At 70.3% G+C, this 57671-nt stretch carries 48 protein-coding genes, 2 tRNA genes and 1 pseudogene (2 of these 51 running past the window's edge); 41 read left to right on the top strand and 10 right to left on the bottom strand.

Features of this window, described 5'->3' with window-relative positions; translation table 11 throughout:
- Together ABZ374_RS00265 and ABZ374_RS00270 are read right to left on the bottom strand one after the other, a co-directional pair.
- Nucleotides 1-44, bottom strand: partial view of an RDD family protein gene (locus ABZ374_RS00265; RefSeq protein WP_360304451.1) — the 5' portion only. It extends 502 nt beyond the left edge of the window; the window shows 44 of its 546 coding nt (coding positions 1-44); its start codon is at nucleotides 42-44; its stop codon lies beyond the left edge, outside the window.
- 159 nt (nucleotides 45-203) lie between these two features.
- The gene (locus tag ABZ374_RS00270) at nucleotides 204-1052 is read right to left on the bottom strand and encodes a class II aldolase/adducin family protein (RefSeq protein ID WP_360304453.1); all 849 of its coding nucleotides are present in this window, start codon (nucleotides 1050-1052) and stop codon (nucleotides 204-206) included.
- An 807-nt stretch (nucleotides 1053-1859) separates the two neighbouring features.
- Between ABZ374_RS00270 and ABZ374_RS00275 the strand changes: the two genes are divergently transcribed.
- The 3 genes from ABZ374_RS00275 to ABZ374_RS00285 all read left to right on the top strand — a co-directional run bounded on the left by ABZ374_RS00275 (nucleotide 1860) and on the right by ABZ374_RS00285 (nucleotide 4032).
- Nucleotides 1860-2231: a hypothetical protein gene (locus ABZ374_RS00275; RefSeq protein ID WP_126642630.1), complete on the top strand. Its 372-nt coding sequence runs from the start codon at nucleotides 1860-1862 to the stop codon at nucleotides 2229-2231.
- Between the two features lie 265 nt (nucleotides 2232-2496).
- Complete coding sequence (locus ABZ374_RS00280; protein ID WP_360304455.1) at nucleotides 2497-3411, top strand: NAD(P)-dependent oxidoreductase; 915 nt, start codon at nucleotides 2497-2499, stop codon at nucleotides 3409-3411.
- A gap of 129 nt (nucleotides 3412-3540) precedes the next feature.
- Nucleotides 3541-4032: a glutathione peroxidase gene (locus ABZ374_RS00285; RefSeq protein ID WP_360304457.1), complete on the top strand. Its 492-nt coding sequence runs from the start codon at nucleotides 3541-3543 to the stop codon at nucleotides 4030-4032.
- Between the two features lie 130 nt (nucleotides 4033-4162).
- Here the strand turns inward: ABZ374_RS00285 and ABZ374_RS00290 are convergent, their stop codons facing one another.
- A complete protein-coding gene (locus tag ABZ374_RS00290; protein ID WP_360304459.1) occupies nucleotides 4163-4975 on the bottom strand; it encodes an integrase in 813 nt (270 codons plus the stop codon).
- A gap of 312 nt (nucleotides 4976-5287) precedes the next feature.
- Between ABZ374_RS00290 and ABZ374_RS00295 the strand changes: the two genes are divergently transcribed.
- Nucleotides 5288-7003: a bifunctional metallophosphatase/5'-nucleotidase gene (locus ABZ374_RS00295; protein WP_360305434.1), complete on the top strand. Its 1716-nt coding sequence runs from the start codon at nucleotides 5288-5290 to the stop codon at nucleotides 7001-7003.
- A gap of 149 nt (nucleotides 7004-7152) precedes the next feature.
- Nucleotides 7153-8151 carry a LacI family DNA-binding transcriptional regulator gene (locus ABZ374_RS00300; RefSeq protein ID WP_360304461.1) on the top strand — a complete coding sequence of 333 codons (999 nt, stop codon included), beginning with the start codon at nucleotides 7153-7155 and terminating at the stop codon, nucleotides 8149-8151.
- Between the two features lie 54 nt (nucleotides 8152-8205).
- Here the strand turns inward: ABZ374_RS00300 and ABZ374_RS00305 are convergent, their stop codons facing one another.
- From ABZ374_RS00305 to ABZ374_RS00315, 3 genes are all read right to left on the bottom strand, one after another.
- Nucleotides 8206-9072 (bottom strand): hypothetical protein, encoded by an 867-nt coding sequence (locus ABZ374_RS00305; protein WP_360304463.1) that lies wholly within the window; start codon nucleotides 9070-9072, stop codon nucleotides 8206-8208.
- Between the two features lie 308 nt (nucleotides 9073-9380).
- Complete coding sequence (locus ABZ374_RS00310; RefSeq protein ID WP_360304465.1) at nucleotides 9381-10151, bottom strand: hypothetical protein; 771 nt, start codon at nucleotides 10149-10151, stop codon at nucleotides 9381-9383.
- A 295-nt stretch (nucleotides 10152-10446) separates the two neighbouring features.
- Nucleotides 10447-11340 carry an ADP-ribosylglycohydrolase family protein gene (locus tag ABZ374_RS00315; protein WP_360304467.1) on the bottom strand — a complete coding sequence of 298 codons (894 nt, stop codon included), beginning with the start codon at nucleotides 11338-11340 and terminating at the stop codon, nucleotides 10447-10449.
- A gap of 176 nt (nucleotides 11341-11516) precedes the next feature.
- On the opposite strand from ABZ374_RS00315, the gene ABZ374_RS00320 reads away from it, so the two are divergent.
- On the top strand, nucleotides 11517-12353 hold the full coding sequence (locus tag ABZ374_RS00320) for a DMT family transporter (protein WP_360304469.1): 837 nt from the start codon (nucleotides 11517-11519) through the stop codon (nucleotides 12351-12353).
- A gap of 463 nt (nucleotides 12354-12816) precedes the next feature.
- Here ABZ374_RS00320 and ABZ374_RS00325 read toward each other — a convergent pair.
- Nucleotides 12817-12890: transfer RNA gene (locus ABZ374_RS00325), tRNA-Gly, on the bottom strand.
- A gap of 96 nt (nucleotides 12891-12986) precedes the next feature.
- Between ABZ374_RS00325 and ABZ374_RS00330 the strand changes: the two genes are divergently transcribed.
- The 6 genes from ABZ374_RS00330 to clpX all read left to right on the top strand — a co-directional run bounded on the left by ABZ374_RS00330 (nucleotide 12987) and on the right by clpX (nucleotide 18471).
- A tRNA-Pro gene (locus tag ABZ374_RS00330) sits at nucleotides 12987-13062 on the top strand.
- Between the two features lie 116 nt (nucleotides 13063-13178).
- Complete coding sequence (gene tig, locus ABZ374_RS00335) at nucleotides 13179-14600, top strand: trigger factor (RefSeq protein WP_360304471.1); 1422 nt, start codon at nucleotides 13179-13181, stop codon at nucleotides 14598-14600.
- Between the two features lie 269 nt (nucleotides 14601-14869).
- Entirely contained in the window at nucleotides 14870-15013 is a 144-nt protein-coding gene (locus ABZ374_RS00340) for a hypothetical protein (RefSeq protein ID WP_360304473.1), read from the top strand.
- Between the two features lie 683 nt (nucleotides 15014-15696).
- Complete coding sequence (locus tag ABZ374_RS00345) at nucleotides 15697-16269, top strand: ATP-dependent Clp protease proteolytic subunit (protein WP_020550724.1); 573 nt, start codon at nucleotides 15697-15699, stop codon at nucleotides 16267-16269.
- 106 nt (nucleotides 16270-16375) lie between these two features.
- On the top strand, nucleotides 16376-17038 hold the full coding sequence (locus ABZ374_RS00350; RefSeq protein ID WP_360304475.1) for an ATP-dependent Clp protease proteolytic subunit: 663 nt from the start codon (nucleotides 16376-16378) through the stop codon (nucleotides 17036-17038).
- Between the two features lie 152 nt (nucleotides 17039-17190).
- The gene (gene clpX, locus ABZ374_RS00355; RefSeq protein WP_360304477.1) at nucleotides 17191-18471 is read left to right on the top strand and encodes an ATP-dependent Clp protease ATP-binding subunit ClpX; all 1281 of its coding nucleotides are present in this window, start codon (nucleotides 17191-17193) and stop codon (nucleotides 18469-18471) included.
- Nucleotides 18472-18492: 21 nt separating this feature from the next.
- Here the strand turns inward: clpX and ABZ374_RS00360 are convergent, their stop codons facing one another.
- Both ABZ374_RS00360 and ABZ374_RS00365 read right to left on the bottom strand, forming a co-directional pair.
- Nucleotides 18493-19140 (bottom strand): hypothetical protein, encoded by a 648-nt coding sequence (locus tag ABZ374_RS00360; protein WP_360304479.1) that lies wholly within the window; start codon nucleotides 19138-19140, stop codon nucleotides 18493-18495.
- A 114-nt stretch (nucleotides 19141-19254) separates the two neighbouring features.
- The gene (locus ABZ374_RS00365; protein WP_360304481.1) at nucleotides 19255-19905 is read right to left on the bottom strand and encodes a hypothetical protein; all 651 of its coding nucleotides are present in this window, start codon (nucleotides 19903-19905) and stop codon (nucleotides 19255-19257) included.
- A 313-nt stretch (nucleotides 19906-20218) separates the two neighbouring features.
- On the opposite strand from ABZ374_RS00365, the gene ABZ374_RS00370 reads away from it, so the two are divergent.
- The 26 genes and pseudogenes from ABZ374_RS00370 to ABZ374_RS00495 all read left to right on the top strand — a co-directional run bounded on the left by ABZ374_RS00370 (nucleotide 20219) and on the right by ABZ374_RS00495 (nucleotide 52819).
- Nucleotides 20219-22852, top strand: coding sequence for a valine--tRNA ligase (locus tag ABZ374_RS00370; RefSeq protein ID WP_360304483.1), 2634 nt, complete (start codon nucleotides 20219-20221; stop codon nucleotides 22850-22852).
- A gap of 101 nt (nucleotides 22853-22953) precedes the next feature.
- Complete coding sequence (locus ABZ374_RS00375) at nucleotides 22954-24402, top strand: folylpolyglutamate synthase/dihydrofolate synthase family protein (protein ID WP_360304485.1); 1449 nt, start codon at nucleotides 22954-22956, stop codon at nucleotides 24400-24402.
- Nucleotides 24403-24404: 2 nt separating this feature from the next.
- Nucleotides 24405-24740, top strand: coding sequence for a DUF4233 domain-containing protein (locus ABZ374_RS00380; protein ID WP_360304487.1), 336 nt, complete (start codon nucleotides 24405-24407; stop codon nucleotides 24738-24740).
- Between the two features lie 119 nt (nucleotides 24741-24859).
- A complete protein-coding gene (gene ndk, locus ABZ374_RS00385) occupies nucleotides 24860-25270 on the top strand; it encodes a nucleoside-diphosphate kinase (RefSeq protein WP_355543167.1) in 411 nt (136 codons plus the stop codon).
- 423 nt (nucleotides 25271-25693) lie between these two features.
- Nucleotides 25694-26713: a rod shape-determining protein gene (locus ABZ374_RS00390; RefSeq protein WP_078979486.1), complete on the top strand. Its 1020-nt coding sequence runs from the start codon at nucleotides 25694-25696 to the stop codon at nucleotides 26711-26713.
- 114 nt (nucleotides 26714-26827) lie between these two features.
- Entirely contained in the window at nucleotides 26828-27874 is a 1047-nt protein-coding gene (gene mreC, locus ABZ374_RS00395) for a rod shape-determining protein MreC (protein ID WP_360304489.1), read from the top strand.
- Nucleotides 27875-27878: 4 nt separating this feature from the next.
- Nucleotides 27879-28385: pseudogene (gene mreD / locus ABZ374_RS00400) on the top strand (rod shape-determining protein MreD); the annotation flags it as partial.
- A gap of 37 nt (nucleotides 28386-28422) precedes the next feature.
- A complete protein-coding gene (gene mrdA / locus ABZ374_RS00405; RefSeq protein ID WP_360304491.1) occupies nucleotides 28423-30669 on the top strand; it encodes a penicillin-binding protein 2 in 2247 nt (748 codons plus the stop codon).
- Between the two features lie 68 nt (nucleotides 30670-30737).
- The gene (gene rodA / locus ABZ374_RS00410) at nucleotides 30738-31916 is read left to right on the top strand and encodes a rod shape-determining protein RodA (protein WP_360305437.1); all 1179 of its coding nucleotides are present in this window, start codon (nucleotides 30738-30740) and stop codon (nucleotides 31914-31916) included.
- A 118-nt stretch (nucleotides 31917-32034) separates the two neighbouring features.
- On the top strand, nucleotides 32035-33975 hold the full coding sequence (locus ABZ374_RS00415; RefSeq protein WP_360304493.1) for a TIGR03960 family B12-binding radical SAM protein: 1941 nt from the start codon (nucleotides 32035-32037) through the stop codon (nucleotides 33973-33975).
- A 214-nt stretch (nucleotides 33976-34189) separates the two neighbouring features.
- Nucleotides 34190-35368: a helix-turn-helix transcriptional regulator gene (locus ABZ374_RS00420; protein WP_360304495.1), complete on the top strand. Its 1179-nt coding sequence runs from the start codon at nucleotides 34190-34192 to the stop codon at nucleotides 35366-35368.
- Between the two features lie 232 nt (nucleotides 35369-35600).
- Nucleotides 35601-35957 (top strand): hypothetical protein, encoded by a 357-nt coding sequence (locus ABZ374_RS00425; RefSeq protein ID WP_360304497.1) that lies wholly within the window; start codon nucleotides 35601-35603, stop codon nucleotides 35955-35957.
- Nucleotides 35958-36078: 121 nt separating this feature from the next.
- On the top strand, nucleotides 36079-36354 hold the full coding sequence (locus ABZ374_RS00430; protein WP_360304498.1) for a hypothetical protein: 276 nt from the start codon (nucleotides 36079-36081) through the stop codon (nucleotides 36352-36354).
- Nucleotides 36347-37303, top strand: coding sequence for an MvdC/MvdD family ATP grasp protein (locus tag ABZ374_RS00435; protein ID WP_360304500.1), 957 nt, complete (start codon nucleotides 36347-36349; stop codon nucleotides 37301-37303). Before ABZ374_RS00430 ends, ABZ374_RS00435 begins: the two co-directional genes overlap by 8 nt.
- Nucleotides 37300-38409, top strand: coding sequence for a methyltransferase domain-containing protein (locus tag ABZ374_RS00440; RefSeq protein WP_360304502.1), 1110 nt, complete (start codon nucleotides 37300-37302; stop codon nucleotides 38407-38409). Before ABZ374_RS00435 ends, ABZ374_RS00440 begins: the two co-directional genes overlap by 4 nt.
- 949 nt (nucleotides 38410-39358) lie before the next feature.
- Nucleotides 39359-39505 carry a hypothetical protein gene (locus ABZ374_RS00445; protein ID WP_360304504.1) on the top strand — a complete coding sequence of 49 codons (147 nt, stop codon included), beginning with the start codon at nucleotides 39359-39361 and terminating at the stop codon, nucleotides 39503-39505.
- A gap of 147 nt (nucleotides 39506-39652) precedes the next feature.
- Nucleotides 39653-40486: a hypothetical protein gene (locus tag ABZ374_RS00450; RefSeq protein ID WP_360304506.1), complete on the top strand. Its 834-nt coding sequence runs from the start codon at nucleotides 39653-39655 to the stop codon at nucleotides 40484-40486.
- 71 nt (nucleotides 40487-40557) lie between these two features.
- Nucleotides 40558-41427: a TIGR03936 family radical SAM-associated protein gene (locus ABZ374_RS00455; protein WP_360305439.1), complete on the top strand. Its 870-nt coding sequence runs from the start codon at nucleotides 40558-40560 to the stop codon at nucleotides 41425-41427.
- Nucleotides 41428-41578: 151 nt separating this feature from the next.
- Complete coding sequence (locus tag ABZ374_RS00460) at nucleotides 41579-45232, top strand: Rne/Rng family ribonuclease (protein WP_360304508.1); 3654 nt, start codon at nucleotides 41579-41581, stop codon at nucleotides 45230-45232.
- 210 nt (nucleotides 45233-45442) lie between these two features.
- Nucleotides 45443-45757 carry a 50S ribosomal protein L21 gene (gene rplU, locus ABZ374_RS00465; RefSeq protein WP_078977259.1) on the top strand — a complete coding sequence of 105 codons (315 nt, stop codon included), beginning with the start codon at nucleotides 45443-45445 and terminating at the stop codon, nucleotides 45755-45757.
- 11 nt (nucleotides 45758-45768) lie between these two features.
- Nucleotides 45769-46023: a 50S ribosomal protein L27 gene (rpmA, locus tag ABZ374_RS00470; RefSeq protein ID WP_360304510.1), complete on the top strand. Its 255-nt coding sequence runs from the start codon at nucleotides 45769-45771 to the stop codon at nucleotides 46021-46023.
- A gap of 111 nt (nucleotides 46024-46134) precedes the next feature.
- Entirely contained in the window at nucleotides 46135-47577 is a 1443-nt protein-coding gene (gene obgE, locus ABZ374_RS00475; RefSeq protein ID WP_360304512.1) for a GTPase ObgE, read from the top strand.
- A 50-nt stretch (nucleotides 47578-47627) separates the two neighbouring features.
- Entirely contained in the window at nucleotides 47628-48764 is a 1137-nt protein-coding gene (proB, locus tag ABZ374_RS00480) for a glutamate 5-kinase (RefSeq protein ID WP_360304514.1), read from the top strand.
- 45 nt (nucleotides 48765-48809) lie between these two features.
- Complete coding sequence (locus tag ABZ374_RS00485; protein ID WP_360304516.1) at nucleotides 48810-49214, top strand: hypothetical protein; 405 nt, start codon at nucleotides 48810-48812, stop codon at nucleotides 49212-49214.
- 141 nt (nucleotides 49215-49355) lie between these two features.
- A complete protein-coding gene (locus ABZ374_RS00490; protein WP_360304517.1) occupies nucleotides 49356-51083 on the top strand; it encodes an ABC transporter ATP-binding protein in 1728 nt (575 codons plus the stop codon).
- Nucleotides 51080-52819 (top strand): ABC transporter ATP-binding protein, encoded by a 1740-nt coding sequence (locus tag ABZ374_RS00495; protein WP_360304519.1) that lies wholly within the window; start codon nucleotides 51080-51082, stop codon nucleotides 52817-52819. Before ABZ374_RS00490 ends, ABZ374_RS00495 begins: the two co-directional genes overlap by 4 nt.
- Before the next feature lie 422 nt (nucleotides 52820-53241).
- Here the strand turns inward: ABZ374_RS00495 and ABZ374_RS00500 are convergent, their stop codons facing one another.
- On the bottom strand, nucleotides 53242-54795 hold the full coding sequence (locus tag ABZ374_RS00500; protein WP_360304521.1) for a fatty acyl-CoA synthetase: 1554 nt from the start codon (nucleotides 54793-54795) through the stop codon (nucleotides 53242-53244).
- A 127-nt stretch (nucleotides 54796-54922) separates the two neighbouring features.
- On the opposite strand from ABZ374_RS00500, the gene ABZ374_RS00505 reads away from it, so the two are divergent.
- The 3 genes from ABZ374_RS00505 to ABZ374_RS00515 form a co-directional block, all read left to right on the top strand.
- Complete coding sequence (locus tag ABZ374_RS00505) at nucleotides 54923-56185, top strand: glutamate-5-semialdehyde dehydrogenase (RefSeq protein WP_360304522.1); 1263 nt, start codon at nucleotides 54923-54925, stop codon at nucleotides 56183-56185.
- Nucleotides 56186-56384: 199 nt separating this feature from the next.
- Nucleotides 56385-56954, top strand: a complete 570-nt coding sequence (locus tag ABZ374_RS00510; RefSeq protein WP_360304524.1) for a hypothetical protein — start codon at nucleotides 56385-56387, stop codon at nucleotides 56952-56954.
- Nucleotides 56955-57016: 62 nt separating this feature from the next.
- Nucleotides 57017-57671, top strand: partial view of a hypothetical protein gene (locus ABZ374_RS00515; protein WP_360304526.1) — the 5' portion only. The gene runs 395 nt beyond the window's last position; 655 of the gene's 1050 nt are visible here — the first part of the coding sequence; it begins with the start codon at nucleotides 57017-57019; the stop codon falls past the right edge of the window.

Here is a 57671-nt window from a genome sequence, read left to right on the forward strand (position 1 = left end):
CGCGCCGAACGCGCGAAGTGCTGCGGAAGGCTCCGTTCGTACATGCCTTTGTACTTTCCGCAACCGGGCGGGTTGACTCCCGCCGCGACCGGATATCGCCGAGATTGCGCCCGGTCGGCGCACACGGGTGCCGACCGGGCGGCAGCGGGTGATCGAGCGGTCACCGCAAGCGTGGGAACGTCGCGATCCGGTGACCGCGGCGATCAGAGCGTCATCGGCCCCTGGGCCCCGAACAGGTCCGGCTCGGAGCGGCTGATCACGTCGTAGAGCGGCTTGTAGTTGATCCAGGCCACCGTGTCGTTGCCCAGTTGCTCGCGGGTCAGCCGCGCGTTCTCCGGTGAGATCGGCTTGAGCTCGCCGGCCGCCCGGGCGAGCAGTTGCACCTGGCAGGAGCGCTCCATGGTGATGAACCACCACGCCGCGGCGTCGACCGACTGCCCGACCGTGAGCAGGCCGTGATTGCGCAGGATCAGCGCCTTGCGCGGGCCGAGCGTCTTGGCGATCCGGCGCCCCTCCTCGGCGTCGAGCACGACGCCCGCGTAGTCGTCGAACACCTCGTGGTCCTCGTAGAAGGGACACACGTCCTGGGTGATCGGTTCGAGCCGGACGCCGAGCGCGGAGATCGCCCGCCCGTGCACGGAGTGGCTGTGCGCCGCCGCGACCACGTCCGGGCGGGCCGCGTGGATCTGCGAGTGGATCGCGAACGCGGCCTGGTTGACGTGGAATCGGCCCTCGACGACCTGCCCGTCGTGGTTGACCAGGATCAGGTCGTCCACGGTGATGTGCTTGAACGACATCCCGAACGGGTTGACCCAGAAGTGGTCGGTGAACTCCGGGTCGCGCGCCGTGATGTGCCCGGCCACGCCCTCCTCGAAGCCGAATCGGCCGAACAGCCGCAGGGCCGCGGTCAATCGCTCCTTGCGGTGCCGGCGCTCCCGCTCGACGGTGTCGAACGTGGGCGGCAGCGCGAAGGTCAGGTCCGCGGGCGACACCGGTTGCGGCGGGGCCTGGGCCTGCACGTCCTGGGCCTGCTGGGCATCGGTGTCGGACATGTCCATCTCCTCGGACTCGGCGCGCGCGGGACTTCGGCCGACGCTACCGGCGAGTCACATCCGGGGACAGCCCTCGGCGGGCGTTCGTTCGTGCGAAGCCGGGGAGTTTAGCGCCCCGTCGTCGTTCGGGTCGGGTTTCCGGGAATTAAGCGAATATTGCCCGCAGTCCGCTCCGGGCTGCTTCTACGCTGCCGTTCAGCGAGTCCGGGACGTCGAGTTCGAAGCGGTCGAACTCGAATTACCGGATCCGCCCCGCGAAATCCGAGCACGCGCGGCAAAATGCGGGCGCGCGGGCAACTCGGGCGGGCATACGGCAACTCGACCGGCGCACACCAGGGGGAAGGGGCGCGTGACGTGAGCGGTGGCGGCGGGAATTCGACGGAGGTCGTCGGCATCGGCGCCCGGGCGCCCTCGGTGTCCGGCCTCGGGCGCGCCGATCCGGCGGTGTCCCGGGCCGGGACGGACCGGTTCCGGGGCGACTCGGGCCGGCGAGGGTCGCTCGCGCCGGGGTCGCCGGCGCGGAGCCCGATGGCGAGGAGCCGGCCGGAGATGGCACAACCCCCGAGGCGGTCCAGGCCGTCCCGACGCAGATCAGGCGACCCGCCGGTCGGGTCCGACACCGAGCGGGGCGCGGTGACCGAGACGAACGTCAGCGAAGCAGTCGAGGTCGACACCCCTGCGGCGGGCGCCGCCGAACCGATCGATTCGGTCCCGGTCGCCGTGCCGACCCCGGGTGACGCACCGCCCGAGGACGAGCCCGTCGGAGTCCACCGGAAAGCCGCACCGCCGATCGCCCCGGAGGCAATCATGGCCAATATGGAAACGGCCCTCAAGGAAGCAATGACGATCGAGGGCGCCGTGGGAGTGGCCCTGGTCGACTACACCAGCGGAATGGCGCTGGGAATTCTCGGCGGCAGCAAGGAACTCGACCTGAACGTGGCCGCCGCCGGAAACACCGACGTGATGCGCGCCAAGATGCGCACGATGGAGATGTTGCACCTCGGCGATCAGATCGAGGACATCCTGATCACGCTCGGCAAGCAGTATCACCTGATCCGGCCGCTCTCCGGGCGGGCCGGCAAGGGTCTGTTCCTGTATCTCGTGCTGATGAAGGACCGCGCCAATCTCGCGCTGGCCCGACACAGCCTCAAGCGGGTCGAGGAGGAGATCGAGGTCTGAGTTCGGGCCCGGCCGACGTGCCCGGGCCCGCCGTCCGGGCGCGCAGGCCCGTCCTCGATACCCCGGCGCCCTCCGCCACCCCCGTGCGGAGGGCGCCGTCGGGGTGTTCGGCGACACGTGTGGACGCTCTGGTCTCCCCGCACCGTCTCGGATATGACGGTACGTCAGATGTAGCGTCGAGTTCGACGTCGTACATCGCGTACGGATCGCAGCCGGATCCCGTACGGATCGTGTGCCCGAGTACCCGAGTCACCCGAGGAGCCGCATGTTGTCCGGCGAGAAGATCCTGATCACCGGTCCCGCGGGCCAGATCGCCTACCCGCTGACCGAGTACCTGGCCCGGGACAACGAGGTGTGGGGCATCGCCCGCTTCTCGAATCCCGAGGACCGCAAGCGGGTCGACGCGCTGGGGGTGACCACGCGCGCCGTCGACCTCGGCGCCGGGCGGTTCGACGAACTGCCCCGGGACTTCACCTATGTGCTGCACCTGGCCACCTTCCAGGGGCCCGGACTCGACTACGACGAGGCGCTGCGGGTCAACGCGGAGGGCACCGGGCTGCTGCTCCAGCACTGTCGCCGGGCCAAGGCGGCGCTGGTGATGTCCACCGCGTCGGTGCTCAAGCCGCAGCCGGACCCGATGCACGTCTTCCACGAGAGCGACCCGCTCGGCGACGCCAACGTCTCGCACGCGCCCACCTACTCGGTCTCCAAGACCGCCGAGGAGGCCGTGTCGCGCTACTGCGCCCGCGCCTTCGACCTCCCGGTGGTGATCGCCCGGATGAACGCCTCCTACGGCCCGGGCGGCGGCCTGCCGACGATGCACCTGGACGCGGTGCTGGCCGGAAAGCCGATCGTCACCCGCTGGGATCCGTGCATGTACAGCCCGATCCACCAGGACGACATCAACAGCCAGACGGCGGCCCTGCTGGACGCGGCGTCCACCCCCGCGACGGTGGTCAACTGGGGCGGCGACGAGCCGGTGAGCGTGCAGGAGTGGGCGGCGCACATGGCCGACCTGAGCGGGCTGCCGGCCGAGGTGGTGGTCCGCGAACAGCCCGGCACGCTGCGCGGACAGGTGCAGGACACGACCAGGCGCGCGGCCATCACCGGGCCGTGCGCGGTGGGGTGGCGGGCGGGGCTGGCGGGTGTGTACGCCGCCCGGCGCGGTGATTCGGCCTGACCGGGTCGGGCAGCCTACGGCTGTGCTCGATAGCGTCGAGTCTTCAGGTCTTACTCGCGCCGCCGCACAGCGCTCCACGTCACCGGACCGCGTCGCTGCGAGCGGCACCACGCAGGAAGGACAACGATCATGGGCATCCTCGATACACCCATCGCCACGCTGGCGGGGGAGAGCACGACCCTGGGCGGCGTCACCGAGGGCAAGGTCGCACTGGTCGTCAACGTCGCGTCCAAGTGCGGTCTGACCCCGCAGTACACCGGCCTCGAAGAACTGCAGAAGGAACTGGGCGCCCGCGGCTTCACCGTGGTGGGCGTGCCGTGCAACCAGTTCATGGGCCAGGAGCCGGGCAGCGCCCAGGAGATCCTCGAATTCTGCTCCACGACGTATGGCGTGACGTTCCCGCTGACCGAGAAGATCGACGTCAACGGTCCGGACCGGCACCCGCTCTACGACGTGCTCACCGCGGCCTCCGACGCCGAGGGCGGCTCGGGTGACGTGCAGTGGAACTTCGAGAAGTTCCTGCTCTCCGCCGACGGCGCGATCGTCGGCCGGTTCCGGCCGCAGACCGACCCGCACGACCCGAACCTGATCGCGGCGATCGAGAGCGTGCTGCCGAAATAGGTCGGTGGACGGGTAGAACGCCGGTCGGGTCGTCGGGGGCCCGGCCGGCGTTCGTGGGTCTGCCGGGGGTGGGCGTCCTTCGTGGGGCCCTTCGCCGGGCTCTTCGCCGGGTCCGGGGCCGGGTCGGGGTCTACACCAGTGCCCACACGGCGGTCGCGTCGTCGCAGATCTTGCCGCGCGGCCACCTGGCCCCGTCCGCGTCGGAGCTCTCCGCGGCCCGCACCCGGGCCAGCAGTTCGGCCGGCCCGAAGTGCCGCAGTGTGGTCATCAATCGATCCCAGTCGCTCAGCCCGTACCGGTCCACCAGTCGACTGGCCCCGTCGCTCAGCGCGGCCAGCGCGTGCACCTCGCCCAGCGCCAGACCACCCGTCAGCGCCTCGCCGGCCGCCGCCGGATCGGCCGCCGCGACCCAGTAGCCGCCGGCCACGTTCCGCGACATCCGCAGGGTGTCCAGGTACTCCTGATGTGCCGTCAGGTAGGCCGGACCGCCGACCGCGTGCTCGTCCCGGCGCCGCCGCGCGGCCACCGAGATCACGTCCAGGCGATCGTCGGTGACCACGGTCAGATCCTCGTCGCGCTCGATCAACAACGTCGAGTCGGACAACACGAGGTATTCCAACCGGTCCTCGACCACCCGCGCCACCACCGCCGTCGCGGCGGGCGCGTCCGGCCGGGCCAGATCGCAACCGTCCACGTGCAGCGCCGAGGTGTCCTCGATCGCGTCGTGCAGGCACTCGGCCAGGGACCGGTCCGGCCGCCCGGCGCTGTGCGTGAACAAGGCGGTGCCCAACCGCTGGACGAACCACGGGACGCCGTGCTTGCAGCCGTTCTCCGAACCGGACGTCACCCCGTCGAGCAGCACCATCGTCGTCGGCCCCGCGACGACGAAATCCTCGTTCGGCGTGCCCGGATGACCCGGTTCTGTCGCGAATTCCACGCGCATCGCGGACATCCCTCCCTTTTAGGTGCCACGCCGTACGGCTGCCCAGCCCTCGGGGGTGGGAAACGGTGGTTGATCATGCCCTATGCGCGGTAGCGGCCACATAAGTTCACAGCGGTTTCACGCATCGGTTTCGCGTGAGGTCTCGTGCCGGTCGGTGAACTGCCCCTAATCTCTGGCTGCGAGACACGTTCAGTGCCCACTTCTACGCGCGTCACCACTGAGCGCGCCATCCGAAGGGATCCCATGCTCGGGAACAGACGACGCCGCGGTCGCCTCGCCCTCACCGGCCTGGTCGCCGCGAGCCTGTTGGCGATGACCGGCCCGGCCATGGCCGACGCACGCGGCGGTCACGGCCGACCCACCGGCACGACGGACCTCGAATTCCTCGCGCTCAACGACCTGCACGGCAACCTGGAGGAACCGCAGGGTTCCGCCGGCACCGTCACCGAGCTCGGCCCCGACGGCAAGCCCGTGGCGATCCCGGCCGGCGGCATCGAGCACCTCGCCACCCAACTGCGCGCGGAGCGGGCGAAGAACCCCAACTCGCTGACCATCGCGGCCGGCGACATGATCGGCGCGAGCCCGCTCCTGTCGGGGCTGTTCCACGACGAGCCGACGATCGAGGCGCTGAACAAGGTCGGCCTGGACGTCACCTCGGTGGGCAACCACGAGTTCGACGAGGGCAAGAAGGAACTGCAGCGCATGCAGTGGGGCGGTTGCCACCCGACCGAGGGCTGTTACACGCCCGGTCGCAAGTTCGAGGGCGCCGACTTCCAGTACCTGGCCGCCAACGTGCTCGACGAGCGCACCGGCCTGCCGATCCTGGCGCCGGTGACGATCAAGAACGTGGGCGGTGCCCGGGTCGGCTTCATCGGCATGACCCTGGAGGGCACGCCGGACATCGTCACGGCCGAGGGCGTCAAGGGCCTGAAGTTCAAGGACGAGATCAAGACCGCCAACAACATCGTGCCGTGGCTGCGCCTGATCGGCGTCGAGTCGATCGTGGTACTGCTGCACGAAGGCGGGTTGCCCGCGAGCAACGCGTACAACTACGACTGCAACGCGGGCGGCAACCTCGGTCTGTCCGGCCCGGTCGTGGACATCGCCAAGGGCCTGGACCCGGCGATCGACATGGTCGTCACCGGCCACACGCACCAGGCGTACTCGTGCAATATCCCGGACCCGGCCGGGCAGCCGCGACTGGTCACCAGCGCCTCGTCGTTCGGCAAGATGTACACGAAGATCGACGCCACCTACGACAAGCGCACGCGCGACATCGTGCGTACGTCGGTCAAGGCGACGAACACCGTCGTGCGCCGGGACACCCCGAAGGCCCCGGACCTGACGCAGTTGCTCGCCGAGTGGCAAAAGCTCGCGGCTCCGGTCGCCAACCGCTCGATCGGGTACATCACCGGCGACATCCGCGGCCGCGGCGCGACCACGCCCGAGTCGCCGCTCGGCGACGTGATCGCCGACGCGCAACTGGAGGCGACCGCGCCGGCCGACAAGGGCGGCGCGCAGATCGCCTTCATGAACCCGGGCGGGATCCGGTCCGACCTGCAGTTCGCGGCGGCCGGCGCCGAGGGCGACGGCGTCGTCACCTACGGCGAGGCGTTCACGGTGCAGCCGTTCACCAACATGATGCAGACCCTGGACCTCAAGGGTCAGGCCGTACTCGACGTGCTCGCACAGCAGTTCACCGGTTCGAACGCGGCCAACCCGAAGATCCTGCAGATCTCCAAGGGCCTGACCTACACGGTGGACCGGGCGCAGACCGGCGCGGCCCGGATCGTGGCGGGCAGCGTCAAGCTCAACGGTGTGCCGATCGACCCGGCGGCGACCTACAAGGTCAGCGCGAACGAGTTCCTGGCCGGTGGCGGCGACGGCTTCGCGGCCTTCAAGACCGGTACGAACAAGCTGGTCGGCGCGTCCGACCTGGACGCGCTGCTGGCCTACTTCGCGGCCCACTCCTCGGCGAGCGCGCCCCTGGCGCCGCCGGCGGCGGACCGGATCACCTTCATCGGGTGACCCTGTTCGGATGCTCCCGGAAGGCCCGGCCGCGATGCGGCCGGGCCTTTCTGACACATAGTCAGCCATTCGGGGCGAGTGCCTCGACACGCGGGCCGGCCGGCGGCCCGGGTGCCGGGCGCCGCCCCGATCTGGGCGACAATCGCCCCATGAGCACAACGAGACGCCCCCCGACCGGGGCCGATGTGGCCCGCGCCGCAGGCGTTTCGCGCGCGACCGTGTCGTACGCGATGAACGACGTCCAGGACAGCCGGGTCCCGGAGGAGACCAGACGCCGGGTCCGCGAGGTGGCCGCCGACCTGGGCTACGAGCCGCGTTCGGACGCCCGGTCGTTGCGGCGCGGGCGGACCGACCTGGTGCTCGTGCCGACCTACGAGGTGCCGTTCGGACAACTGATCCAGCGCTTCCTGGACGACCTGGCCCGGGAATTGCACGTCCTGGGACACACGCTGGTGATCCACGGCAATCCCGCCACGCACGGCATCGAGGCGGTGAAGGCGTGGGGCGCGCTGAATCCGGCGGTGGTGCTGGTCCTGCCGGAACGCATGTCGGCCGAGGGCGTCGAGTATCTGGCCGGGCGGGGCATCGCCGTGGTGGCCCTGGGCGAGAGTTCGGTTCCGGTCGCGCTCAGCCTCAAGGTCGACCACGTGGCGGCGGGGGGCCGGGCCGCCGAACACCTGGTCGAGCGGGGGCGACGGGATTTCGCCGTGGTGGTGCCGCGTGAGCCGGGCCTGGACGAATTGGGCCTGGCGCGGCTCACCGGCTTTCGTGCCGCGGCGGAGGGCGCGGGCGGGCGGGTCCGGGTGGTCGAGATGGCCGAGAATCCGGCCGAGGCCGCCCGGATCGCGCGGGAGTGGCAGGGCGAGGGCCGCCCGGACGCGGTGTACGGCTACAACGACGAATACGCGGCCCTGCTGCTCGGCGCGTTGGCCGACGTCGGCATCCGGGTCCCCGAGCAGATCGCCGTCGTGGGCACCGACGACCTGACGCTGTGCGAGATGGTCCGTCCCCGGTTGACCTCGGTCGCCTTCGAACAACTGATGCCGACGAGTGCGGTGGCGCAGGCCATCGTCGCGGTCGGCGAAGGGGACGTACGGGGGGATCTGACGCTGTGGCAGATGACCTTGCGGGCACGGGAGTCGAGCTGATTCGGCGGCGGGGCGCGGACCGGTGTCCACGCCCCGCCGCGCCTGGTTCGGTGCCTACGGTCGGGCGCTCGCCAGGAGCTTGCCGAGCTGGCGGGTGACGAGGTCGTCGGCGGGCAGGGCGGGCGTGGTCGCGGACAGGTCCGCGTTGCTGACCACCACGACCGTCGGGCCGACCCGGACCACGATCAGGCCCAGCGCGCCGCCCGCCTGGGGGGTCATGCCGATCGCCAGCGATTCGTCGCCGAGGGACGCGTGCGGGATCGCCGCGTACTTGTCGGTGCTCGTCGCGCCGTCGCCGTCGGTGGAGGCGACCGATGGGCAGTTCGCCAGCGCCGCGCGGCCCTTGGTGAACAGGTCCTGTGCGCCGGTACCGGCGAAGGAGAACAACTCGACGATGGTGAAGCCGGTCGGCGTCGGATCGCCCCGGGTCACCGCCGCCTGGGCGGCGGCGGCCGGTGCCGAGGCGGCCTGGCCGGGGCGGGTGAGGTCGATGAGTGCCTGGCAGTTGGTGTCCCGGGCGGTCTCCCGGGTCTCGGTGCCGTCCGTGCCGGCCTCGTAGGAGCCGGGCGGCATTTCCGCGGCGGTCAACAGGGCGGCGTCGAGGCGGGCCTGGGCGGTGGGGTCGGTCCCGTTGCCGGTTCCGTTGCCGGTTCCGGACGGGGCGGGGGACTCGTCGGTGGGTGGCAGCGCGGGCGGGGGTTCGCCGGGAGAGGAGGCCGAGGCGGGCGGCGCGGGGGCCGGCGGGGCGGAGCCGGCGGGCGTGCTCGCGGGTGGCGCCGGGGTGCCCGCCTCGGGCGTGGCCGTCGGCGCGTTCGGGTACTTGCGCGCCAACGCCTCCTCGTCACGACCGCATGCGGTGGCGGCCAGGAGCAGGGTCCCGGCGATCACCGCCGTGCTCACTCGGATCACGATTTTGCGCATGCAGCATTCCTTCAAAGAAGCTCGGTCGTTCCGGTGGCGGCCCGAACGCCGGACGAGGACGGCGATCGGGCCGACGGGATCCGATGGGCCGTCAGGAAGCGGAACAGCGGCCGACCGGCCGCCCGCTCACCCCACCCGCGAGCGGGGCATCCGGCGCCGGGTCGGGCGGAGTTCGCCGCTTCGAAGCCGAAGCGTCGGTGTCCGGTCGGAGCGGCCACCCCGTCGACAGGGGCAGCGAACGAGAGCGGCAACATCATGCTGGAACCTACTCGCCTTTGCCACCCGCGCGCCGGTGTCCCGGTCGGGAATCAGGACTTCGCCGCTGCCGTGACCCTTTCGACCTGCTTGGTCACCAGGGCGAGATCCGGCAGCTTGACCGTGTTGCCGGAGAGTTCCGCCGAAGCGACCACGATCAGCGTGGAGCCGACCCGGATCGCGATCGACGCGCGGGCGCCGCCGTCCTCGGGCGTGCTGGTGATCGCCAGGGTGTCGTCGCCGAGCTTCGGGTGGGCGACCTCGGCGTGCCTGGTCGTCGCGGTCTCGCCCTCGGGGTCCTTCGTCGACACCGACCCGCAGTTCTTCAGGGCCGCGCGCCCCTTGGCCATCACGGTTTCGGCGTCGGTGCCCGAGAAGGAGAACAACTCGCCACCGATCACACCGGTGGGGATCGGGCTGCCGATCGACACATACGCCTGGGCCGCGGCGGTCGGCTTCATGGCGCCCTGCCTCGGCAGGAACAGGTCGACGAGCGGTTGGCAGTCGGCGGGCGTCGCGGTCGCGCGGTTGCCGGCCCCTGCCGCCGCCTTCGTCAGGTAGACGCCCTGCGGCAGGTCGGCGGCGGTGAGTACGGCCTTCTCCAACTGCGGGCCGGTCAGCGCGGACGCCGCGCCGGCGGGCGAGGACGGGGCAACCGGCGGCCGGGTGTCGGCCGCCGGCGTGCTCGGACCCGGCGTGGCCGGCGCACCGGCGGTCGCCTTCCCGGTGTCCTTCTTGTCGTCGTCGGAACCGCACGCGGCGGCCGCGAGGACCAGTGCACCGGCGATCACGATCGAGGCCGGCTTGGACATGGATGTGCGCATGGAACGAGTTCCTCCGAGGAAGGTCGGCCCGCCGCGACGCCCGGGCCGGTTCGCCTCGACGCGGGAGGGCGACGAAGCGGGCCGCGAACGAGGGTGGCGGGCCTTCGGGAAATCGACACACCGAACCCGCGGCCCGGACCACGTCTCCCCACAAGACGGTTCAGCCGGCGACGAACGAGTCGGGACTCTGCCGCGACGCGCTGCGAACCGGCTTGCCCGGCAGGCATGTTGGTGCCGATCGCCGCATCGCGAGGAGAGCGCCCTCATCTTCGGGTACCTCGGCGAACTTTGCCAACTATTTGAGCGGCGAGTTCGCCTGCGCGTCCTGCCACCAGGCCGGCAGCGCTTCCACGTGCTCCGTCCACTCGGCGGGCAACTCCGCCCGGATGCCCACGATCGAGCCGACGATCGCGCACGTGGTGTCCACGTCGCCGCCCGCGCTCGCGGTGGACCAGAAGGCCGCCGCGTAGTCGTCGAGGTGCCGGGCCGCGGACCACACCGCGAACGGGACCGTGTCGGGCGCGCTCACCTGGCGGCCGTTGCCGAGCAACCGGCCGATCTCGACCGAGTCCTGACGATCCACCAGATCCAGTGCGGCGCCCAGCCGTTCGCGCACCACACCGGCGGGGGTGCGATCGCGGACGAAGCTCACGAAGTCGCCCGCGCCCGGTTGGTCCGGAGTCGCCGCACCCGCCGCCGCGACGGCCACCGCCACCGCGCCGGCGATGCCCTCCGGATGCATGTGGGTCACCTCGGCGGACAACGTGGCCTGCGCCACCACCGCGTCCAGGTCGTCGGCGAACCACGCCCCCAACGGGGCGACCCGCATCGCGGCTCCGTTGCCCCACGACCCCTGGCCCTCGAACGGCGCGGCGGCCAGGGCCCGCCAGTCACCGCCCTGCCGGACCAGCCGCAACATGCGGTTCGTGGTCGGCCCGTAGCCCCGATCGAAGTCGTGCCGACGGGCGAAGGACTTGATCAACGCGTCCTGATCGACCGTGCCGTGCGACGTCAACTCGGCATGCAGCACGCACGCCATCTCGGTGTCGTCGGTCCATGGCCAACTGCCCTCGGGCAGGCTGCGATCGGCCAGGTGCGGAAGGTTGTCGGGGACGAAGAACTGGGCGCCGAGCGCGTCGCCGAGCGCGAGGCCGCGCAGCGAGGCGAGGGCGGAAGAGGTGTGCGTCATATGGGCGGTCATTATTCCGGTACGCGTGCTTGGATGTCCCGAGTGACGTCCCCTCAGATGGCGGAAACCGTCCCCGAGTTGCGGACACGACAGACTCCGCCGACGACCGAGAAGCCGGCCGCGGCGGCCGAACGCCGAAGCGGGGCGGCCGTCCGCCCCCTGCCGCGCGGCCGCGCGTGACCCCGGCGGTCACCGTCGCCGTCCTCGGCTCGGCCGGCCTGCACGCGGCCTGGAACGCGCTCGCGCACGGCCTCAAGGACCGCCTCGGCACGATGGTGATGATCCAGGTGGCGAGCCTGGCCATCGGCCTGACCTGCCTGCCCTTCGTCGGCGTCCCGGCCGCCGGCGCCTGGCCGTGGCTGCTCGGCTCCGCCGCCCTGCACGTCGTCTACAACCTGCTCCTGCTGGAGACGTATCGGCTGGGCGACTTCGGCCAGGTGTACCCGATCGCCCGCGGCACCTCCCCGTGGGTCACCGCGCTGATCGGGGCGACCCTGCTGCACGAATACCTGACCGTGACCCAGACCGTCGGCGTGGTGGTGATCTCGGCCGGCATGCTCGTGCTCGCCCTGGCCGGCGGCATCCCGCGCCGCGCCGAGGCCGCCGCCGTGCTCGCCGCCCTGGCCACGGGCTGCGCGATCGCGCTCTACACCGTCCTGGACGGCGTCGGCGCCCGCTCGTCGGGCTCGGCCATGTCGTACGCGGCCTGGCTGTTCGTCCTCGAATCGGCGCCGACCATCCTGGTCCTGCGCCGCCGCCGCGACCCCGCCGCCGAACCCAACCGCCAACGCGCCTGGGGCCTACTCGGCGGCGCCATGTCCCTGGCCGCCTACACCCTCGTCATCTGGGCCCAGACCCGAGGCACCCTGGCCACGATCGCCGCCCTCCGCGAAACCTCGGTCGTCTTCGGCGCGATCATCGGCACCCTGATCTTTCACGAGACCTACGGCCGCCACCGAATAACCGCGACCATCCTGGTCCTCGCCGGCATCACGGCGATCAACCTCCCGTAGGGGTCCGCCACCCGAAGCCGCGCCCGGCCCCGCCGCCGGCCCGCTCCAGGCCCCACGCCCACCCATCCCGATCGGCGGCCACGGCCCCACGGTCCGCCACGGCGACACCCGGCACCCCTGGGCGCCACCACCCGATGGCTCAAAAGGCACAGCCCCCAGTCCGGCGCGCCGCCACCGACCAGCGATAGCCACCCGGCATCGCCACGCCTTCACCGAGCACACCGGTCAAAACACCCACGATCGTGAGATTGCCGACGCTCTCGATGCGAAGGTGCGGGCGGTTCACAGGGTGCCGGGGGCCGAAAACTACTCCGAAGAGCTGGAAGAGTCGGGACGAAGGTCGGCCGGCCGGGGGACCAACGTCCCGGCCATCCGGCACGAATTCGGCCCGCCGCCCACCAAACATCCGGACACGACAAAGACCCAGTTCAGAGAACCTGCCTCTGACCTGGGCCTTTACCTTTGGAGCGGGTGACGAGGATCGAACTCGCACCACTAGCTTGGAAGGCTAGGGCTCTACCATTGAGCTACACCCGCAGCTGGTGTGGCGTGCACGTGGCGCCTAGGTTAGCGGATTGGTGCGCGGCCAGTGCAGACTCTAGCGTGTCGTCCTCTAGACTTCATCGGGCGCCACGGGGCGTAGCGTAGTGGCTAGCGCGCCTGCTTTGGGAGCAGGAGATCGGGAGTTCGAGTCTCCCCGCCCCGACCACCACATCATGAATTCGCTGCAGGATGGATCGGTAGCACCGGTTCTGAACCTTCAGTGTGCCGTCAGGCAAGATGCACAGGCCCGGAAGAACAGCCCGCAGCAAGGAGACCCTTACCGTGAAGAGCGCCGTCGAGACGCTGAACCCGACCCGGGTTCGGCTCACCGTCGAGGTTCCCTCCGAGGAGCTGAAGCCCAGCCTCGACGCGGCGTACAAGAAGATCGGCAAGCAGGTGACGGTCCCGGGCTTCCGTAAGGGCAAGATCCCTGCGCGCATCATCGACCAGCGCTTCGGCCGTGAGGCCGTCTTCGTCGAGGCGTTCGATGACATCCTGTCCTCCTCGTACGGCAAGGCCGTCGAGGAGAACGAGCTGCGCGTCCTGGGCCAGCCCGAGGTCACCGAGGTCACCGACGTGACCGAGCTGGCCGGCGGCGCCGATCTGAAGTTCACCGCAGAGGTCGACACCCGTCCCGAGATCGAGCTGCCGGACTACTCCGGCATCGAGGTCGAGGTCGATGACATCACCGTCACCGACGAGGACGTCGCCGAGAAGATCGAAGAGCTGCGTGACCGCTTCGGTGCGCTGAACACCGTCGAGCGGGCCGCGGCCGAGGGCGACACCGTCGTCGTCGACATCGAGGCCAAGGTCGACGGCGAGGTGCTGGAGGACGGCGTCGCCAAGGCGATGTCGTACCAGATCGGCGGCGACACGATGCTGGACGGCCTCGACGCCGCCGTCATCGGTGCGTCGGCCGGCGAGACCAAGACCTTCGAGACCGAGCTCCAGGGTGGCAGCGCCGCCGGGCAGACGGCCGAGGTGTCGGTCGTGGTGACCACCGTCAAGGCCAAGGAGCTCCCCGAGCTCGACGACGACTTCGCGCAGCTCGCGAGCGAGTTCGACACGCTCGACGAGCTGAAGGCGGACCTGCGCGAGAAGCTCGACCACCAGAAGCTGCACGACCAGCAGAACGAGGGTCGCGACAAGGTTCTGGAAGCCCTGCTCGAGCAGATCGAGGTGCCGCTCCCGGAGAGCGTGGTCACCGAGGAGATCGAGCAGCGTCGTGGTCAGCTCGAGCAGCAGCTCGGCATGATGGGCATGGACCTGGCCAAGTGGCTGGAGATCCAGGGCCAGAGCGCCGAGGAGTACGAGACCGAGCTCCAGGACAGCGTCCGCAAGGGCATGCGTGCCCAGTTCGTGCTCGACGAGGTCGTGAAGAAGGAGCAGCTCTCCGTCAACCAGGAAGAGCTGACCCAGCACCTCATCCAGCGTGCGCAGCAGTCCGGCATGAGCCCGGACCAGTTCGCGCAGCAGGTCATGCAGTCCGGCTACGTGCCGGTCCTGGTCGGCGAGGTCGCTCGCGGCAAGGCCCTCGAGGTCATCGCCAAGGGCGCCAAGGCCAAGGACGCGTCCGGCAACGAGGTCAGCCTCGGTGTCGACCTGCACGCGGACGACGCGGACGACCACGAGGGCCACGACCACGCCGAGACCGAAGAGGTCGCCGCGTCGGACGAGGCCAAGGAGGAGAAGGCCGAGGCCTGATCCATCCCCCCGCGCGAACCGCGACCGCCGCCCGAATCGCGGCGTGAGCGCTTCCCGCAGCACCCCACACGTGGGCCCGATCACCGTCGGTTGGTGATCGGGCCCACGTGCGTTTCGGCGACCCGAACGAGGCATGTCCGGGCGATTCGGACCCGGCGCGTGACATACGGATCGTGATGACCCGTCACTCGATCCGCTCCACACGTTGGGTCCGGTGGTCCGAACATCCCGGCCCGGGCCGGGTTCGTCCAAGGCGTACGGGGGATCGCATGGGCGCTGATTTCGGAGTCGACCTCGCCTGGTTGCGGGGGATGGTGGGCGTCTTCAACGGCTGCGCGGAAAGCGCCGAGCGGGCGCTGCACGCCCTGGAGGAGACCGGTCCCATCCGGATGGGACCCCACAGGACCGGATGAACCAGGTGCGCGGACGGTTGGCCGGGACCACGCCGGTGGTCGGCCAGGAGATCACCGATCTGCCGCGGTACCTGGTTCTCGACGCCCGGGTCCGGCGGCGTGGCGGCCTCCGTCGTCCTGCGGCCCGCGGTCGAGCCGAGCACCTCGACCGAGCCGCGCAGCGCGCCGACCGCGCCGACCCGGGCTCCGGAGCCGGGCTCCTGAACCATGTACATCCGCGGGTCCCGGGCGGCTCCGGCGCTCTACTTCTACGTGGGCGACCCCGACGCACGAGTCGTCCACCCCTTCCACCGCACCGGACGGTGACCCGCGCCGGACCGTGACCCACGCCGCCGCCCGCGCCCACCGCGACGCCCGGCCCACCCCGACGCGGCGCCGCACCCCGACCCCGGGACCGCCCTCGCCCGCCGTGACGATCCGCGCGACTACCCCGTTACCGCCCGGATATCGCCCTGCTGCGCTCTGGGCGAACAGTCCTGAGTCTGGGATGGCCTGCGACGATCCGCGCGTTAGGGTCGCTGTACGAAGGGGGTCACCCGCCACAAACGCAGGTGCCTCCCAAGGTCGACTTCGTGACGGCTCGGGATTGCCGTCGGAAACGAGCAGGTGGATACGTGACGAATCCGCAGATCGTGACTCCGGGGCTCGCGGTGCCCACTTCGCGTGCATCTCAGCCGGGTGGGATGGGGCTCGACGACCAGGTCTACAACCGGTTGCTGCGCGAGCGGATCATCTTCCTCGGCTCGGTGGTCGAGGACCAGATCGCCAACGCGATTTCCGCCCAGCTCCTGTTGCTGAACGCAGAGGACCCGGAAAAGGACATCTGGCTCTACGTCAACTCGCCCGGTGGTTCCATCACCGCCGGCATGGCGATCTACGACACGATGCAGTGGATCAGCAACGATGTCGCGACCGTCGCGATGGGCCTGGCCGCCTCGATGGGCCAGTTCCTGTTGACCGCCGGAGCCCCCGGCAAGCGCATCGCGCTCGCCAACTCCGAGATCCTGATGCACCAGCCGTCCGCCGGTCTCGGTGGTTCGGCGTCGGACATCAAGATCCAGGCCGAGCAGCTCCTGCGCACCAAGCGCAAGATGACTCGCCTGATCGCGCACCATTCCGGGCAGACCCCCGAGAAGATCGAGCACGACTCGGACCGCGACCGCTGGTTCTCCGCCGAGGAGGCCAAGGAATACGGCCTGGTGGACCACGTGGTTCGCAGTGCGGCCGAGGTGCCCAACACCGGCAGCACGAGCTGATATCGGCGCCCCGACACCGCTGACACGTCGGCCGAACCAGCCCCGGTCAGCTTCAGGTCGCCCAGCCACTGAGTCGAGTCCGCAGTCCCGGAGGGCTGAGATTTCCATGAATGACAATCTGTTCCACCGGCCCGAGGGCCTGGCACCGATGGCCTCGCGCAGCGCCGAGAGCCGTTACGTCCTGCCGCGCTTCATCGAGCGCACGTCGCAGGGCATCCGCGAGCAGGACCCGTACACCAAGCTGTTCGAAGAGCGCATCATCTTCCTGGGTGTCCAGGTCGACGACGCGTCCGCGAACGACGTGATGGCGCAGCTCCTGACGCTCGAGTCGATGGACCCCGATCGGGACATCTCGATCTACATCAACTCGCCCGGCGGTTCCTTCACCGCGCTGACGGCCATCTACGACACGATGCAGTTCGTGCGCCCCGACATCCAGACGGTGTGCATGGGCCAGGCGGCCTCCGCCGCCGCCGTTCTGCTCGCCGCGGGAACTCCGGGCAAGCGAATGGCGCTGCCGAACTCCCGCATCCTCATCCACCAGCCGTACAGTGAAACCGGGCGCGCGCAAGTCAGCGACCTGGAGATCCAGGCTCGTGAGATCCAGCGCATGCGCACCATGCTGGAAACCATGCTCGCGCAGCACAGCACGAGGCCGATCGAGCAGGTTCGCGACGACATCGAGCGCGACAAGATTCTGACGGCCGAAGAGGCGCTCGCGTACGGCCTCATCGACGAGATCACCGCACCTCGGAAGGTCGTCGGCTAGTGTCCCCGCCCGGTCGGCGGCTTGCCGCCGACCGGACAACGGTGACCGGTTGATGGTCAAAACCGGGGGATCGGAGATTCCGGCGGGGTACCGTCGAAAGACCAGGCACCAGGTCCGGGACATCCGGGGCCCAGGCGAAGGAGATGCACCTCGTGGCACGCATCGGTGACGGTGGCGACCTGCTCAAGTGCTCGTTCTGCGGAAAGAGCCAGAAGCAGGTGAAGAAGCTCATTGCCGGTCCGGGTGTCTACATCTGTGACGAGTGCATCGACCTGTGCAACGAGATCATCGAGGAGGAGCTCTCCGAGTCCTCCGAGTTGAAGTTCGAGGAGCTCCCCAAGCCACGGGAGATCTACGAGTTCCTCGACGGCTACGTGGTCGGGCAGGAAGTCGCCAAGAAGGCGCTCTCGGTGGCGGTGTACAACCACTACAAGCGGGTCCAGGCCGGCGAGTCGGCCAAGGCGTCCCGCGACGACGGCGTCGAACTGGCCAAGTCGAACATCCTGCTGCTCGGGCCGACCGGCTGTGGCAAGACGCTGCTGGCGCAGACCCTGGCCCGGATGCTGAACGTACCGTTCGCCATCGCCGACGCGACCGCGCTCACCGAGGCGGGCTACGTCGGCGAAGACGTCGAGAACATCCTGCTGAAGCTGATCCAGGCGGCCGACTACGACGTCAAGAAGGCCGAGACCGGGATCATCTACATCGACGAGGTCGACAAGATCGCTCGCAAGAGCGAGAACCCGTCGATCACCCGCGACGTGTCCGGTGAGGGCGTCCAACAGGCGCTGCTGAAGATCATCGAGGGCACCACCGCGAGTGTGCCGCCGCAGGGCGGGCGCAAGCACCCGCACCAGGAGTTCATCCAGATCGACACGACGAACGTGTTGTTCATCGTGGGCGGCGCGTTCGCCGGCCTGGAGAAGATCATCGAGGGCCGGGTCGGCCGCAAGGGCATCGGCTTCGGCGCGCAGATCCGCTCCAAGCGCGATGTGGAGAGCGCCGACTCGTTCGCCGACGTGATGCCCGAGGACCTGCTGAAGTTCGGCATGATCCCGGAGTTCATCGGTCGGCTTCCGGTACTCACCTCGGTGCACAACCTGGATCGCGAGGCGCTCATCCAGATCCTGACCGAGCCCAAGAACGCGCTGGTGAAGCAGTACCGCCGGCTGTTCGAACTCGACGGTGTCGAGCTGGACTTCGAGATGGAGGCGCTGGAGGCGATCGCCGACCAGGCGATCATGCGCGGCACCGGTGCGCGTGGCCTGCGGGCGATCCTCGAAGAGGTGCTCCAGTCGGTGATGTACGAGGTCCCCTCCCGCAAGGACGTGGCCCGCGTCGTGGTCACCGACCAGGTGGTCCTCAAGCACGTCAACCCCACGCTGGTACCGCGCGACGTGGTCAAGCGCGAGCGGCGCGACAAGAGCGCCTGAGCCGAGCGGCGCCGGACCGTCCTAGCGGGCACTGCCCGCGTACACGTTCGCGATCACCAGTCGGGCGTGGGCGACGCCGGCCCCGTCGCTGACGTAGACGAGGTCCTGCTCGTCGCCCCACAGACACATCGCCGTGGCGGGGTTGCTCCAGCAGCGGAGCAACCCCGGCGGGCCGGGCACGGCCGGGTCCTCGGTCACCGGCACCGCCGGCACGAAGTCCCGGACGTAGATCGCAGGCGCGGTGTCCCGCCTGGTGGCCAGCGTCAGCAACACCGTCTCGCTGGTCCGTCCGCCACCGAAGACCTCGGTTCGCACGCCCGTGAAGGTACGCCCCATCGTCGCGTCGAGTTCGCCGACCGCGGTCGGCAGCGCGCTCCGGGCCACCGGACCCCTGGCCTCGATCGTGGCCGGCATCGCGAGCGGCCCGGCGACCCGCCCGGCGACCGGCGCGGTCGGCAGGCCGCGCGGCCGACGCGGGCCGTCGTCGCCGGGGTCGAGGAAGACCAGCACGACCACCACCGCGGCGAGCACCACCAGCACGCTGCCCAGCACGCCCGCCACGAGCGCGAACCGGTCCCGCGAACCGCGCGGCGCTCGGCCCGGCGGACCGGTCGGATACCCCGCCCCGCCGGTCCCGGGCCCCTGCCACCCGTCGTATCCGTCGCTCATCGCCCCCACCGCCCCGTGGTCCGGCCGCATGTCGTCGGCACCCGGTACAACGACGGTACGACCGGGAAGCGACGCGCGAACCGGGGTCGGCGCCCGCGCGTCGCCGACGGCGCGCTACTTCTCCAGATCCGCGCGCATCGCCTTGAACTTCGCCGCCGCCTGGTCCGCCGACGACTGCTCGAAATAGGCCACGGCCGTCGTGTACCGATCCGCCCACCCGCAGATCGCCGCCGGTTGCGCGACCGAGGCCGGCATGCACTCCAGCGTGCCGCCCAGTTGCCCCGGGTCGTAGTCCTTCATCGTCGCCCCGTCCGGGACGCTGCCGCCGCTGCCGTTCACGTACTCGACCATGCCGCGCACCATGTGCTCCAGCCGCTTGCCGTCGATCCCGGTCAGCCCGTCCACGCCGACGAACAACACCGAGCGCGGGCCCGCCGAGCTTGCGCCGAACGCCGCGACCAGGACGTTGTTGGTGGGGTGACGCACCTCGCCCGGGTCGACCGGAACGTCGGTGGGCCCGCCGGCGAGCAGCTTGGCCAGGCCGCCGGCCCGGGCGGACGGCTGGAGTCTGCGCGGCCCGGCCGAGGTCGGCCGCGCGGACGGGGCCGAGGTCGAGGGTTTCGCCGTGCCCGGCTCGCCCTTGGCCGACGGTACGGACGCCGGGCTCACCGCGGGGTCGACCGGCCCCGCCGTCGTGGCGACCGGCGGGCCGCTCCGGTCGTCCTTGTCCCCGTCCTTGGCCTGACAACCCGTCAGTGCGGACACGCCGAGCACCGAAACGGTGACGGCGGCAAACAGTGTGGAAGTGCGAGCGCGCACGAAAATCCCCCCGGATTCACGAAATCATCGATACCCGGGCCGCCCGCGGCGCTTCGACCGATGCCCCCATCGTCGAAACCGGAACCGACCCAGGGCGCGACAGTAGCGCCCGCCCGCAACCGGTGGAACGGCGCCGGAACGGCGGTGACACCACGGTGACAAGGGCGGGACGCCCTCATCGACAAACGGAACGTCGCCGTCGACGCGGGCTCACCCCGCCGCGTCCAAGGTGCCCGCGCGCCTTCCGTAGACTGGGGCGGTGACCGAGAACACCACTCCCGCAGCCGCTGCCGCCGAGCAGCCGCAGGCCCTTCCCTCCCAGTACACCCCCGCCGAGGTAGAGGGGAAGCTGTACGAGCGCTGGGTAGCCGCGGGTTGGTTCGAGGCCGACGCCAAGAGCGACAAGCCGCCGTACACGATCGTCATCCCGCCGCCGAACGTCACCGGACAACTGCACCTGGGCCACGCGTTCCAGCACACGCTGATGGACGCGCTCACCCGCCGCAAGCGCATGCAGGGCTTCGAGGCGCTGTGGTTGCCCGGCATGGACCACGCCGGCATCGCCACCCAGAACGTGGTCGAGCGCGAGCTGGCCAAGGAGAGCAAGTCGCGGCACGACCTGGGCCGCGAGGCGTTCGTGGAGCGGGTCTGGCAGTGGAAGGAAGAGTACGGCGGCAAGATCCTCGGCCAGATGCGTCGCCTCGGCGACGGCGTGGACTGGTCGCGTGAGCGCTTCACCATGGACGAGGGCCTGTCCCAGGCCGTGCAGACCATCTTCAAGCGGCTCTACGACGACGAGCTGATCTACCGCGCCGAGCGCATCATCAACTGGTGCCCGCGCTGCCTGACCGCGATCTCCGACATCGAGGTCGAGCACCAGGACGACGACGGCGAACTGGTCTCGATCCGCTACGGCGACGGGGACGACGCGATCGTGGTGGCCACCACGCGCGCCGAGACGATGCTCGGCGACACCGCCGTCGCGGTGCACCCGAGCGACGAGCGGTACGCGCACCTGGTCGGCACCGAGATCGAACTGCCGCTCACCGGGCGGCGGATCCCGATCGTGGCGGACGAGCACGTGGACCCCGAGTTCGGCACCGGCGCGGTCAAGGTGACCCCGGCGCACGACCCGAACGACTTCGAGATCGGCCGTCGGCACAACCTGCCGATGCCCTCGGTGATGAACGAGCGGGCGATCATCACGGTGCACGGCCCGTTCGAGGGCCTGGACCGCTACGAGGCGCGGTTCGCGATCGTGGCCGCGCTGCGCGAGCAGGGTCGGATCGTCGCCGAGAAGCGCCCGTACACGCACGCGGTCGGGCACTGCTCGCGCTGCAAGACCACGGTCGAGCCGCGGCTGTCCATGCAGTGGTGGGTCAGGGTCGAGCCGCTGGCCAAGGCGGCCGGCGACGCGGTGCGCGACGGCCGGGTGGCCATCCACCCGCAGGAGTTGGCCGGGCGCTACTTCGGCTGGGTCGACAACATGCACGACTGGTGCATCTCGCGGCAGCTCTGGTGGGGTCACCGGATCCCGGTCTGGTACGGCCCGAACGGCGAGACGGTCTGCGTGGGCCCGAACGACGAGCCGCCCACCGGCGAGGGCTGGACGCAGGACAGCGACGTGCTCGACACGTGGTTCTCCTCCGCGCTGTGGCCGTTCTCCACGCTGGGCTGGCCCGAGCAGACCGCCGACCTGGCCAAGTTCTATCCGACCGACGTGCTGCTCACCGGGCACGACATCATCTTCTTCTGGGTCGCCCGGATGATGATGTTCGGGCTGTACGCGATGGACGGGCAGGCGCCGTTCCACACCATCACGCTCACCGGCCTGGTCCGCGACCAGTTCGGCAAGAAGATGTCCAAGTCGTTCGGCAACGTGGTCGACCCGATCGACTGGATGGACGCGTATGGTACCGACGCGCTGCGCTTCACCCTGGCCCGCGGCGCCAACCCGGGCACCGACGTGCCGATCGGTGAGGACTGGGTCCAGGGCTCGCGCAACTTCTGCAACAAGATCTGGAACGCCACCCGATTCGCGCTGATGAACGGCGCCACCGTCGAGGGCCCGATGCCGGCCGCCGAGCAGCTCTCGGCGACCGACCGTTGGATCCTGTCCCGGCTGGACGCGGTCGTGGCGGAGGTGGACGCGTACTACGAGGACTACCAGTTCGCGAAGCTCTCCGACACGCTGTTCCACTTCGCCTGGGACGAGGTCTTCGACTGGTACGTCGAGCTGGCCAAGCTGCCGCTGAACGGCGACGACGAGGCCGCCGCGCAGGCCACCCGGCGGGTCCTGGGCCACGTCCTGGACGTGACGCTGCGGCTGCTGCACCCGATCGTGCCGTTCGTCACCGAGGAGTTGTGGACCACGCTCACCGGCGGCGAGTCGCTCGTGCCGGCCCGGTGGCCGACGCCCGGCGGGTTCGCCGACCCGGCCGCCGAGGCCGAGATCACCACGCTCCAGCAGGTGATCACCGAGGTCCGCCGGTTCCGCTCGGACCAGGGCCTCAAGCCCGGCCAGCGGGTGCCGGCCAACATCTCGCTCGCGGGCACCGCGATCGCCGCGCACGAGGCGGCGCTGCGTCAACTGGCCCGCTGCACACCGGCCGGCGAGGGCTTCTCGGCGACCACGTCCTTCCCGGTCGCGGGTGCGGTGATCGAGCTGGACCTCTCCGGCGCGATCGACTTCGTCGCCGAGCGCAAGCGCCTGTCCAAGGACCTGGCCGAGGCGGAGAAGGTCCGCGACGTGAACACCAAAAAGCTCGGCAACGCGGGCTTCCTGGCCAAGGCCGCCCCCGACGTGGTGGACAAGGTCCGGGACAAGCTGACCGGCGCCGAGGCCGACATCGAACGCATCAAGGGCCAGCTCGACCGGCTGCCCACCGCCTGACCCGACCGGCCGCGCGGCCTCGGGCACACCCACCCGGGCCGCGCGGCCGGCCGCAAGGCAATCCCAGCTCCCGCAGAACTCGATCAGAACCGGTGACACCTGTGACAGACCCCGCCGAGGCACTGGCCGCACAGCGCGCCGTCGAGGCCGAGCTGATCGGGCGCTGGCCCGAGACGAAGCTCGACCCCTCCACCGACCGGGTGGTCGCGCTGATGGACGTGCTCGGCGAACCCCAGCGGGCGTACCCGGTCATCCACATCACCGGCACCAACGGCAAGACCAGCACGGCCCGGATGATCGAGGCGCTGCTGCGCGCCTTCCAACTGCGCACCGGCCGCTACACCAGCCCGCACGTGGAGTCGATGACCGAGCGGATCAGCCTGGACGGCGAGCCGATCAGCGCCGAGCGGTTCGTCGAGACCTACCGCGACATCGAGCCCTACATCGACATCGTCGACGCCGCACAGCCGCACCGGTTGTCCTTCTTCGAGGTGATCACCGCGATGGCGTACGCGGCGTTCGCCGACGCGCCGGTGGACGTCGCGGTGATCGAGGTCGGCATGGGCGGCACGTGGGACGCCACCAACGTGGTCGACGGCACGGTGGCCGTGGTCACCCCGATCGCGGTGGACCACGCCGCCCGACTGGGCGGCACGCCCGGCGAGATCGCGGTGGAGAAGGCCGGGATCATCAAGCGGAACAGCCTGGTCGTGCTCGCCCACCAGCCGGTGGACGCGGCCGAGGCGCTGATCCGGCGCGCGGTCGAGACCGATGCCACGGTGGCCCGCGAGGGCATGGAGTTCGGCGTGGTCCGGCGCGACCTGGCGGTCGGCGGCCAATTGCTCACGCTGCGCGGCCTGGTGGGGGAGTACGAGGACGTCTTCCTGCCGCTGCACGGCAGCCACCAGGCGCACAACGCCGCGGTCGCGCTGGCCGCGGTCGAGGCGTTCCTGGGCGTCGGTGTGGCCGAGCGTCCCGGGCTCACCGGCGGCGGCGCGCTGAACGCCGACCTGGTCCGCGAGGCGTTCGCGTCGGTCACCTCGCCGGGCCGGCTGGAGATCGTGCGCCGCAGTCCCACCGTCCTGATCGACGCCGCGCACAACCCCGCCGGCGCCCTGGCCGTCGCGCAGGCGATGACCGACTCGTTCGACTTCCGGCACCTGGTCGGGGTGATCGGCGTGATGGGCGACAAGGACGTGCGCGGGGTGCTGGAGGCGCTCGAACCGGTGCTCGCCGAGGTCGTGGTGACGCAGAACTCGCAACCGCGCGCGATGCCGGTGGACGAACTCGCCGCGCTCGCGGTCGAGGTGTTCGGCGCGGACCGGGTCGAGGTGCAGCCGAGCCTGCCGGACGCGATCGAGGCCGCCGTCACGCTCGCCGAGGAGGAGGGCGACCTCGGCGGCGCGGGGGTGCTGATCACCGGCTCCGTGGTCACCGTCGGCGAGGCCCGGGTGCTCCTCAAGGGCGGTGAACCGGGCTCGGCTTCGGGTTCGGGCGTGGGCCCGACCGCCGGCGGGAGCGGCGGCAACCGCAACGGAAGGGACGCCTGAGCATGCGCGCGCTGTGTTCGACCCACCTGATCGGCCAGGCCCTGGTGATCTGCCTCGCCGCGCTGGTGGCGATGCAACTCACCGACATCTCCACCGGCGTGTTGTGGGCGGTGGCCGGACCGTCCGCCCTGCTGTGCGTCTGGCTGTGCGCCAAGCTCGGCCGGCCGTGGGCGATCACGGCGGGCTGGGCGCTGCAAGTGGGCCTGTTCGTGACCGGTTTCGTGGTCCCGATGATGTTCCTGATCGGCGTGGTGTTCGGCGCGATCTGGTACGGCTGCGTCCGGGTCGGGCGGATCATCGACGCGGCCAAGGCGGCCCGAACGGTCACCGCGGACTGAGTCGCGAGATACGGCCGAAAGGTCGATGCGTTACCCCGGATAGGCTCTGGGCGTTGACCGTTCGTCGGGCCACCGGGTTCTTACCCGTACCCCCTCTTCGAGGAAGCAAGGAGCCAAACGTGTCCGAGCGCACGCTCGTCCTGGTCAAGCCGGACGGAGTCCGGCGTGGTCTCGTCGGCGAGGTCATCGGCCGCATCGAGCGCAAGGGCTTCACGCTGGCCGCGCTCGATCTGCGGGTGATGGATCGCGAGACGATCGAGCGCCACTACGCCGAGCACGAAGGCAAGCCGTTCTACGCCCCGCTCGTGGAGTTCATGACCTCGGCCCCCTCCGTGGCGCTGATCGTCGAGGGCGAGCGGGTGATCGAGTCCTTCCGCGTGCTCGCCGGCGTCACCGACCCGATCAAGGCCCTGCCGGGCACCATTCGCGGCGACTTCGCCACGATCACCCGGGAGAACATCGTGCACGGCTCCGACTCGTCGGAATCCGCCGAGCGCGAGATCAAGAACTTCTTCCCCGAACACGCCTGACGATCCGGTCGCGGCGTCGCGCACCGCGCGCGCCGCGCCGGATCGCGGTGCTCCCCACCGCGACGATCACCCGGGGCCGCGCGACGCGCGCGGGCTGCCCCGGGGATCGATTTTTTTCGTGACCACATCGTGCGAAACTTCGCGCGACGCGCCGGGGCCGCTCTATCGGACCCCGACCGTGCGCTGTTAGAGGGAAATCCCTTTACTTGTCGCGCGTGGCACGCAACCCCTCGCCCCGTGATCACGTCATGGTGGATGGAGGGTGCAGCCGTGCCCCGGTACGTCGCGGTTCTGCCGCCGGTACACCGTGCCTACGATTGTGGTCGGTCGAACCGGCGTTGTTGGTACGACGTCCCTCGGCCGGCTCATGTCCTCATGGCTACGAGCTCGGGAAGGCCCTAGGTTCTTTATATGGCGAACAACTTGTCGTTCATCGGTCGTGACATGGCGGTCGACCTCGGTACGGCCAACACGCTGGTGTACGTCAGAGGCCGCGGCATCGTACTGAACGAGCCGTCGGTGGTCGCCAAGAACACCACCACCGGGGGCATCCTGGCGGTCGGCGCCGAGGCGAAGAAGATGATCGGGCGCACGCCCGGCAACATCGTGGCGATCCGACCGCTCAAGGACGGCGTGATCGCCGACTTCGAGATCACCGAGCGCATGTTGCGCTACTTCATCCTCAAGGTGCATCGGCGTCGCTATCTGGCCCGTCCGCGCGTGGTGATCTGCGTGCCCTCGGGCATCACCGGCGTCGAGCGCCGCGCCGTGGTCGAGGCGTCCAGCCAGGCCGGCGCGCGCAGCGTGCACATCATCGAGGAGCCGATGGCCGCCGCGATCGGCGCCGGTCTGCCGGTGCACGAGGCGACCGGCAACATGGTCGTCGACATTGGCGGCGGCACCACCGAGGTCGCGGTGATCTCGCTCGGCGGCATCGTCACCGCCCAGTCGATCCGGGTGGCCGGCGACGAGCTGGACAACGCGATCATCGCCTACGTCAAGAAGGAATACTCGCTGCTCCTGGGCGAGCGCAGTGCCGAGGAAATCAAGATGTCGATCGGCTCGGCCTTCGACCTCGGCGAGGACGAGCACAGCGAGATCCGTGGCCGCGACCTGGTCAGCGGCCTGCCCAAGACGATCGTGATCTCCACCTCGGAGGTCCGCAAGGCGATCGAGGAACCGGTCAACACCGTCGTGGACGCGGTCAAGAGCACGCTGGACCAGTGTCCGCCCGAGCTCGCCGGCGATGTGATGGACCGCGGCATCGTGCTCACCGGCGGCGGCGCCCTGCTGCGCGGCCTCGACGAGCGGCTGCGGACCGAGACCGGGATGCCGATCCACATCGCCGACAACCCGCTGGACTCGGTGGCCCTGGGCGCGGGCAAATGCGTCGAGGAGTACGAGAAGCTCCAGCAGGTATTGGACGCCCAACCGCGCCGCTGACCGAGGACGCGGGGGCGGTCGTTCGAATCGCCGCCCACCGTGTTCGGCCCGGCACGGCCACACACCACAACTGCCCACAAGCGCCGCAACGTACGAAAGGGGCGGGCGCGCATCGTGAGGGACTCCCGGCACGGTCGGCTGGTCCTCGTGCTGCTGCTAGCGATCTCTTTCGCCCTCATCACCGTGGACATCCGCGGTGGCCGGAACTCGCCCATCGCGAACGTCCGCGACTGGGCCTCGGCCGTGTTCGGCCCCGCCGAACGCGGCGTGTCCGCCGCAGTGGACCCCGTCGGCCGGGCCGTGAACGCGGTCAAGGACGCGGGATCCCACGAGGGCGAGAAGAAGCGTCTGCAGGACGAGAACGCCAAGCTTCGTCAACAGGTGGACAACATCCAGTTGGACCGCAATCGCGCGGCCGAACTGGACAAACTGCTCAAGGTCTCCTCGGCCGGGCAGTACAAGATCAAACCGGCGCGCGTGGTCGCCATCGGGCCCGCCCAGGGCTTCTCCTGGACGGTCACCATCGACACGGGCGCGGGCGACGGCATCAAGCCGGACATGACCGTGATCAACGGGGACGGGCTGGTCGGTCGGGTGACCCAGGTGGGTCCGATGACCGCGACCGTGCTGCTCGCCACCGACCCCGGATTCGCGGTCGGCTCGCGGCTGGCGGGATCGATGGAGATAGGGATCACCTCCGGCCGCGGCGACAAGCCGATGAACCTCAAGCTGCTCAACGGCCAGGCCGACGTCAAGAAGGGCGACCGGCTGGTGACGTTCGGCTCGCAGGGCGGCAAGCCGTTCGTGCCGGGCGTGCCGGTGGGCGAGGTCGCCGAGGTGCGCAACACCCCGGGCCAACTCACCCGCAGCGTCGAGGTGAAGTCCTACGTGCACTTCTCCAGCCTGGACACGGTGGGCGTGGTGATCGAGCCGCCGCGCACCGATCCGCGGGACTCGGTGCTGGCCCCGGCGCAGGCGGTCGCGGCGCCGCCGAGCACGCCGGCCGCGCCGCCGGCCCCGCCGGCGACCACCGAACCGCCCAAGAGCGCCTCGACCGGCAAACCGCCGGCCGGCGACACCCGCAGCACCAACGCGAACGCGGCCGACGGCCGCCGCAAACCGCCGCCCGGCGGCACCGCCCCACCGACCGGAAGGGACTGAGACGGTGCGGATCTCCCGCGTGTTCTACGCCGCGCTGCTGATCGTCGTCGCGCTCGTCGTCCAGGTGAGCGTGCTCGCCCGGCTCGGTCTGCCCGGCGCGGTGCCGGACCTGCTGCTCCTGGTGGTGATCGGGCTCGCGCTGACCTACGGGCCCACCTCCGGTTGCGTGATCGGCTTCGCGGCCGGCCTGTGCGCCGACCTGGCGCCGCCGGCGGACCACGCGGCGGGGCGGTACGCGTTCGTGTTGTGCCTGACCGGCTACGTCGCCGGCCTGTTCGTCTCGCGCAGCCCCAGACGCTCGGTGCTCGCGCCGATCGCGGTGGTCGCGGTCGCCGCGGCGGCAACCACGGTGCTGTACGCGGCCGTCGGCGCGCTGGTCGGCGACGGTGCGGTGCGCCAGGTGGGGCTGACCAAGCTGTTGCTGACGGCGGTGGTCTACGACGCGATCCTGGCGCCGTTCGTGGTGCCGTGGGTGATGGCGCTGGCCCGCAAGGTGGATCCGAAACCGATGCTCTCGGGCCTGTCCCGGTAGGGGGTGAACGCCCAAGATGCGTAAACGGATGCCGAGCCTGCTCAACTCCGGCCGCTCCAAGGGAGACGGCGCACACAGCGTGCGCGCCCGGATGGTGATCCTGCAGATCCTGGTCCTGTCGCTGATGATCACCCTGTTCGGCCGGCTGTGGTACCTACAGATCCGCGAGGGCGACCACTACGCCGCCGCCGCGTCGCAGAACCAGGTCCGGGACGTGGTGACCCCGGCCGTGCGCGGCCAGATCCTCGACGACAAGGGCCGCCCGCTGGTCAACAACCGCACCGCGCTGGTGGTGTCGGTCAGCCGTACCGAACTGCTGCGGATGCCCGACTCGGGTGTCGGTGTGCTGACCAAGCTGGCCGAGGTGCTGCAACTGCCCGCCGACGAGGTCAAGGCCCGCACCCGGCTGTGCGAGCGCAACGTGCCCAAGCCGTGCTGGAACGGCTCGCCGTACCAACCGATCCCGGTCACCGACAACGCCACCACCGAGCAGGCGCTGACCATCATGGAGCACCGCGAGGACTTCCCCGGGGTGACCGCCGAGCCCACCGCGGTACGGCAGTATCCGGCGCCCGAGGGAGCCAACGGCGCGCATGTCGTGGGCTATCTCTCGCCGGTCTCCGACGACGAGTTGAGCAAGCAGAAGGCCGAGGGCAAGAAGGATCTCCAGCGTGCCGACGAGGTCGGCCGCAGCGGTCTGGAGCGCAGCTACGACACGGACCTGCGCGGCAAATCCGGAGTCACCGGGCTGTCCGTGGACCACCTCGGTCGGGTCACCGGCACCGTCTCGGAAACCCCGCCGGTGCCCGGGAACCACCTGGTCACCAGCATCGACGCGAAGATCCAGGCGATCACCGAGCAGCAGCTCGACGAGGCGATGAAGCGGGCCCGGTCGACCTTCGACGCGGGCAACACGCACAAGAACTTCATCGCCGACGCGGGCGCGGCGGTGGTGATGGACATCAAGACCGGCCGGGTGATCGCGATGGCCAGCGCGCCCAACTACGACCCGTCGGTGTGGGTGGGCGGCATCTCGCCGCAGGACTACAAGGCGCTCACCGACGAGAAGGCCGGCGTGCCGCTGGTGTCCCGGGCCATACAGGGTCAGTTCGCGCCGGGCTCGATCTTCAAGGTGATCTCCACCTCGGCCGCGGCCGAGTCGGGCTACTCCACCAAGGCCAACTACGACTGCTCGCCGAGCATCTCGGTCGGCGGCCAGACCTTCAACAACCTGGAGTCCAGGGGCTACGGCCCGATCTCGCTCCAGCGCGCCCTGGAGGTCTCCTGCAACACCGTCTTCTACGGCATCGGCTACGACATGTGGCTCAAGGACGGCGGGATCTTCGGCAAGAACCCCAAGGACCCGATGGTCACCATGGCCAAGAAGTACGGCCTGGGCGCCCCCACCGGCATCGACCTGCCCGGCGAGTCCGGCGGCCGGATCGCCGACCGGGCCTGGAAGAAGCGCAACTGGGAGCAGAACAAGGACGCGTGGTGCAAGCAGGGCGACACCGGCAACGAGTACGTGGACAAGATCGCCAAGGAGAACTGCGTCGACGGCTGGCAGTTCCGCGCCGGTGACGCGATCAACTTCGCGATCGGCCAGGGCGACACCACGGTCACCCCGTTGCAGATGGCACGGGTGTACGCGGCGATCGCCAACGGCGGCACGTTGTGGAAGCCGAGTCTGGGCAAGGCCGTGGTCAGCCCGAGCGGCAAGCTGGTGCGCGAGATCCAGCCACAGGTGGCGGCCAAGCTGCCGATAAGCGACGCGACGCTCAAGTACCTGCAGAACGCGCTGATCGGCGTCGAGATGAACGGCACCGCGGCCGGCGTGTTCGCCAACTGGCCGAACGCCCAGATGCCGATAGCGGCCAAGACCGGCACCGGCTCGGTGTACGGCAAGCAGAGCACGTCCTGGTTCGCCACCTACGGCGGTCCCAAGGACGGGCCGCAGTACGCCGTGGTGATGATGGTCAGCCAGGGCGGCACCGGCTCCGGTACCTCGGGTCCGTCCGTACGCAAGATCTACGAGGCGTTGCTCGGCGTCGACGACAAGGGCGCGATCGACCCGACCAAGGCGCTGCTGCCCGCCCCGCCCGCCGGGCTGCCGCAGGTCAAGGAGGACGGCACGGTCGTGCCCGCGTCCTACCTGCTGCCGCCGCGCCCCGGCGGCGGCGAAGGCTCCACCACCACCGCGTCGTCCGCGCCCTGGGCGCTGCCGCCCGATCGGGGGATCCACCGGACGGGGAGAGGGACATGAGCCTGAAATTGCGGCCCGCCTCGCGGGTCGCCGGGTTCGGTACACCGGACCTGGGCCGACTCGCACCGGTGTTCACCCCACGCCGGTCGATCACCCGACAGATCATCCAGCGCGACGCCCCGGTGCGTCGGCTGGACTGGATACTCCTGGGCCCGGCGCTCGCGCTGTCCGCGGTGGGCTCGCTGCTGGTGTGGTCCGCGACCCGCAACCGGCGCGGACTCACCGGCGGGGATCCGCAGTTCTTCTTCAAGCGGCACCTGCTCAACCTGGCGATCGGGCTGGTCCTGGCCACCGTGGTGGCGATAATCGGTCACCGCCGGATAAGGGCGTTCGCGCCGTTCGTCGGGGTCGTCGCGGTGTTCGGACTGATGGCCGCGCTCAGCCCGCTGGGCAGCACGATCAACGGCCAGCGGGCCTGGATCCAACTGGGTGCGGGCTTCTCGGTGCAGCCCGCCGAGTTGGCCAAGATCGCGATCATCCTGTGCATGGCGATGATCCTGTCCGAACGGGTGGACACCGGGGATCTGGCCAGGCCCGGCGACAAGGCGGTGTTCTGGGCGCTCGTGGTGGCCGGCGTGCCGATGGCGGTGATCATGCTGATGCCCGACCTCGGCTCGGTCATGGTGCTCGCGATGATCGTGCTCGGCGTGTTGCTCGCGTCCGGCGCGCGGGCGCGCTGGATGATCGCGCTGATCGTGATGGCCGCGGCCGGAGCGGTGGCGATCGTGCATCTGGGGTTGCTCAGCGAGTACCAGATCGACCGGTTCCGGGCCTTCGCCGATCCGAACTTCGATCCGGGCGGCGTCGGCTACAACACCGCGATGGCCCGGCTGGCGATCGGCTCGGGCGGGCTCACCGGCCAGGGGTTGTTCCACGGCGAGCAGACCAGCGGCCAGTACGTGCCCGAACAGCAGACCGACTTCGTCTTCTCGGTGGCCGGCGAGGAACTGGGCTTCATCGGCTGCTGCGCGATCATCGCGCTGTTCGGCGTCCTGCTGTGGCGCGGGATCCGGATCGCGCTGCACGCCGACGACCTCTACGGCACGATCGTGGCGGCGGGTGTGGTCGCCTGGTTCGCCTTCCAGGCGTTCGAGAACGTCGGGATGAACCTGGGCATCATGCCGGTGGCCGGTCTGCCGCTGCCGTTCGTCTCCTACGGCGGGTCCTCGATGTTCGCCATCTGGATGGGGATAGGGCTGTTGCAGTCGGTGCACATGCGGCACGCGGGTGCCTTCAAGTCGGCCTGACGACCGTCGCATCATCCGTCACGGGCGGGCTCCCACCGGGCATCTCGGTAGGGGGTCCGCCCGGATCGCGTTAGGCTGGGAGGTCGATCCCCCTCCCAGCCCCATCGGAAGGACCGCCATGCCCGTCGAGTCCCTGTTCCCGCGTCTGGAGCCGCTTCTGCCCCAGGTGCAGAAGCCCATCCAGTACGTCGGTGGCGAGCTCAACTCGACCGTCAAGGACTGGGACGCGTGCACGGTCCGCTGGGCCCTGATGTACCCGGACGCGTACGAGGTCGGCCTGCCCAACCAGGGTGTGATGATCCTGTACGAGGTCCTCAACGAGGTCGCCGACGTGCTCGCGGAGCGCACCTACGCGGTGTGGGGCGACCTGGAAAAGCTGATGCGCGAGCACGACGTGCCGCAGTTCACCGTGGACGGACATCGGCCGGTCGGCGCGTTCGACGTGTTCGGGCTGAGCTTCTCCACCGAGCTGGGCTACACGAACATGCTCAACGCGCTCGACCTGGCGGGCATCCCGATCGAGGCCAAGGACCGCACCGAGGATCACCCGATCGTGCTGGCCGGCGGACACGCCGCGTTCAACCCCGAGCCGATCGCGGACTTCATCGACTGCGCGGTGGTCGGCGACGGCGAGCAGGCCGTGCTCCAGATCACCGACATCATCCGGGCCTGGAAGGCCGAGGGCCGGCCCGGCGGCCGGGACGAGCTGCTCTTCCGCCTCGCGGTCACCGGCAACGTCTACGTGCCGCGTTTCTACGACGTGGACTACCTCGACGACGGCCGGATCCAGCGGGTCGCGCCGAACCGCTCGGGCGTGCCGTGGCGGGTGTCCAAGCACACCGTGATGGACCTGGACGAGTGGCCCTACCCCAAGCAGCCGCTGGTCCCGCTCGCCGAGACGGTGCACGAGCGCATGTCGGTGGAGATCTTCCGAGGCTGCACCCGAGGCTGCCGGTTCTGCCAGGCGGGCATGATCACCCGGCCGGTGCGCGAGCGCAGCATCAAGGGCATCGGCGAGATGGTCGACAAGGGCCTGAAGGCGACCGGCTTCGAGGAGGTCGGCCTGCTGTCGTTGTCCTCCGCCGACCACACCGAGATCGCCGAGGTGGCCAAGGGGCTGGCGGACCGCTACACCGACGACAAGATCGGCCTGTCGCTGCCGTCCACCCGGGTGGACGCGTTCAACATCGACCTGGCCAACGAGCTGACCCGCAACGGTCGCCGCTCGGGGCTGACCTTCGCACCCGAGGGCGGCAGCGAGCGGCTGCGCAAGGTGATCAACAAGATGGTGTCCGAGGAGGACCTCATCCGCACGGTCGCCACCGCGTACGGCAACGGCTGGCGCCAGGTGAAGCTCTACTTCATGGTCGGCCTGCCCACCGAGACCGACGAGGACGTGCTGCAGATCGCGGACATGGCCAAGAAGGTCATCCAGAAGGGCCGCGAGGTCTCCGGGAGCCGGGACATCCGCTGCACGGTGTCGATCGGCGGCTTCGTGCCCAAGCCGCACACCCCGTTCCAGTGGGCCCCGCAGCTCGACCCGGCCGCCACCGACGCGCGGCTGCACAAGCTGCGTGACGCGATCCGCGCGGACCGCCAGTACGGCAAGTCGATCGGCTTCCGCTACCACGACGGCAAGCCCGGCGCGATCGAGGGCCTGCTCTCGCGCGGCGACCGCCGGGTCGGCCGGATCATCCGGGCGGTCTGGGAGGACGGCGGCCGATTCGACGGCTGGAGCGAACACTTCAGCTACGACCGCTGGGTGCGCTGCGCCGACGAGGCGCTGTCCGACGAGCCGGTGGACCTGAACTGGTACACCACCCGCGAGCGCGAGTGGAACGAGGTGCTCCCGTGGGACCACCTCGACTCCGGCCTGGACAAGGACTGGCTCTGGGAGGACTGGCAGGACGCCCTCGACGAGACCGAGGTCGACGACTGCCGCTGGAGCCCCTGCTTCGACTGTGGCGTCTGTCCTCAACTCGGCACCGAAATTCAAATCGGCCCCACGGGCCAAAAGCTCCTCCCGCTCTCGGTGAAGCAGCCGGCCGCGCAGGGCTGACGGCCAAGAACGGGGGAGCGGTCGAGCACCTCGCGAGACTTCCGGAGGATGTCCCCGAGGCCGAGCAGGACGAGATCCTGCGGAGCCTCGGGGTTCGGAAGCGGGTTTCAGTGGCCGCCGCCAGGGCCACGACGCCCTCGCCGGCGCCGACAGCCAACTCGGACATCGTCGGCACGGTCGAGTGGACACAGGGCCGGCGGGGGAGGCTCGTCTCATGAGCGTCGGCATCGGGGAGCGGCTGCGAGACGTACGCAAGCGGCGGGGGATGACTCAGAGGGAGTTGTCCAGCCAGTCGGGAGTGTCACTCTCGCTCATCCGAAAATTGGAACAGGGCGAGCGCGACGACACGCGACTGGAGACCGCCCGACGGCTCGCGTCTGCCTTGCGCGTTCCCACCACGAGCCTGATGACGGACTCCCCCGAGGAGTCCGCGTCCCAGGTATCCCTCGATCGGTGGGAGCCGGTACGCCGGGCGCTCATTGCTCCTCTGGCGGCCGGCAATGACCTCGAAGGGCCGACGCTTCAAGGGGTTCGCGCCGCGCTGTGGGACGCAACGCCTTTGTTTTCCGGTGATCGATTCGCCGAACTCGGCGCGGTCCTCCCATCCCTGCTGCGGGACGCCGAGGAACTGGCCCAGGCCGATCCCGCCGGGCGCGCGGTGCGAGCGAGGCTGATGTTGCTCACCGGCTGGCTCCTCACGCAGACCAGGCAGTTCGACGCCGCCGAGATGGCCCTCGAACGAGCCCTCGACGGAGCCACGGATCGCCTTCAGGGTGCCTCCGCGGTCAGCACCCAGTGCTGGCTCCTGCTGCGGCGCGGGAGGCTGGCGGACGCCCGGGCTCTGGCCACCAGATGGGCCGACGACGCCGAGCCGCGCATCTCCAAGGCAACTCCTGCTGAGCTGAGCGCCTGGGGGTGGCTCCTGCTTCGCCTATCGGCTGCCAGTGTTCGGGACAACCGTCCGGGCGAGTCCGAGGACGCCTTGCGCCTCGCTCATTCGGCAGCCGTTGCCATGGGCCGCGAGTACGACCCTCCCGAGAACTTCCTGAGCAGCTTCGGCCCGATCACGGTGGCGCTGAAGCGCGTAGAAAATGCGGCGATCGTCAACCGACCCGATCGCGTGCTTCAACTCGCTGCACACATCCCTGTGGACAAGCTGAAGCCGACCTCGAACAACCGCAACCGGCACCTGCTCGACGTGGCGGACGCCTATGCCCGCACACGGCGTTTCGCAGAGGCCATTGACGTACTCCAGAAGGTCCGTGCGGGCTCTCCCGAGTGGCTCCCGAATCAGCGGTACGCCAGAGACATCATGGGACGCCTCGTAGTTGGCCGGCGCACGCTCACTCCCGAGATGCGTACCCTCTCCGACGCCGTAGGGCTGCCTCTGTAGCACCTTGTGGTACTTCGCCTCGGGGTGCTCGCGAAGTGCCATTGAGATCATGTGGCCACGCTTCGTAACGTTGCGTACATGACGGACAGCGAGCAAGTCGATCGTGTGCGTTACCCGGACAACGCTGCGACGGTCGGATGGAACAGCGATTCGGACGCCATGTCCGGCCGGGTGATCTCGTATCGGTACCTCGGTTCGCGAGTGCACGAGGACGTGCGAGGGCCTACGGGATATGAAGGCGATCCCCACGGACACCGACCCCATGCATCCTTCGGGCGTGCTCACCGAAATCCAGTCGGGCCGCGACGGACGGCTGGGGGTTGTGCGGGCGCACGACGCCGACGACAAGCACGGTGATCCGCGGCGAGTTCGCCTTTGGTACGCCTACCTGCCGCGCATTGCTCCGGACGGGTGGCGTAAAGCAACTGCCGGCCTGGTTCGAGATTGCCTGGCGGCAGCACAGACTGAGATTTCTCCCAACGTCGCCAAGCGGCACGTCGTGGGCGCCAGAACGAAGGTGCCCCTCCGCGAGGGCTTGGCGACGACGGTCCGCCCCGAGCAGCGTCGCGACGATGAGGCCGCGGCCTGAGCGCGGACCGTCAAACCATCGACTCCCCGCCGCAATTGCGGCAGGGCTGGGTAAAACGCCCAAGAGACAGCACGTCCTACTCGCACCACCGCCTATCGGCTGTCAGAGAGGACTTACGTCAATGCAGAAGGCCATCGAAGTACAGGCGCAGGCACCGGCCGGCGACCTTCTCGTTCCCCTTCAGGTGGACTACGGCACGCAGGTGCCGAACGACTTCACGCTCCCCGAGGGCTTGACCCTGGACGAGGGTCGGCAGATCACCGTGATGGGCGGCGAGGCCGTCATCGAGAGCGAGCTGAGCGCTCACATGGGGATCACGAAGTCCAACGCGGTTTCGGACGGGCAGCAGGGCGCGTTGGACCAGAACGTGCCGGACGACGCCACCCCCAATGCCTGACCCGCGAATCGTTGTCGCCACCGGCCCGCTCGACGTCACCGCCGATTTCGTGATCGAGGAACTCAATCGTCGGGGCGTTCCGCTCGCGCGGATCGATACCGGCGCGTTCCCGGACTCGGTGAACCTGTCGGCGACGTTCGGGCCGGATGGCTGGCGGGGCAAGCTCTCGGGAGGATCCCGGACCGTGCGCCTCGAAGACTTGCGCGCGGTGTACTGGCGTCGCCCGTCGAACTTTCCCGCGGACAGTGTCGAGGCGGGCCCCTCCCGGGAGTTCGCCTCTCGGGAGGCCCGCAGCGGTATGACCGGTGTGCTGTACGCGCTCCCCGGTGTCGCTTGGGTGAATCATCCTCTCGCCATCACGGCATGCACCAAGCCGGCGCAACTCGCCGCGTTCGTCCGGGCCGGCTTGACCGTTCCGGCCACCTGGATCGGCAATGTTCCGCAGGAGCACGGCGACTTCTGCAAGGCGGGCCCAGCGGTATCGAAGACCCTCGGCCCGATCAACTACGACGGACCGGAGGGGTACCAGGTGCTGTACGCGGCGCGCGTCCCGCCGGAGCATTACGGCCATCCGCGAGCGCGGGCGACCGCCAACTGTCTCCAACGCGAGATCGAGCACAAGGTGGCCGAATACCGCGTGGCGGTGGTAGCGGATCGCCTTTTCATCAGCGAGGCGTCCGTCCTCGGCCCGTACCTCGACATCCGAGCAGTCGGCCAGGACGGCGTCACATACACACCGGGAACGCTCCCCGACGCTGTGCAGGCGGGCATCCGCACCGTAACTCGCAAGTTCGGCCTGGTGTTTGCCGCCTGGGACCTCGTGCGCGACGACACCGGAAAAATCTGGGCGCTGGAGCTGAACCCGGGCGGGCAGTGGGCCTTCACGCCCGACCGCGACGACATCTGCCGGGCCATCGCCGACTATCTGGAGGAAGCCGCAAACACATGACGACACTCGACGACGAAGCAACCGCACGGCGCACGGCCATGGTCAACGAATTGACCGCCGGCGGCCACGCAATCCGGCCCGACGTGGCCGACGCATTCCGGAATGAGCCCCGGCACGCCTACGTACGTCGGTTCACGCGCAGCCACCACATCGATGGTGCGTGGGTTTCCGAGGAGGTGAACGACGCGCACCCGGACTGGCTCGCCGAGGTCTATCGGGATCAGGTACTCCTCACCTCGACCTGGCCCGCGATGTCCTCGTCCACGGTGCCGTCGCTCATGGCCGACATGCTGGACGCCCTCGACGTGCACCCCGGCGCGACGGTGACCGAGATCGGCACGGGAACGGGCTACAACGCGGGACTCCTGGGTCGGCTCGTGGGGGACGAAAATGTTCTCTCCGTCGATGTCGCCCCGGAGCTGGTTTCCGCCGCGCGGGCCGCCCTTGAGGCCACCGGGCACGACAAGATCACCGTCGTCTGCGGTGACGGCTCAAGCCCTGAGGTGGTGAAGCCCAACAGCACCGATCGACTCATCGCCACCTGCGGAGTGAATCGTCTCCCAACCGCGTGGCGCCGGGCCGTTCATCCCGGCGGACTCATCGTTGTTCCACTCGGCGCCGGCATCGCCGTCCTCGACGTCAACAAGGAGCACGGCGTCCAGGGGCGGTTCCTGTCGACCGGGGCGTACTTCATGAGCCTGCGACCCGCAAACGGCGCTCCCCTGATGCCACGCCCCGACAACCCGGAGGGGCCGACGGAACCCTGCACTATGCCGGTGGCGGCATGGAGCGACAGCGAGTTCACGTTCCTGGTGTCCTTCTCGCTGGGGTTGGACGACGTCCTGACCGACACCTCATCGTCGGGTGCCCTGACCCTGTGGCACAGGGACGGCTCGATTGCGACCGTCGCTGCGGACGGAACCGCACGTCAGGCCGGGCCGCGGCGGCTGGCCGATCTGCTGGGCCGGCTCTGGGACGACTACCAGGCGCACGGCCGACCGCCGCGCAATGCGTATCGCATCGCGGTAAGCCCCGACGGGACGCACACCGTAAGTGCTCAATGCGCAAGCGGGCTGTGGGAAGTACTCCCGCCCTACGCCGAGTAGCTACCCCGGAGAGAGGGACCAAGCGTCCCCCTTGGCAAGGTCTCGTTCACGGCCCCACGTCGGCCGAGGTGGGGCCGTGCCCTATATGCGTGGAGCATCGATTGGTAAAGAGGTACCTCTCGGACGAAGAGTGGGACCTGGCTGTTGCGGTACTCCCGACGCGAGTTCAGGGGTTGTGCCGTACCGCAATTTCGTGGATTTCATCGCAATGCGCTATTGGGAGCGCTTGTCATGGAAGTCGCTTGCCCTTTGCAGTGCGACGCATGAGCGCTATCTGGAAGCCCGCTTCTCCCAGCGGCGGCAACAGGGGCGATGGGCCGCGCTGCACGAGGTCTTGGGTCACCGTCACGCCCCATGGTTGGCCGCGGCCGGGGACCCCGTGCCACCCCACCTCGCGCCGCGTCGATGCAGACATGCTGACGGACCACACCGGTGGCTATTCCGCGAACCGCATTGGCGAGCCTGCCATCCGATTCTCTACTCACGCGCGGGGCCCGCCTGGCATGAGTCCCTGGAGGCGGTGGCCGGTTACTACTCCGGGAGGTGGCCAACATGGGCGGCCGTTCCCGGCTGCATCTGCCGCAGTAGGGCTGCAACCATCGCGTCCCTCTCCACCTCGTGGCGCCGCGCCGGGATCTATCCGCAACCTTTTGGCGAGCGGGGTCGCGTCGTTTCTACGTGGAGTCTCCAGTTGGTACAGAGATACCTCGGCAGTCACCCGTTCCTCGAATATGCCTTCCGCGTAGACGCATTCGCCTCGGCCCGGGATCGAGCAGCACAAAAGAGCCCTTGGTGGATCGATCGCCTCCACCCGAATGGTGGACGTGTAGACGTCAAGTTCGCTGCGGGGTACGAACTGGGTGATGTATGGCGGTGGTTGGCGCGTATTTCGCGCATTTCGCAGAGTGGGCCGTCGAATTCGGCGAAGCCCGGGTAATGGGATTCCCGGGTGGCCGTGGTCGAGGAGGAGGTCGAAGTCCGGGTCGGGCGTGGTCGGTACGTCGTCGGGCGTCGTGGGTGGGTGCGCACCGTCGTGGAGGATGCCGCCGCGCCGGCGCGGGGTGGCGAACCCCGCACCTTCGTGGGCCTGGCTTGATCCGGTCGGTCGTGGCGAGCCAGGCTCGGCAGGTCTTGTTCGCTCGCTATGTCAGCGATCGCCTGTTGTCGAGTAGTCGTGTGGTCACGTGGGGCAGCAATGGTGGTCCTGCCTCCTTGTCGGTGGAGGGGCCATTAATCTGCCGGGGTGAATCCAAACGGGGAGCAATCGGAACCGGCGCCGTGGACGCCGTCGGGGAGCAATCAGCCGCCGGGGGCGCCCGCCGGGGGCGAGCCTCCCGGGTGGCAGCAGCAGGTCGGGGGCGGGTACGCGCCGCGGGCCGGCGGCGGGAGTGGGTCCGAGCCGGAGGGCTGTCTGTACGCGGTCGTGCGGTGGCCGGCGCGGATCATCGCGCTGATCGTCGTGGTGCCGTTGCGGTTGTTGTGGGAGTTGTTGTGCCTGATCGGGCGGGGGATCAGGTTTCTGTTCTGGACCTGGTTCCTGCGGCCGATTCTGCGCGGGCTGAAGGTTCTGCTGTGGGACTGGTTCCTTTATCCGGTGCTCGCCTTCGTCGGCCGCTACATCCTGGTGCCGATCGGTAACGCGATCGCGTGGGTGGTGACCCACCTGCTGGCCCGCCCGCTCGTCTTCCTCTTTCGATACGTGCTGCTCAAGCCCGCGACCTGGTTGTGGCGGTATGTGCTGCGCCCGGTCGGGCGGGTGACGCTTCAGGCGCTGCGGTTCGCGTGGGACGTGTCCACCGCCGTGCTCAACTTCCTGATCGTCCGGCCGCTGTCCTGGTTGTGGCGGGCCGTGCTGGTCCCGATCGGTCGCGGCATCGCCGTGGTCTGGCATCACCTGGTCGTACTTCCGGTGTCCTGGGCCTGGCGCAACGTGCTCACGCCGATCGGCAGGGGCATCCGCGCGGTATGGCGGGTGCTGGTCGTGGTGCCGCTGCGCTGGCTCGGTCGCAACGTGCTCCGGCCGATCGGTCGGGCCACCGGCGAGGTGTTGCGGGCCTTCGGAATCGGGGGGCGCTGACCCGACCCGCGCGATGGCCGTAGTCTTGGAACGACTTCTGCCCACCCACTTGAGCCAAGGACTGAGCGAAACTGGCACGACGTACGCCCGAGGGACCGCCGCCCGCGCCGACGGTCCAGCGACTGCGCCTCCGGTACACCAAGCGCGGGCGCCTCCGGTTCACCAGCCACCGGGATTTCCAGCGCGCGTTCGAGCGGGCCCTGCGTCGGGCGGAAGTGCCGATGGCCTACTCCGCCGGTTTCACCCCACACCCCAAGGTGTCGTACGCGGGAGCGGCGCCCACCGGTGTCGCCAGCGAGGCCGAGTATCTCGAGATCGGCGTGGCCACGCACTGTGACCCGGCGCGTCTGCGAGACCTGCTCGACGCGTCCCTGCCGACCGGTCTCGACGTGCTCGAGATCGTCGAGGCACACGGCGGCAACCTGCCCGAACGCCTGGAGGCGTCGGTCTGGGAGCTGGCCCTCGCAGGCGTCACCCGCGAGGAGGCCGAGCGCGCGATCGGCGTGTTCCTGGCCGCCGAGACCGTCGAGGTCCAGCGGATGAGCAAGAACGGAATGCGTACATTCGACGCCCGTGGGGCGGTGATCGCGCTGACCGTCACCACCCCCGACGGGAACGACGCAGGTCACCAGGGTGTCGATGCGGGTAGCGCCGCACCCTGTGCGATACTGCGACTGGTTGTCCGGCACACCACACCCGCCGTACGACCCGACGACGTTCTGTCCGGTCTTCGCATGGTCGCCGAACTTGTTACGCCCACCGCCGCCGCGGTCACCCGCCTGGCGCAGGGGCCGCTCGACACCGCGACCGATTCGGTGACCGACCCGCTCGCGCCCGACCGCGCAGCATCGGCGGTGGAGCACACCTCGCAGGGGGACGAGGTACTCCGGACCGGCCCGCAGGGCGGTGCAGAACCCGTCGTCGAAGCCTCGAACCGGTGACGACCGGGTACACGAGGCCACAAGGCTTGAATTTCCGACAGACTTATCGCCCGGATCACGACCGCAAGGTCGGGACCGGCGAGTGAGAGAGAAGCTTCCGCGCGGCGCCCTGCGTTGGAGCGCCCGGAAGCGTGACGGGAGACAGACCCGCATGCTCGACACCGAGCCCAACGACACGCCTGAGACATCAGGTACACCCGGGGTTGTGAACTCCGGTATTTCCGACAACAGCACAGACAACGACAACAGTACGAAGGACGACACGGCCACGACGCCGGCCCCCCGCCGCCGTCGCCGCGCCGCCAGTCGTCCCGCAGGACCGCCGAGCGTGCCCTCCGTCGAGGCCGCGCCGGTTCCGGCTGCCGTGACCCCCGAGGTTCCCGCGCCCTCCGACGAGGAGGAGCCGGAGGCCGAGGAGGCCGTCGTGGCCGAGAGTGCCCCCGAGCCCGAGCCCGAGCCGGAGGCCCCGCGACGTGCACGGCGCACCCGCAAGCGGGTGACCGCGCCGGTCACCGACACGGCCGAGGTCGCGTCCGCACCGGTGGAGGCTGCCGAGCCCGCACCGGTGGCGGCCGAGCCGGAGCCGGAGCCGGAGGAGGCGCCCCGGCGCGTCCGGCGTACCCGCAAGCGGGCGGCGGTCGCTCCCGAGGCGACCCCCGCGGCCTCGGACGAGGTCGTGCCGGAAGCCGCCCCTGCGCCCGTGCGGACCGAGCCGGTACAGGCCGAGCCTGCACAGCCCGAGGTCGAGGCGGAGCCGGAGGAGGCCCCGCGCCGGACCCGGCGTACCCGCAAGCGTGCGGTGCCCGCCGCCGAGGCGATCGAGGAGACCCCCGCGGCCGAGGCCGAGGCGGTCGCCGAGCCCGAGCCCGAGCCGGAGGCCGCCCCCGAGCCGCGTACCCGGGCCGGCCGCAAGACACCGCCGCCGGTTTTCCAGCCGCTGTTCCAGGCCCCGCAGGCGGCCGTCTTCGCCGAGCCCAAGCGCACGGCCGAGCCGACTCCGACCCCGGCCGCCGGCCCGGCGCCCGCCGTCGCGGAGCCGGAGACCCGGACCGAGCCCGACGAGCCGCGCGGTCGGCGTCGCCGTCGACGCGCGCTGCCGGTGGACGAGGTGCACACGGCCGCCGGGGCCGAGCCGCAGGACTCGCGTTACCAGGACGAGCAGGAGCGCCACCCGGGCCGCACGGTCGTCACGACCGAGCAGGCCGAGCAGACCGAGCCGGAGGAGACCGAGGGCGCCGAGGCGCACGAGGACGAGACCGAGGGCGAGCGCCCGACCCGACGTCGTCGGCGCGGCGGTCGCCGCCGCCGCGGTCGCGGTGACGACGGTGCCGAGGACAGCTCCGACGAGGACGGCGAGCAGCAGGCCGAAGGCGTCGGCGACGGTCCCGACGACGACGAGGACGTCGACGAGCCGGGCGACCCCGGGGCGACCACCAGCAGCCGGCGGCGCCGGCGTCGGCGGCGTCGTGACGGCGCCGCCGAGGAGTCGCCCGCCGAGCCGCAGGACGACCCCGAGCGCACCGTGGTCAAGGTCCGCGAGCCGCGCAAGCGTGAGGCGCTCTCCGAGAGCCCCACCGACGAGGTGCAGGGCGTCAAGGGCTCGACCCGCCTGGAGGCCAAGAAGCAGCGCCGCCGCGAGGGGCGCGAGCAGGGCCGGCGTCGGGTGCCGATCATCACCGAGTCGGAGTTCCTGGCCCGCCGCGAGGCGGTCGAGCGCGTGATGGTCGTGCGCCAGAACGGCGAGCGCACCCAGATCGGCGTGCTGGAAGACGACGTGCTCGTCGAGCACTACGTCAACAAGGAACAGGCCACCTCGTACGTCGGCAACGTCTACCTGGGCAAGGTCCAGAACGTGCTGCCCTCGATGGAGGCCGCCTTCGTCGACATCGGCAAGGGCCGCAACGCGGTGCTGTACGCCGGCGAGGTCAACTTCGAGGCGGCGGGCTTCAGCGGCCCGCGCCGGATCGAGGCCGTGCTCAAGCCCGGCCAGTCGGTCCTGGTGCAGGTCACCAAGGACCCGATCGGTCACAAGGGCGCCCGGCTGACCAGCCAGGTCTCGCTGCCCGGTCGCTACCTGGTCTACGTGCCCGAGGGCACCATGACCGGGATCAGCCGCAAGCTGCCGGACACCGAGCGGGCCCGGCTGAAGACCATCCTCAAGAAGATCGTGCCGGAGAACGCGGGCGTCATCGTGCGCACCGCGGCCGAGGGCGCGACCGAGGAGGACCTGACCCGCGACGTGACGCGGCTCCAGGCCCAGTGGGAAGAGATCAAGAAGAAGTCCAAGATGATCACGACCAGTTCGCCCTCGCTGCTGTACGGCGAGCCGGACATGACGGTCCGGGTCATCCGCGACATCTTCAACGAGGACTTCTCGAAGCTGATCGTCTCGGGCGACGAGGCGTGGGGCGTCGTGCACGACTACGTCGGCCACGTGGCCCCGGACCTGGCCCCGCGCCTGTCCCGGTGGACCAGCGAGGTGGACGTCTTCGCGACGTACCGCATCGACGAGCAGCTGATGAAGGCGCTGGACCGCAAGGTCTGGCTGCCCAGCGGCGGCTCGCTGGTGATCGACCGCACCGAGGCGATGGTCGTGGTCGACGTCAACACCGGCAAGTTCACCGGTCAGGGCGGCAACCTCGAGGAGACCGTCACCCGCAACAACCTGGAGGCGGCCGAGGAGATCGTCCGCCAGCTCCGGCTGCGCGACCTCGGCGGGATCATCGTCGTCGACTTCATCGACATGGTTCTGGAGGGCAACCGCGACCTCGTGCTGCGGCGCCTGATGGAGTGCCTGGGTCGGGACCGGACCAAGCACCAGGTCGCCGAGGTCACCTCGCTCGGCCTGGTCCAGATGACCCGCAAGCGGGTCGGCCAGGGTCTGCTCGAAGCCTTCTCGGAGAACTGCGAGCGGTGCAACGGGCGCGGCGTGATCGTGCACATGGACGCGCCGGAGACCAAGGGCCACGGCAACGGCGGGCACCTGCACGGCGGCAACGGCAACGGCAGCCCCGCGGGCTCCGGGCGCCGCAAGCGCAACAAGGGCAACGCCGACAAGAACGGCAGCGGTCCGATCACCGAGATCGTCGAGACCGACGAGGTCGACCTGGACGGGCCGGAACTCGAGGACATCGCCGCGGACACCGAGCTGCCCGAGGTCGCCGAACTCGGTTCGGTCGAGCCGGTCGAGGTCGCCGAGGCGATCGAGGCCGCGGAGACCGCCGAGGTCGCCGTCGAGCCGGAGCCGGCCCCGCCGGTCGAGGCCGAGCCGGTCGAGGCCGAGGTGGTCGCCGAGGCACCGGCCGAGGAGGCCCCGGTGGCCGAGGCTCCGGCGGTCGAGGTCGAGGAGACCGAGCCGGCCGAGGCCGTCGAGGAGACCCCGGCACCGGCCAAGCGGGTACGCAAGGCCGCCGCCAAGAAGACGGTCGCCAAGAAGGCCGCCGCCAAGACCACACCGGCGAAGAAGACGGCCGCGGCCAAGACGCCGCGCAAGTCGGCCAAGAAGGTCGCCGCCGAGGCGGCCGAGGCCGCGGCGGCGAGCGAGGCACCGGCCGAGCAGCCGATCGTCGAGCCGACGCCGGAACCGGCCGCCAAGCCCGCCAAGACGTCGACCCGGGCCAAGAAGGCCGCGGTCAAGGCCCAGGCCGCCGCCGAGGCCCCGACCGAGGCGGAGGCCGAGCCGGCCAAGCCCGCCAAGGCCGCCGCCAAGCCGCGCAAGACGTCGCGGCGGGCGACTCGCCCCGCCGGTCCGCCGGAGGGCGCCGTGGACGGCGCCGAACCCGTGTCGGCGACGAGCGGATCCTGAGTCACGACGGGTCCGCCCCGGGGACAAACCCCCGGGGCGGACCCGTTTGGCTTTCGGCCCCGGCCTTCCTGTAACCTTTCCCCTTGGTGTGCTTAGGCACAGGCTCCTGAGCAACCACCCTCCGGATCGCAAGCTTCGGAGGAGGCCCCCGATTTCTGTTCGGTGTGGCTGGCTTCAGGGGCTCGGACCCTGCAGAGAGAGAGATCCACGGTGTACGCGATCGTTCGCGCCGGTGGCAGGCAGCACAAGGTTGCCATCGGTGACGTCGTCCAGGTCGACCGCATTCGCGGTGCGGCGGGCACGGCAGTTGAGCTCCAGGCCATCCTCGTCGTAGACGGTGAAGCCGTGACGAGTGACCCGTGGGTCCTCGCGGGTGTGAAGGTGACGGCCGAGGTCGTCGATCACACCAAGGGCAAGAAGATCGACATTCTGAAGTACAAGAACAAGACCGGTTACCGCAAGCGCATGGGTCACCGCCAGCAGCACACCCAGCTTAAGATCACCGGCATCAACTCCGGGAAGTAGGGAGAAGCGACATGGCACACAAGAAGGGTGCATCCTCCACCCGGAACGGCCGTGACTCGAACGCTCAGCGCCTCGGCGTCAAGCGCTTCGGCGGCCAGCTCGTCAACGCCGGCGAGATCATCGTCCGCCAGCGTGGCACGCACTTCCACCCCGGTACCAACGTCGGTCGCGGTGGCGACGACACGCTGTTCGCGCTGTCGGCCGGTTCCGTGCAGTTCGGCACCGCGCGCGGTCGTCGCGTCGTGAACATCGTCCCGGCGGAATAATCACGCCGCGGCATTCGCTTTGACACCCGAGGGCGGACCCCATGCGGTCCGCCCTCGGGTGTTTGTCCACAGTGTTTCGCTCCCCGCTCGGGGAGCCGAGGAGGAATCCACGTGACGACCTTCGTCGACCGCGTCGTGCTGCATGTCGCGGCGGGTAACGGGGGCCACGGCGTGGCCTCCGTGCACCGTGAGAAGTTCAAGCCGCTCGGCGGCCCCGACGGCGGCAACGGTGGCCGGGGCGGCGATGTCACGCTGGTCGTGGACGCCAACACCACCACGCTGCTCGAATACCACCACCACCCGCACCGCAAGGCCACCAACGGCAAGCCCGGTGCCGGCGCCAACCGGACCGGCCCCGCCGGCGCCGACGTGGTGCTGCCGGTGCCGGACGGCACGGTGGTCAAGCGACTGCTGCCCAACGGCGACGAGGAGTTCGTCGAGGACCTGGTCGGCAACGGGGCCAGCTACGTGATCGCCCAGGGCGGTCGAGGCGGCCTCGGCAACGCGGCACTGGCCTCCCCGCGCCGCAAGGCCCCCGGCTTCGCGCTGCTCGGCGAGCCCGGCGAGGCCGGCGACTTCGTCCTGGAGCTCAAGACCGTCGCGGACGTCGCGCTCGTGGGTTACCCGAGCGCCGGAAAGTCCTCGTTGATCGCCACGCTCAGCGCCGCGCGGCCCAAGATCGCCGACTACCCGTTCACCACCCTGGTGCCGAACCTGGGCGTGGTCACCGCCGGCGACGTCGTCTACACCGTCGCCGACGTGCCCGGATTGATCCCCGGCGCGAGCGAGGGCAAGGGCCTGGGTCTGGAGTTCCTGCGGCACGTCGAGCGCTGCAAGGCGCTCGTGCACGTGCTCGACTGCGCGACGCTGGAGCCCGGCCGCGACCCGATCAGCGATCTGGACACCATCGAGGCCGAACTGAAGGCGTACGGCGGCCTGGAGGACCGGCCGCGGATGGTCGCGCTGAACAAGGTCGACGTTCCCGACGGCAACGACCTGGCCGAGATGGTCAAGGCCGAGTTGGAGGCGCGCGGGCTCCAGGTGTTCGCGGTCTCCGCGGTCAGTCGGGCGGGCCTGCGCGAGTTGTCCTTCGCGATGGCCGCCCAGGTGCAGGGTGCGCGCGACGCCGCGCCGGCGCCCGAGGCGACCCGGATCGTGTTGCGGCCGACCGCCGTCGACGACAGCGGCTTCACCGTCACCCGGCGCGACGAGGCGTTCATCGTGCGCGGGGCCAAGCCCGAACGCTGGGTGCGCCAGACCGACTTCAGCAACGACGAGGCGGTGGGCTACCTGGCCGACCGGCTCGCCCGACTCGGTGTCGAGGAGGCGCTGTGGTCGGCCGGCGCCGTGCCCGGTGCCGAGGTCGTCATCGGCGACGACGTCACCGGCGTGGTCTTCGACTGGGAGCCCACCGTGGCGGCCGGCGCGGAGATGCTGGGTCGACGCGGCGAGGACCACCGGTTGCAGACGCACCGCCCGGCGGTGGACCGCCGACGGGACCGCGAGGCGATCGAGTCGCAGTACGAGGAGTTCGACCCGTTCTCGGACTCCTGACCGACGGGTTTTCCGCCGACGAACGGTGATTAGGGAAGGCGGGGCCTGAGGTGCTCACAGGGGCCGGCGCGGCGCGCGAGGACGTGACCTCCGCGCGCCGCATCGTGGTCAAGGTCGGTTCGTCCTCGTTGACGTCCGCGCGCGGCGGCCTGGACGCGGACCGCGTCGACGCCCTCGTGGACGCGATAGCGGCCAGGCGGGCCGAGGGGGCCCAGGTCGTACTGGTCTCCTCCGGCGCCATCGCCGCCGGGCTGGCCCCGCTGGGCCTGTCCCGTCGACCGCGGGATCTGGCCACCCAGCAGGCCGCGGCGAGCGTGGGCCAGGGGCTGCTGGTGGCCCGCTACACCGCGTCGTTCGCGCGGCACGGCCTGCGGGTCGGCCAAGTGCTGCTGACCGTCGACGACGTCACCCGCCGGGCGCACTACCGCAACGCGTACAACACGCTGGACAAGTTGCTCGCGATGGGCGCGGTGCCGGTGGTCAACGAGAACGACACGGTGGCCACCGAGGAGATCCGGTTCGGCGACAACGACCGACTAGCCGCGCTGGTCGCGCACGTCGTGCACGCCGACCTGCTGGTGCTGTTGTCCGACGTGGACGGGCTCTACGACGGCGACCCGGCGAAGCCGACCTCGGCCCGGGTCGCGTCCGTGAGCGGGGCGCAGGATCTCGAAGGCATCGAGATCGGTAAGGCCGGCAAGGCCGGCCTGGGGACCGGCGGCATGGTCACCAAGGTCGAGGCGGCGGGCATCGCGACCTCGGCGGGCATCCCCGTGGTGCTCACCGCAGCTCGATTCGCGTCCGACGCGCTGGCCGGCAAGGACACCGGAACGCTCTTTCACCGCACCGGAGTTCGCACCGCCGACCGACTCCTGTGGCTGGCCCACGCGAGCACCGCGCGCGGCCGACTCACGCTGGATCCCGGCGCGGTCCGGGCCGTGGTCGAGCGGCGCAGCTCGCTGTTGCCCGCCGGGATCACCGGTGTCCAGGGCGGTTTCGTCGCCGGCGATCCGGTGGACCTGGTTGACGAAAACGGTCACATCGTGGCCCGCGGACTGGTCAACTTTGATGCGAAGGAACTGCCGGGCCTGTTCGGGCGATCGACTCGAGAGTTGGCCCGGGAGTTGGGTCCGGCCTACGAGCGCGAGGTCGTCCACCGCGACGACCTGGTGCTGCTGCGCCGCTGAGCGACGACCACCGAAGATCAGCAGCTCGCCGACGGGAGGCCGGCCGTGCCGGAGCGTGGGGACCGCCCCTGGGGGCAGCCGAATACGACGGCGCGGGTCGAGGACGACGTCGCGGGCCGAATGTGGCACATCACGCTGACCCTCGCCGGCAAGCCGGGTGACCCCGAGGACGTCCGGCGCGCGCTCGAACGGCTCGCCCACGAACACCCGTTCCTGCTCGCGGGCCGCTACGCGGCCGACCACGCCGAGGTGCGCTACTGGGAAGAGGCGCCCAACCTGCACGACGCCGCGGCGATCGCGTTGCGGTTGTGGGGCGAGCATCGGCAGAGCGCGGGCCTGCCGCCGTGGGAACTGATCGGGCTGGAGGTGGTCGACCGCCCGACGTACCAGAAGCGGGCCGGCGCCCCGGCCCCGCTGCCGGTGCAACCGGGCCGGGTGCAGCCCTTCTAGGAGATGCCCCGGGGTGCCTGCCGGGCGGTGCGCCCGGGCGGGTCGAACGGGCGGGTCGAACGGGCGGGGTCGAACGGGCGGCCGGGCGCGGGCGAATAATGCGTGGCCCGAAAAACTCTCGCGCGTTAGCGTCGCAGGACAATGCGTACGTTTCCCGTCGCCGACCCCGGCGATCCCGATATCCGGTCGGCGGGCCGATACCTGATCTGGCTCGCCGTTCGTTGTCGCCGGACCATCTGTATGGGCATCCTGTGGGCGTCCGTGTGGATGGTCGCCCAGGCGTTGATGCCCGCCGCGGTCGGCCGCGCGATCGACGCGATCGAAGCGCGCGACGAGCAGGCGCTCTTCGGGTGGTCGGGCGCGCTGTTGGGGCTCGCCGTGCTGATCGGCTTCACCGGGATCATGCGCCACCGCAACGCGGTCGCCAACTTCCTGGACGGCGCGTTTCGCACGATCCAACTGGTCACCCGACACGCCTCCCGGCTCGGTGCCGCCCTCCAACACCGGATCGCCACCGGCGAGGTGGTCGGGGTGGGCACCTCGGACGTGGACGCGATCGGCTCGGTGCTCGACATCACCGCCCGCGGTTCCGCGTCGGTGGTCACGCTCGTCGTGGTCGCGGTGGTGCTGCTGAACATGTCGGTGCCGCTGGGCCTGCTCGTACTGATCGGCGTGCCACTGCTGATGGGCCTGGTCTCGCTGCTGCTGCGGCCGCTGCACCGACGCCAGAACGCCTATCGCGACCTGCAGGCCGGGCTGGCCGATCGGGCCGTGGACATCGCATCCGGTCTGCGGGTGCTGCGCGGGATCGGCGGCGAGCGCACGTTCGGCGCCCGCTATCGACGCGAGTCGCAACAACTGCGGGTGGCCGGCGTACGCACCGCCCGGATCGAATCCCTTTTGGAAGCCGCGCAGTTCCTGGTGCCCGGCTTCTTCATCGCGTTCGGCACCTGGTTGGCCGCCCGGTTCGCCCTGGACGGTCGGTTGACGGTCGGTCAGATGGTGTCCTTCTACGGCTACGCGGCGTTCCTGACGGTGCCGCTCTCCACCATCACCGAGTTCGCCGACCGGATCGTGCGCGGGCATGTCGCGGCCCGGCGGGTGACGCGGGTGCTCGCCCTGGAACCGGGTGTGCCGGACCCCGCCGCGCCTGTCGCCTGGCCGCCGCCGGGAGATCTGGTGGATCGGCGTTCGGGCCTGCTGGTCCGACCCGGTGCGCTGCTCGGCGTCGCGTGCGAAGACCCGCAGGACGCACCGGCGTTGGCAGATCGGCTCGGTCGCTACGAGGAGGCCGACGTGCTCTATGCCGACGTGCCGCTCGCCGACCTGGCGCTCGCCGACGTGCGGGCGCGGATCCTGGTCGGGCACCACGACGCCGGGCTGTTCGCCGGGCCGCTGCGCCGCGAACTGACGCCGGGCGACGGCGGATCGGGTGATCTGGCCACAGCGGTCGAGGTGGCCTGCGCCGACGACGTGATCGATGCGCTGGACGCGGGACTGGACAGCGAGATCGCGGCGCGCGGCCGGGAGTTCTCCGGCGGTCAGGTGCAACGTCTGCGACTGGTACGGGCGTTGGTGGCCGACCCGCAGACGCTGGTATTGATCGAACCCACCAGCGCGGTGGACGCGCACACCGAGGCGCGGATAGCCGCCCGGCTCGCCGCGCACCGCCGGGGCCGGACCACGGTGGTGGCCACCACGAGTCCGCTCGTGCTGGACACGATGGACGAGGTCGCCTACGTCGAGGACGGCAAGGTGATGGCGGTCGGGCCGCACCGCGAACTGTTGGCGACCGAGCCTCGGTACGCGGCGTTGGTCACCCGGGTCGACGAGGACGAGGACGACGAGAAAGAGGAGGAGGACGCGTGAGCGCGCGGGAACTGCTCCCGATCGCGCCGGCCGCCGAGGTCGGCAGGCACGCCGTACGGCTGTTGCGCGAGCGGCGGCGCGATCTGATTCTGACCGTGCTGTTCTACGCGCTCGCCGCGGTGGCCGGTCTGGTCGCGCCGCGGTTGCTCGGGGTGTTGATCGAGAAGGTCCGCGCGGACAGCCCGACCCGCACGATCGACCTGCTCGGACTGGGCATCGCCGGCGCGCTGTTGCTGCAGGCGCTGATCGTGCGGCAGGCCGCGGTGGCCGCCGCGCGGTTGGGCGAGGGGCTGCTCGCGCAGGTCCGCGAGGAGTTCGTGGACCGGATCCTGGACCTGCCGCTGTCCACGGTCGAGCGGGCCGGCTCCGGCGACCTGCTCGGGCGGGCGAACCGCGATGTGGCCGCGATGTCCCGGTCGGCCCGGCGGGCGGTGCCGTCCGTGCTGGTCGCGGCGGTGACGATCGTGCTCACCTTCGCGGGGCTGCTGCTGCTCAATCCGCTGCTCGCGCTGCCGTTGTTGATCACGCTGCCGCTGTTGGTGCCGGTCACCTACTGGTACCTGCGCCGCGCGCCGGCCGGCTACCTGCGCGAGAACGCGGCGTGGGCGCAGGTGACCGACTCGCTCGCGGAGACGGTCGAGGGGGCGCGCACGGTCGAGGCGCTACGGCTGGCCGACCGGCGCCGGCGGCGGGGCGACGAGGACGTCAGGCAGGCGTACGCGGCCGAGCGGTACACGCTGTGGCTGCGCACGATCTGGTTTCCGTCGGTGGACTTCGGCTACATGTTGCCGGTGGTGGCGACCACGGGGTTCGGTGGCTGGGCGTATCTGCACGGCTGGGCCTCGCTCGGCGAGGTGGCGACGGCCGTGTTGTACGTGCAGTTGATCATCGGCCCGATGGACGAGTTGTTGAACTGGCTGGACGAGGTGCAGATCTCGGCGGCCTCGCTGGCCCGGTTGCTGGGGGTGGCCGATGTGCCCTCCGATCGCGAACCGACCGACGCCGTGCCGGTGGACGAGACGTTGACCGTGCGCGACGTGCGGTTCGCCTATGCGGCGGGCCGGGAGGTGCTGCACGGCATCGACCTGACGATTCGGCCGGGGGAGCGGATCGCGGTGGTGGGGCCCAGTGGGGCCGGGAAGTCCACGCTGGGGCGGCTGTTGGCCGGGGTCAACGCACCCACTTCGGGGAGCGTGTCGGTGGGCGGGGTGCCGCTGGTGGGGCTTCCGCTGGACGAACTGCGGGGCCGGGTCGCGTTGGTGACGCAGGAGCACCACGTCTTCCGGGGCACTTTGCGGGACAACCTGCTGCTGGCGCGGGAGCACGCCTCCGACGAGGAGGTGCTGGAAGCGTTGCGGGCGGTCGACGCGGACTGGGTGGCGACGTTGCCTGCCGGCGTGGATACCGAAGTGGGGCCCAAGGGGCACGAGTTGACCGCACCGCAGGCGCAGCAGCTCGCGTTGGCGCGGTTGGTGTTGGCCGATCCGCACACGCTCGTGCTGGATGAGGCGACGTCGTTGATCGATCCTCGGGCGGCTCGGCATCTGGAGCGGTCGTTGGGGGCGGTGATTTCGGGGCGGACGGTGGTGGCGATCGCGCATCGGTTGTATACGGCGCATGATGCGGATCGGGTTGCGGTGGTGGAGGGTGGGCGGATTACCGAGTTGGGGAGTCATCGGGAGTTGATTGCGGCCTCCGGTGCGTATGCTGCGCTTTGGCGGTCTTGGCATGGGTGAGCCGGGTTTTTGGCCTCATGCGCCGGCCGGGCTGGTTCGCCTCATGCGCCGGCGGGGCTGAGTGGTCTCAAGCGCCGGCCGGGCTGGGTTCGCCTCAAACGCCGGCGAGGCTGGTTCGCCTCATGCGCCGGCGGGGCTGGGTGGCCTCAAGCGCCGGCCGGGCTGGGTTCGCCTCAAACGCCGGCGAGGCTGCTTCGCCTCATGCGCCGGCGGGGCTGGGTGGCCTCATGCGCCGGCGGGGCTGGTTCGCCTCATGCGCCGGCGGGGCTGGGTGGCCTCAAGCGCCGGCCGGGCTGATTTGTCTGCGCTGGCGAGGCTGGGTTTGCCTCAAGCGCCGGCGGGGCTGGGTGGCCTCGAGTGCCGGCCGGGCTGAGTGGTCTCATGCGTCGGCCGGGCTGCGTGGGTTTTGAGTGTCGGTTGGGCTATTCGGGGGTTTGGGTTGCCAGGGAGTTGTGTTCGGTTCGGAGTTGGCGTTTGAGGATTTTGCCGCTTGGGTTTTTGGGGAGGGCGGTGGTGAGGATTACGTATTTGGGGACTTTGAAGGCTGCCAGGTGGGATCGGCAGTGTTGGATGAGTTGGTCCGGGGTGATGGTTTGGCCGGGTTTGGGGACCACCACCGCGGTGACGGCTTCTATCCAGTAGGGGTGGGGGATGCCGAAGACGGCGGCTTCGGCTACGGCGGGGTGGGTGTGGATGACCTCTTCGACCTCGCGGCCGGCGACGTTTTCGCCGCCGGTTTTGACCATGTCCTTTTTGCGGTCGACGACGGTGAGGTAGCCCTCCTCGTCGAGCACGCCGAGGTCGCCGCTGTGGAACCAGCCGCCTCGGAACGCCTCGGCGGTGCGCTCCGGGTCGTTCCAGTAGCCGAGCATGGTGTGCGGGCCTCGGTGCACGATCTCGCCGACCTCGCCGGCCGGCACCGGGCGGTCCTGCTCGTCGACCACGGCGGTTTGCACGTTCAGCCCCGCGCGGCCGGCCGAACCGGCCTTTCGCTCCTGGTCGTCCGGGCCCAGGATGGTGGCGACCGGCGACATCTCGGTCTGGCCGTAGAAGTTGTACAGCCGCAACTGCGGGAGTCGGCGGCGTAGTTCGGCCAGCACCTCGACCGGCATCGCGGCCGCGCCGTAGTAGCCCTTGCGCAGACTGGACAGGTCCCGGGTGTCGAAGTCGGGGTGGCGCAGCAGGGCGATCCAGACGGTCGGTGGGCAGAAGAGTTTGGTGACTCGTTCGCGCTCGACCGTGGCGAGCACCGCGGCCGGGTCCGGGGCGGGCAGGATGATCGAGGTCGCGCCGAGGTAGACGTCCGGCGTCAGGAAGCAGTGGAGCTGCGCGCAGTGGTAGAGGGGCAGCGCGTGGATCTCGATGTCGTCGGCCGCCATGCCGCCGTCGATGATCGCGGTGGCGTACTGCGCGATCAGGTTGCGGCTGGTCATCACCGCGCCCTTGGGCCGGGACTCGGTGCCCGAGGTGTACATGATCTGCACCGGGTCGTCGTCGTCCAGGTCGAGATCGGGCACCGGGCCGCCCTCGGCGAGCAGCGTCGCGAACGGCTCCCAGCCCGGCGCGGCCGGGCCGAACACCACGCGCAGCGCCTCGCGGCCGGCCAACGCGGCGTCGGCGGTGTCGGTCAGCTCCGGGCCGGCCAGCACGGCGCGGGCGCCCGCGTGCTCCAGGACGTAGCCCACCTCGGGCGGGGTCAGCATGAAGTTGACCGGGACGGAGACCGCGCCGAGCCGGGCCAGCGCGAAGTAGGCCACCGCGAAGCCGTGCGAATTGCGGGAGAGCAATACGACCCGATCGCCCTTGCCGATGCCGCGCGCGGCGAGCGCACCGGCGGCGGCCGAGACGGTGTCGTCGAACTCGGCGAAGGTCTGCCGCAGCTCGCCCGCCACGATCGCGAGCCGGTTCGGCAACCGGGCGGCGGTGCGCGCGAGCAGGTCGGCGACGCCGTGCCGGCGGGCCTGTACAGCGGTCACGGATGGCTCCTTGCCTCTGTGCAGCACATGGAGGCGTCATTGTGTCCGGCACGGCGGCCGGGCGGAAGCGTCTCGACCGCTGAAATCCTCGTGTTGATCATCGGCGGGCGTAGGTAGGCTTGCCGGCATGACCAGCAGCGAAGCCTCCGCAGTCCTCGACACCGCCCGTCGCGCCCGGGAGGCCGCCGCCGTCCTCGCGCCACTGACCCGCCGGGCCAAGGACGACGCGCTGCTCGCGCTCGCCGACGCGCTGGTGGCTCGTTCGGCCGAGATCGTGGTCGCCAATGCCGAGGACGTCGAGCGGGCCCGGGCCAACGGCACCGGCGAGGCGATGATCGACCGGCTGACCCTGACCGACGAGCGGATCGCCGCGATCGCCTCGGACGTGCGCGACGTGGTCGGCCTGCCCGACCCGGTCGGCGAGGTGTTGCGCGGCTCGACCCTGCCCAACGGTCTGGAACTGCGCCAGGTGCGGGTGCCGCTCGGCGTGGTCGGGATCATCTACGAGGCTCGTCCCAACGTCACCGTGGACGGCGCCGCGCTGTGCCTGAAGTCGGGCAACGCGGTGCTGCTGCGCGGCTCCTCGTCCGCCTACCGCTCGAACACCGCGATCGTCGCGGTGATGCGCGACGCGATCGTCGCGGCCGGCCTGCCCGCCGACGCGATCCAACTGGTGCCGGGCGAGACGCACGACTCGGTGAAGGAGCTGATGACCGCGCGCGGCCTGGTGGACGTGCTGATCCCGCGCGGCGGCGCCGGCCTGATCCGCACCGTGGTCGAGGGCTCGACCGTGCCGGTGATCGAGACCGGTGTCGGCAACTGCCACGTCTACGTGGACGCGCACACCGACCTGGAGATGGCGGTGAACATCCTGGTCAACTCCAAGGCGCACCGGGTCAGCGTGTGCAACGCGGCCGAGACGCTGCTGGTGCACCGGGACGTGGCGGACGCCTTCGTGCCGCTCGCGCTGGCCGCGCTGAAGGACGCCGGGGTGACCGTGCACGGCGACGCCGCGGTGCAGGCGTTCTCGGCCGACGTGGTGCCCGCCACCGATGCCGACTGGGACACCGAATACCTCTCCTACGACATCGCCGCCGCCGTGGTGCCCTCGCTGCACGACGCGGTCGCGCACATCCGTCGACACAGCTCCGGCCACACCGAGGCGATCGTGACCACGTCGCAGGCCGCGGCCCGCGAGTTCGTCAGCCTGGTCGACTCGACCGCCGTGATGGTCAACGCGTCGACGCGGTTCACCGACGGCGGCCAGTTCGGCTTCGGTGCGGAGATCGGCATCTCGACGCAGAAGCTGCACGCGCGCGGGCCGATGGGTCTGCCCGAGCTGACCAGCACGAAGTACGTGGTCACCGGCGACGGTCACGTGCGCCCCTGACCCGGGAGCGAGGGGCCGCGGATCGGCCCGGATCGTGCTCGGCGACGCGACCGGTGCGATGAATCGGTACCCATCCGGGCGCCTGCGGTAATACTGTCTAGGAGTGCCCGAATCACCAGGGCCAGAGTTCCCGGACGGCCCAGACTTTCCCGAGTTCTCGGAGGATGAGCTCTCCTCCGTCGTTTTCGACGAGTCGTTCGTGCGCGCCGCTCGCGTGCACGAGCCCTCGGCGAACGAGCGTGGCGCGGCGATCGATCATGCGCCGACGCCCACCCCGGCCGCGCCCGAGCGGACCGACAAGCAGGCCGAACAGGCCGATCGCTCCGACTGGTTCGACGACGGGACGTATCCGGCGGACGGCGAGGACCCGTGGCGGGCCCGGACCGGGTCCGGCCACGACTCGACCCCGATGTCGGCGGACGTGCCGACCTGGTTCGCGAGCGAGCCGTGGACCCGATCGACCCGGTCCACCCGCTGGCGGCGCGGAACGGCCTGGGTGCTGGCGCTGCTGATGGGCGTCGGTGTGGTCGCGATCGCGGTGACCGCGTTCTATCGCAGCGGATCCACCCAGGGACCCACCACGCCCCGACAACCCTCGGTGGGGACGGGGCGGAGCGCGACGACCGACAACAACCCGGTGTTCGCGCCGCTCCCGGGGCAGGACACGTCCCAGGTGCGGATCACCGTCCCGCCGGGGGACTCCCGCGCGACGGACCGGTCCGTGCCGGTCGCGTCGTTGCCCGGGTCGGCGCGTTCGGGGCCCGGCTGACCGTCGGCAACCCCTGCTCCGGGTGCATATCCACCTGCTCGCGGGCGACTTAAGCTGAGTCCATGTCCGGACGGGGAGTGCCCCCCGAAGGCCCGAACCGGGGTGGGCCCGACGGCGAGGACGAGTTCAACGCCGTCGTATTCGACGCGACCTTCGTGCGCGCGGCGGGGCTGCACGAGCCCTCGGCGCGGGAACGGCTGCACGAAGGCAAACGCCCACACCGGCAGCGTCGGGTGTTCGGCGTGCGGGTGCGCACGCTGCGCGGCGTGCTGGGCGCGTTACTCGTACTGCTGGTGATCGCCGGCGCGAGTTTTCTGGGCGCGCGGCGGGCCGCCGCGCCCGCGCCGCGCCTGGTGATCGGCCCGGCGGTGCTGCACCGGGTCTCGCTGCTGCCACCGTCCGGCTATGCGACGGGGGCGCTGCCCGCCGATCCGATGGCGGGCGGTCCGGCCGCCGGCTGGGCCCAGGGTGCCGCCGGGATCGTCGTGGGCGAGCGCCGGGCGACCGCGCACTTCTCGGCCACCCAGGTCGGCCAAGCCCTGGACCTGGTACGGGAGTTCGTGGTCGGCACCCAGCTCGACCCGGCCGTGCTCGCGGGCGGCCGGCCGTGGGCCGCGCTGCCGCTGTTGCGTTCGGAGCAGCGCGAGCAACTCGACGCGGCGCTGATCGCGCCTCACGACGACGACACGTCGGCGCCCACCGGGTGGATCACCCGAT

Origin of the sequence: Embleya sp. NPDC005971 (genome assembly GCF_040629175.1) — a bacterium.
Lineage (GTDB): Bacteria > Actinomycetota > Actinomycetes > Streptomycetales > Streptomycetaceae > Embleya.

What these genes read in the sequence shown, in the direction of transcription:
- ABZ374_RS00270 (WP_360304453.1), bottom strand. Translation starts at nt 1,052, where the DNA reads ATGTCCGACACCGATGCCCAGCAGGCCCAGGACGTGCAGGCCCAGGCC.
- ABZ374_RS00275 (WP_126642630.1), top strand. Translation starts at nt 1,860, where the DNA reads ATGGCCAATATGGAAACGGCCCTCAAGGAAGCAATGACGATCGAGGGC.
- ABZ374_RS00280 (WP_360304455.1), top strand. Translation starts at nt 2,497, where the DNA reads ATGTTGTCCGGCGAGAAGATCCTGATCACCGGTCCCGCGGGCCAGATC.
- ABZ374_RS00285 (WP_360304457.1), top strand. Translation starts at nt 3,541, where the DNA reads ATGGGCATCCTCGATACACCCATCGCCACGCTGGCGGGGGAGAGCACG.
- ABZ374_RS00290 (WP_360304459.1), bottom strand. Translation starts at nt 4,975, where the DNA reads ATGCGCGTGGAATTCGCGACAGAACCGGGTCATCCGGGCACGCCGAAC.
- ABZ374_RS00295 (WP_360305434.1), top strand. Translation starts at nt 5,288, where the DNA reads ATGACCGGCCCGGCCATGGCCGACGCACGCGGCGGTCACGGCCGACCC.
- ABZ374_RS00300 (WP_360304461.1), top strand. Translation starts at nt 7,153, where the DNA reads ATGAGCACAACGAGACGCCCCCCGACCGGGGCCGATGTGGCCCGCGCC.
- ABZ374_RS00305 (WP_360304463.1), bottom strand. Translation starts at nt 9,072, where the DNA reads ATGCGCAAAATCGTGATCCGAGTGAGCACGGCGGTGATCGCCGGGACC.
- ABZ374_RS00310 (WP_360304465.1), bottom strand. Translation starts at nt 10,151, where the DNA reads ATGCGCACATCCATGTCCAAGCCGGCCTCGATCGTGATCGCCGGTGCA.
- ABZ374_RS00315 (WP_360304467.1), bottom strand. Translation starts at nt 11,340, where the DNA reads ATGACGCACACCTCTTCCGCCCTCGCCTCGCTGCGCGGCCTCGCGCTC.
- ABZ374_RS00340 (WP_360304473.1), top strand. Translation starts at nt 14,870, where the DNA reads ATGGGCGCTGATTTCGGAGTCGACCTCGCCTGGTTGCGGGGGATGGTG.
- ABZ374_RS00345 (WP_020550724.1), top strand. Translation starts at nt 15,697, where the DNA reads ATGGGGCTCGACGACCAGGTCTACAACCGGTTGCTGCGCGAGCGGATC.
- ABZ374_RS00350 (WP_360304475.1), top strand. Translation starts at nt 16,376, where the DNA reads ATGAATGACAATCTGTTCCACCGGCCCGAGGGCCTGGCACCGATGGCC.
- ABZ374_RS00360 (WP_360304479.1), bottom strand. Translation starts at nt 19,140, where the DNA reads ATGAGCGACGGATACGACGGGTGGCAGGGGCCCGGGACCGGCGGGGCG.
- ABZ374_RS00380 (WP_360304487.1), top strand. Translation starts at nt 24,405, where the DNA reads ATGCGCGCGCTGTGTTCGACCCACCTGATCGGCCAGGCCCTGGTGATC.
- mrdA (WP_360304491.1), top strand. Translation starts at nt 28,423, where the DNA reads ATGCGTAAACGGATGCCGAGCCTGCTCAACTCCGGCCGCTCCAAGGGA.
- ABZ374_RS00415 (WP_360304493.1), top strand. Translation starts at nt 32,035, where the DNA reads ATGCCCGTCGAGTCCCTGTTCCCGCGTCTGGAGCCGCTTCTGCCCCAG.
- ABZ374_RS00420 (WP_360304495.1), top strand. Translation starts at nt 34,190, where the DNA reads ATGAGCGTCGGCATCGGGGAGCGGCTGCGAGACGTACGCAAGCGGCGG.
- ABZ374_RS00425 (WP_360304497.1), top strand. Translation starts at nt 35,601, where the DNA reads ATGAAGGCGATCCCCACGGACACCGACCCCATGCATCCTTCGGGCGTG.
- ABZ374_RS00430 (WP_360304498.1), top strand. Translation starts at nt 36,079, where the DNA reads ATGCAGAAGGCCATCGAAGTACAGGCGCAGGCACCGGCCGGCGACCTT.
- ABZ374_RS00435 (WP_360304500.1), top strand. Translation starts at nt 36,347, where the DNA reads ATGCCTGACCCGCGAATCGTTGTCGCCACCGGCCCGCTCGACGTCACC.
- ABZ374_RS00440 (WP_360304502.1), top strand. Translation starts at nt 37,300, where the DNA reads ATGACGACACTCGACGACGAAGCAACCGCACGGCGCACGGCCATGGTC.
- ABZ374_RS00460 (WP_360304508.1), top strand. Translation starts at nt 41,579, where the DNA reads ATGCTCGACACCGAGCCCAACGACACGCCTGAGACATCAGGTACACCC.
- rpmA (WP_360304510.1), top strand. Translation starts at nt 45,769, where the DNA reads ATGGCACACAAGAAGGGTGCATCCTCCACCCGGAACGGCCGTGACTCG.
- ABZ374_RS00490 (WP_360304517.1), top strand. Translation starts at nt 49,356, where the DNA reads ATGCGTACGTTTCCCGTCGCCGACCCCGGCGATCCCGATATCCGGTCG.
- ABZ374_RS00505 (WP_360304522.1), top strand. Translation starts at nt 54,923, where the DNA reads ATGACCAGCAGCGAAGCCTCCGCAGTCCTCGACACCGCCCGTCGCGCC.